This is a genomic window from Vibrio sp. THAF64 (genome assembly GCF_009363455.1).
GTDB classification, from domain to species: Bacteria; Pseudomonadota; Gammaproteobacteria; order Enterobacterales; family Vibrionaceae; genus Vibrio; species Vibrio coralliilyticus.
The window spans coordinates 1-57,671 of record NZ_CP045355.1 but is presented as its reverse complement, the minus strand read 5'-3'; the positions used below and the strand labels follow the sequence as shown (position 1 = coordinate 57,671).

General features: G+C 45.4%; 52 protein-coding genes and 2 pseudogenes (1 of these 54 running past the window's edge). 30 read left to right on the top strand and 24 right to left on the bottom strand.

The window, feature by feature from the left end; translation table 11 throughout:
• On the bottom strand, positions 1-211 hold the beginning of the coding sequence (locus FIU99_RS00255) for a DUF494 family protein (RefSeq protein ID WP_006957516.1). The gene continues 269 nt to the left of window position 1, outside the view; the window shows 211 of its 480 coding nt (coding positions 1-211); it begins with the start codon at positions 209-211; its stop codon lies beyond the left edge, outside the window.
• Positions 212-213: 2 nt separating this feature from the next.
• Positions 214-1,329: a DNA-processing protein DprA gene (dprA, locus tag FIU99_RS00250; RefSeq protein WP_006957515.1), complete on the bottom strand. Its 1,116-nt coding sequence runs from the start codon at positions 1,327-1,329 to the stop codon at positions 214-216.
• Positions 1,330-1,579: 250 nt separating this feature from the next.
• On the opposite strand from dprA, the gene def reads away from it, so the two are divergent.
• Genes def through FIU99_RS00220 form a run of 6 tightly spaced genes read left to right on the top strand, consistent with a single transcriptional unit; the run spans position 1,580 to position 7,900 of the window.
• Positions 1,580-2,101: a peptide deformylase gene (def, locus tag FIU99_RS00245; protein WP_006957514.1), complete on the top strand. Its 522-nt coding sequence runs from the start codon at positions 1,580-1,582 to the stop codon at positions 2,099-2,101.
• A gap of 22 nt (positions 2,102-2,123) precedes the next feature.
• Entirely contained in the window at positions 2,124-3,071 is a 948-nt protein-coding gene (fmt, locus tag FIU99_RS00240) for a methionyl-tRNA formyltransferase (RefSeq protein WP_006957513.1), read from the top strand.
• Between the two features lie 56 nt (positions 3,072-3,127).
• Positions 3,128-4,408, top strand: coding sequence for a 16S rRNA (cytosine(967)-C(5))-methyltransferase RsmB (rsmB, locus tag FIU99_RS00235; protein WP_006957512.1), 1,281 nt, complete (start codon positions 3,128-3,130; stop codon positions 4,406-4,408).
• A 49-nt stretch (positions 4,409-4,457) separates the two neighbouring features.
• Positions 4,458-5,834, top strand: a complete 1,377-nt coding sequence (gene trkA, locus FIU99_RS00230; RefSeq protein ID WP_006957511.1) for a Trk system potassium transporter TrkA — start codon at positions 4,458-4,460, stop codon at positions 5,832-5,834.
• A 10-nt stretch (positions 5,835-5,844) separates the two neighbouring features.
• Entirely contained in the window at positions 5,845-7,290 is a 1,446-nt protein-coding gene (locus FIU99_RS00225) for a TrkH family potassium uptake protein (protein WP_006957510.1), read from the top strand.
• A gap of 10 nt (positions 7,291-7,300) precedes the next feature.
• Entirely contained in the window at positions 7,301-7,900 is a 600-nt protein-coding gene (locus FIU99_RS00220; RefSeq protein ID WP_006957509.1) for a DUF3157 family protein, read from the top strand.
• Here FIU99_RS00220 and FIU99_RS00215 read toward each other — a convergent pair.
• Complete coding sequence (locus FIU99_RS00215) at positions 7,897-8,550, bottom strand: hemolysin III family protein (RefSeq protein WP_152471935.1); 654 nt, start codon at positions 8,548-8,550, stop codon at positions 7,897-7,899. The genes FIU99_RS00220 and FIU99_RS00215 overlap by 4 nt on opposite strands.
• An 84-nt stretch (positions 8,551-8,634) precedes the next feature.
• The gene (locus FIU99_RS00210; RefSeq protein WP_006957507.1) at positions 8,635-9,432 is read right to left on the bottom strand and encodes a sporulation protein; all 798 of its coding nucleotides are present in this window, start codon (positions 9,430-9,432) and stop codon (positions 8,635-8,637) included.
• 312 nt (positions 9,433-9,744) lie between these two features.
• Here FIU99_RS00210 and FIU99_RS27280 point away from each other — a divergent pair, with 312 nt between their 5' ends.
• From FIU99_RS27280 to FIU99_RS00190, 5 genes are all read left to right on the top strand, one after another.
• Positions 9,745-9,912, top strand: a complete 168-nt coding sequence (locus FIU99_RS27280; protein ID WP_164492178.1) for a hypothetical protein — start codon at positions 9,745-9,747, stop codon at positions 9,910-9,912.
• 124 nt (positions 9,913-10,036) lie between these two features.
• The gene (locus FIU99_RS00205; RefSeq protein ID WP_006957505.1) at positions 10,037-10,303 is read left to right on the top strand and encodes a YihD family protein; all 267 of its coding nucleotides are present in this window, start codon (positions 10,037-10,039) and stop codon (positions 10,301-10,303) included.
• A 250-nt stretch (positions 10,304-10,553) separates the two neighbouring features.
• Positions 10,554-11,972, top strand: a complete 1,419-nt coding sequence (gene ccoG / locus FIU99_RS00200; protein WP_006957504.1) for a cytochrome c oxidase accessory protein CcoG — start codon at positions 10,554-10,556, stop codon at positions 11,970-11,972.
• 55 nt (positions 11,973-12,027) lie between these two features.
• The gene (locus FIU99_RS00195; RefSeq protein ID WP_006957503.1) at positions 12,028-13,014 is read left to right on the top strand and encodes a serine/threonine protein kinase; all 987 of its coding nucleotides are present in this window, start codon (positions 12,028-12,030) and stop codon (positions 13,012-13,014) included.
• Between the two features lie 30 nt (positions 13,015-13,044).
• Positions 13,045-13,665 carry a thiol:disulfide interchange protein DsbA/DsbL gene (locus tag FIU99_RS00190; RefSeq protein WP_006957502.1) on the top strand — a complete coding sequence of 207 codons (621 nt, stop codon included), beginning with the start codon at positions 13,045-13,047 and terminating at the stop codon, positions 13,663-13,665.
• Between the two features lie 55 nt (positions 13,666-13,720).
• Here the strand turns inward: FIU99_RS00190 and FIU99_RS00185 are convergent, their stop codons facing one another.
• A complete protein-coding gene (locus FIU99_RS00185) occupies positions 13,721-14,605 on the bottom strand; it encodes an acyltransferase (protein WP_006957501.1) in 885 nt (294 codons plus the stop codon).
• Between the two features lie 183 nt (positions 14,606-14,788).
• Here FIU99_RS00185 and FIU99_RS00180 point away from each other — a divergent pair, with 183 nt between their 5' ends.
• A complete protein-coding gene (locus FIU99_RS00180) occupies positions 14,789-15,775 on the top strand; it encodes a DUF2860 domain-containing protein (RefSeq protein WP_006957500.1) in 987 nt (328 codons plus the stop codon).
• A 32-nt stretch (positions 15,776-15,807) separates the two neighbouring features.
• On the opposite strand, the pseudogene FIU99_RS00175 reads toward FIU99_RS00180, so the two are convergent.
• Positions 15,808-16,488, bottom strand: a pseudogene (locus FIU99_RS00175) (ATP-binding protein); the annotation flags it as partial.
• Between the two features lie 218 nt (positions 16,489-16,706).
• Between FIU99_RS00175 and FIU99_RS00170 the strand changes: the two are divergent.
• From FIU99_RS00170 to FIU99_RS27720, 4 genes are read left to right on the top strand one after another with little or no spacing between them, the layout of a single operon-like run.
• Positions 16,707-17,291 (top strand): TnsA endonuclease N-terminal domain-containing protein, encoded by a 585-nt coding sequence (locus tag FIU99_RS00170; protein WP_172974052.1) that lies wholly within the window; start codon positions 16,707-16,709, stop codon positions 17,289-17,291.
• The gene (locus tag FIU99_RS00165; RefSeq protein ID WP_172974051.1) at positions 17,288-19,174 is read left to right on the top strand and encodes a Mu transposase C-terminal domain-containing protein; all 1,887 of its coding nucleotides are present in this window, start codon (positions 17,288-17,290) and stop codon (positions 19,172-19,174) included. The genes FIU99_RS00170 and FIU99_RS00165 overlap by 4 nt, the downstream gene beginning before the upstream one ends.
• An 8-nt stretch (positions 19,175-19,182) precedes the next feature.
• Positions 19,183-20,088: a TniB family NTP-binding protein gene (locus FIU99_RS00160; RefSeq protein ID WP_152471932.1), complete on the top strand. Its 906-nt coding sequence runs from the start codon at positions 19,183-19,185 to the stop codon at positions 20,086-20,088.
• 9 nt (positions 20,089-20,097) lie between these two features.
• On the top strand, positions 20,098-21,591 hold the full coding sequence (locus FIU99_RS27720; RefSeq protein WP_152471931.1) for a TniQ family protein: 1,494 nt from the start codon (positions 20,098-20,100) through the stop codon (positions 21,589-21,591).
• 990 nt (positions 21,592-22,581) lie between these two features.
• On the opposite strand, the gene FIU99_RS00150 is transcribed toward FIU99_RS27720, so the two are convergent.
• Entirely contained in the window at positions 22,582-24,492 is a 1,911-nt protein-coding gene (locus FIU99_RS00150) for a hypothetical protein (protein WP_152471930.1), read from the bottom strand.
• 157 nt (positions 24,493-24,649) lie between these two features.
• On the opposite strand from FIU99_RS00150, the gene FIU99_RS00145 reads away from it, so the two are divergent.
• Positions 24,650-27,874, top strand: coding sequence for a P-loop NTPase fold protein (locus FIU99_RS00145; RefSeq protein ID WP_152471929.1), 3,225 nt, complete (start codon positions 24,650-24,652; stop codon positions 27,872-27,874).
• Between the two features lie 107 nt (positions 27,875-27,981).
• Here FIU99_RS00145 and FIU99_RS00140 read toward each other — a convergent pair whose 3' ends face one another.
• The gene (locus tag FIU99_RS00140; RefSeq protein WP_152471928.1) at positions 27,982-28,233 is read right to left on the bottom strand and encodes a hypothetical protein; all 252 of its coding nucleotides are present in this window, start codon (positions 28,231-28,233) and stop codon (positions 27,982-27,984) included.
• A gap of 1,000 nt (positions 28,234-29,233) precedes the next feature.
• A complete protein-coding gene (locus tag FIU99_RS27275) occupies positions 29,234-29,377 on the bottom strand; it encodes a hypothetical protein (protein ID WP_153189405.1) in 144 nt (47 codons plus the stop codon).
• Between the two features lie 451 nt (positions 29,378-29,828).
• Between FIU99_RS27275 and FIU99_RS00135 the strand changes: the two genes are divergently transcribed.
• The 3 genes from FIU99_RS00135 to FIU99_RS00130 are packed head-to-tail and all read left to right on the top strand — an operon-like array spanning position 29,829 to position 30,523.
• Positions 29,829-30,185, top strand: a complete 357-nt coding sequence (locus tag FIU99_RS00135; RefSeq protein WP_152471927.1) for a hypothetical protein — start codon at positions 29,829-29,831, stop codon at positions 30,183-30,185.
• A complete protein-coding gene (locus FIU99_RS27270; protein ID WP_154351781.1) occupies positions 30,175-30,351 on the top strand; it encodes a hypothetical protein in 177 nt (58 codons plus the stop codon). The genes FIU99_RS00135 and FIU99_RS27270 overlap by 11 nt, the downstream gene beginning before the upstream one ends.
• Positions 30,344-30,523: a hypothetical protein gene (locus FIU99_RS00130; protein WP_152471926.1), complete on the top strand. Its 180-nt coding sequence runs from the start codon at positions 30,344-30,346 to the stop codon at positions 30,521-30,523. Before FIU99_RS27270 ends, FIU99_RS00130 begins: the two co-directional genes overlap by 8 nt.
• Before the next feature lie 534 nt (positions 30,524-31,057).
• Here the strand turns inward: FIU99_RS00130 and FIU99_RS00125 are convergent.
• The 6 genes and pseudogenes from FIU99_RS00125 to FIU99_RS00100 form a co-directional block, all read right to left on the bottom strand.
• On the bottom strand, positions 31,058-31,498 hold the full coding sequence (locus tag FIU99_RS00125) for a hypothetical protein (RefSeq protein ID WP_152471925.1): 441 nt from the start codon (positions 31,496-31,498) through the stop codon (positions 31,058-31,060).
• A gap of 108 nt (positions 31,499-31,606) precedes the next feature.
• Positions 31,607-31,882 (bottom strand): hypothetical protein, encoded by a 276-nt coding sequence (locus FIU99_RS00120; RefSeq protein WP_152471924.1) that lies wholly within the window; start codon positions 31,880-31,882, stop codon positions 31,607-31,609.
• A gap of 63 nt (positions 31,883-31,945) precedes the next feature.
• Positions 31,946-32,281, bottom strand: a complete 336-nt coding sequence (locus FIU99_RS00115) for a hypothetical protein (protein WP_152471923.1) — start codon at positions 32,279-32,281, stop codon at positions 31,946-31,948.
• A 216-nt stretch (positions 32,282-32,497) separates the two neighbouring features.
• Positions 32,498-33,394 carry a hypothetical protein gene (locus FIU99_RS00110; protein WP_152471922.1) on the bottom strand — a complete coding sequence of 299 codons (897 nt, stop codon included), beginning with the start codon at positions 33,392-33,394 and terminating at the stop codon, positions 32,498-32,500.
• 44 nt (positions 33,395-33,438) lie between these two features.
• On the bottom strand, positions 33,439-33,708 hold the full coding sequence (tssD, locus tag FIU99_RS00105; protein WP_152471921.1) for a type VI secretion system tube protein TssD: 270 nt from the start codon (positions 33,706-33,708) through the stop codon (positions 33,439-33,441).
• A gap of 274 nt (positions 33,709-33,982) precedes the next feature.
• Positions 33,983-34,831 (bottom strand): annotated as a pseudogene (locus FIU99_RS00100) (YifB family Mg chelatase-like AAA ATPase); the annotation flags it as partial.
• A 504-nt stretch (positions 34,832-35,335) separates the two neighbouring features.
• Here FIU99_RS00100 and ilvG point away from each other — a divergent pair.
• From ilvG to FIU99_RS00070, 6 genes are all read left to right on the top strand, one after another.
• Positions 35,336-36,982 carry an acetolactate synthase 2 catalytic subunit gene (ilvG, locus tag FIU99_RS00095; RefSeq protein WP_006957498.1) on the top strand — a complete coding sequence of 549 codons (1,647 nt, stop codon included), beginning with the start codon at positions 35,336-35,338 and terminating at the stop codon, positions 36,980-36,982.
• Between the two features lies 1 nt (position 36,983).
• Positions 36,984-37,268 carry an acetolactate synthase 2 small subunit gene (ilvM, locus tag FIU99_RS00090; protein WP_006957495.1) on the top strand — a complete coding sequence of 95 codons (285 nt, stop codon included), beginning with the start codon at positions 36,984-36,986 and terminating at the stop codon, positions 37,266-37,268.
• Positions 37,269-37,280: 12 nt separating this feature from the next.
• Positions 37,281-38,225: a branched-chain-amino-acid transaminase gene (gene ilvE, locus FIU99_RS00085; RefSeq protein ID WP_006957494.1), complete on the top strand. Its 945-nt coding sequence runs from the start codon at positions 37,281-37,283 to the stop codon at positions 38,223-38,225.
• A 13-nt stretch (positions 38,226-38,238) separates the two neighbouring features.
• Entirely contained in the window at positions 38,239-40,080 is a 1,842-nt protein-coding gene (gene ilvD, locus FIU99_RS00080) for a dihydroxy-acid dehydratase (protein ID WP_006957493.1), read from the top strand.
• Positions 40,081-40,083: 3 nt separating this feature from the next.
• Positions 40,084-41,631 carry a threonine ammonia-lyase, biosynthetic gene (ilvA, locus tag FIU99_RS00075; RefSeq protein WP_152471919.1) on the top strand — a complete coding sequence of 516 codons (1,548 nt, stop codon included), beginning with the start codon at positions 40,084-40,086 and terminating at the stop codon, positions 41,629-41,631.
• Between the two features lie 172 nt (positions 41,632-41,803).
• Positions 41,804-42,784, top strand: coding sequence for an MDR family oxidoreductase (locus FIU99_RS00070; protein ID WP_006957491.1), 981 nt, complete (start codon positions 41,804-41,806; stop codon positions 42,782-42,784).
• Between the two features lie 62 nt (positions 42,785-42,846).
• On the opposite strand, the gene FIU99_RS00065 is transcribed toward FIU99_RS00070, so the two are convergent.
• Both FIU99_RS00065 and FIU99_RS00060 read right to left on the bottom strand, forming a co-directional pair.
• Positions 42,847-43,788 (bottom strand): LysR family transcriptional regulator, encoded by a 942-nt coding sequence (locus tag FIU99_RS00065; RefSeq protein ID WP_006957489.1) that lies wholly within the window; start codon positions 43,786-43,788, stop codon positions 42,847-42,849.
• A gap of 157 nt (positions 43,789-43,945) precedes the next feature.
• Positions 43,946-44,131, bottom strand: a complete 186-nt coding sequence (locus FIU99_RS00060) for a hypothetical protein (RefSeq protein WP_006957487.1) — start codon at positions 44,129-44,131, stop codon at positions 43,946-43,948.
• A gap of 135 nt (positions 44,132-44,266) precedes the next feature.
• Here FIU99_RS00060 and tusA point away from each other — a divergent pair, with 135 nt between their 5' ends.
• A complete protein-coding gene (tusA, locus tag FIU99_RS00055; RefSeq protein ID WP_038514221.1) occupies positions 44,267-44,515 on the top strand; it encodes a sulfurtransferase TusA in 249 nt (82 codons plus the stop codon).
• 54 nt (positions 44,516-44,569) lie between these two features.
• On the opposite strand, the gene FIU99_RS00050 is transcribed toward tusA, so the two are convergent.
• Positions 44,570-44,830: a hypothetical protein gene (locus tag FIU99_RS00050; RefSeq protein WP_006957484.1), complete on the bottom strand. Its 261-nt coding sequence runs from the start codon at positions 44,828-44,830 to the stop codon at positions 44,570-44,572.
• A 208-nt stretch (positions 44,831-45,038) separates the two neighbouring features.
• On the bottom strand, positions 45,039-45,593 hold the full coding sequence (locus FIU99_RS00045) for a TMEM165/GDT1 family protein (protein ID WP_006957482.1): 555 nt from the start codon (positions 45,591-45,593) through the stop codon (positions 45,039-45,041).
• A gap of 478 nt (positions 45,594-46,071) precedes the next feature.
• Here FIU99_RS00045 and glyQ point away from each other — a divergent pair, with 478 nt between their 5' ends.
• The 3 genes from glyQ to FIU99_RS00030 all read left to right on the top strand — a co-directional run bounded on the left by glyQ (position 46,072) and on the right by FIU99_RS00030 (position 50,539).
• The gene (glyQ, locus tag FIU99_RS00040) at positions 46,072-46,995 is read left to right on the top strand and encodes a glycine--tRNA ligase subunit alpha (protein WP_006957480.1); all 924 of its coding nucleotides are present in this window, start codon (positions 46,072-46,074) and stop codon (positions 46,993-46,995) included.
• Positions 46,996-46,997: 2 nt separating this feature from the next.
• Positions 46,998-49,064, top strand: coding sequence for a glycine--tRNA ligase subunit beta (gene glyS, locus FIU99_RS00035; RefSeq protein ID WP_006957478.1), 2,067 nt, complete (start codon positions 46,998-47,000; stop codon positions 49,062-49,064).
• Between the two features lie 224 nt (positions 49,065-49,288).
• Positions 49,289-50,539 carry a valine--pyruvate transaminase gene (locus FIU99_RS00030; RefSeq protein WP_006957475.1) on the top strand — a complete coding sequence of 417 codons (1,251 nt, stop codon included), beginning with the start codon at positions 49,289-49,291 and terminating at the stop codon, positions 50,537-50,539.
• Between the two features lie 108 nt (positions 50,540-50,647).
• Here the strand turns inward: FIU99_RS00030 and FIU99_RS00025 are convergent, their stop codons facing one another.
• The 5 genes from FIU99_RS00025 to dnaA form a co-directional block, all read right to left on the bottom strand.
• On the bottom strand, positions 50,648-51,082 hold the full coding sequence (locus FIU99_RS00025; RefSeq protein WP_006957473.1) for an Hsp20 family protein: 435 nt from the start codon (positions 51,080-51,082) through the stop codon (positions 50,648-50,650).
• Between the two features lie 496 nt (positions 51,083-51,578).
• Complete coding sequence (gene gyrB, locus FIU99_RS00020) at positions 51,579-53,996, bottom strand: DNA topoisomerase (ATP-hydrolyzing) subunit B (protein ID WP_006957472.1); 2,418 nt, start codon at positions 53,994-53,996, stop codon at positions 51,579-51,581.
• A 13-nt stretch (positions 53,997-54,009) separates the two neighbouring features.
• On the bottom strand, positions 54,010-55,092 hold the full coding sequence (recF, locus tag FIU99_RS00015; RefSeq protein ID WP_006957470.1) for a DNA replication/repair protein RecF: 1,083 nt from the start codon (positions 55,090-55,092) through the stop codon (positions 54,010-54,012).
• 1 nt (position 55,093) lies between these two features.
• Positions 55,094-56,194, bottom strand: coding sequence for a DNA polymerase III subunit beta (gene dnaN / locus FIU99_RS00010; protein ID WP_006957468.1), 1,101 nt, complete (start codon positions 56,192-56,194; stop codon positions 55,094-55,096).
• A 70-nt stretch (positions 56,195-56,264) separates the two neighbouring features.
• Positions 56,265-57,671 carry a chromosomal replication initiator protein DnaA gene (gene dnaA / locus FIU99_RS00005; RefSeq protein WP_029235934.1) on the bottom strand — a complete coding sequence of 469 codons (1,407 nt, stop codon included), beginning with the start codon at positions 57,669-57,671 and terminating at the stop codon, positions 56,265-56,267.

Below are 57,671 nucleotides of genomic sequence, written 5' to 3'. Positions count from 1 at the left end.
AGGTAGATGTGCTGCAAATGGAAATCGCGGAATGCGTTTCGCTTTGCTGCAATGCAGCCAACTCTTCCAGCCAGACAAGGGCTTTATAGATGTCTTTTTGATGAAAGCCAGCACGAAGTAATTCTTCTTCTAGCTCATCTTGATTGACCTGTAACTCCGCATCGCTATGGATGTAAGTTTCAAACAGATACATAAGGATATCCATCATCATAGCTAGCCCCTCCCCTTTCGAATATAGCCACCGGAAACCGCAACAACATGCCCTGAGAGCTCAAGCTCCAAGAGCTGCATCATGACTTCATGCACAGGTATATTGGTCCTGCTTGCAAGAATATCAACTGGTGTAGCCTTACTTCCTACGTTAGCTAACAGCTGAGGAAATGGCAATTCTTCTTTGCAATCAATTTGTTCAAATAGATCGCTTTGCACTGGCGGCTTATTAACATCAGACCAGCGAATCAGACTGTCAATTTCATCGGTTATGTCAGAAACCTGCTGAACCAGACACGCACCCTGTTTTATCAACAGGTTACAACCTCTCGCATGGGGATGATGAATCGAGCCGGGAATCGCAAACACTTCGCGGCCTTGCTCCATCGCATAGCGAGCGGTGATCAGAGAGCCACTTTTCTCTGCCGCTTCTATGACTAAAACGCCCAATGACAAACCACTAATGATTCGATTTCGGCGTGGAAAATTATCGGCTTTTGGCTTCACATTAGGATGGAACTCAGACACCAACGCCCCTTGTTGAACGATTCGTTGAGCTAACTTCTTATGCCGTGCCGGATACACAGAATTTAAGCCACAACCGAGCACGGCGATGGTTTGGCCATTACCATTGAGTGCCCCATCATGAGCATAACCATCAACGCCTAGCGCCAAGCCGCTGGTCACGACCATGTCTTGATTCACCAACTGGGTTGCAAAGCTGCGTGCGGTGTTAAGCCCATCAATACTGGCATTGCGACTGCCCACAATCGCCATTTGTGGCCGAGATAGACTCTCTAGCTGACCTTCAACAAACAGTATTGCTGGCGCAGCGTCAGCCTGTTTCAGTAGTGCCGGATAACGCTGATCACTCAAAGGTAGAATGGTTCTGGCACTTGATTCTGCTTGCCACTCGAAACACGCCTCAATATCCTCGGCAGCTCGGTGTTGGAGATAATTCAGTTGCGAGTCGGAAAAGCCTAAACGGCGTAATGTCTCGGGTGAAGAGTCAATGATGTTAACTGGAGAGTCTACCGCTACCAGACGCTGAAACGTTTTGGGCCCAATCCGCGGCGTAAAGTACAAGCTCAGCCAAGCCGTCAGTTCTTCTTTCGTCATAGGAAAATTTAATCCGGCCTAACACCTTGTTACACGACACTGATGAGCTAGAGAGAGTCAGCCTAAACCTCTTATTCCAAACAAAGCTTGGCTACTCAGTGTTCGCCAAATTTGACATGATTCACAGTGCAATTTAACTCGGGGAAAATACGCAAAAGTGTAATGAGGCTGTCATTTGAGTGGCAAAATGTCTAGAATTGAGCCAACAAGGTTTATCCTGATTCGGCTCAGTTCAACATTTCGAGTGTATATGTCTGTATTACAAGTATTAACATTCCCAGATGAGCGCCTTCGCACTGTTGCAAAACCAGTAGAGAAGGTGACCCCTGAGATTCAAAAGTTCGTCGACGACATGATTGAAACCATGTATGACGAAGAAGGTATTGGTCTGGCAGCAACCCAGGTTGATTTCCACCAACGTATCGTCGTTATCGATATTTCAGAAACTCGCGATCAGCCAATGGTTTTGATCAACCCTGAAATTCTTGATAAGCGTGGCGAAGATGGCATTGAGGAAGGCTGTTTGTCTGTTCCTGGTGCACGAGCACTGGTTTCGCGTGCTGCGGAAGTCACGGTGAAAGCGCTTGACCGTGATGGCAAAGAATACACATTTGAAGCAGATGACCTGCTTGCAATCTGTGTTCAGCATGAGCTTGACCATTTAGAAGGCAAACTTTTTGTCGATTATCTTTCGCCTCTAAAACGCAAGCGCATTCAGGACAAACTGGCAAAAATCAAACGCTTTAACGAAAAGCAAGCCAGCCAAGCCTAATGGCTCACTAAAGGAACGTACTTTGAGCAAACCTTTGAAAATTGTTTTTGCCGGTACTCCGGACTTCGCCGCCCGTCACTTGGCGGCGTTGTTGTCTTCGGAGCACGAGGTTATTGCGGTCTACACCCAGCCAGATCGTCCAGCGGGCCGAGGCAAGAAGCTGACTGCCAGCCCAGTCAAGAATATCGCGCTTGAGCATGATATCCCGGTTTACCAACCAGAAAACTTTAAGTCAGATGACGCCAAGCAAGAACTGGCTGATTTGAATGCGGATCTGATGGTCGTGGTCGCTTACGGTTTATTGCTGCCACAAGCCGTACTTGATACACCGAAGCTGGGTTGTATCAATGTCCATGGTTCGATTCTGCCACGTTGGCGCGGTGCCGCCCCTATCCAGCGCTCTATTTGGGCCGGCGATCAGGAAACAGGCGTCACCATTATGCAGATGGATATCGGCTTAGATACTGGCGATATGCTGAAAATTGCAACTTTGCCGATCGAAGCCACAGATACCAGCGCTTCTATGTATGAAAAGCTGGCTGGACTTGGCCCGCAAGCTCTGGTCGAGTGTCTGGCTGACATTGCTGACGGCAAAGCGTCACCTGAAAAGCAAGATGACGAGCTGGCGAATTACGCCAAAAAGCTCAGCAAAGAAGAAGCACGCATTAACTGGAATGATGACGCTGAGCATATTGAACGTTGTGTGCGCGCCTTCAACCCTTGGCCGATGAGCCATTTTGAAGCAGCCGACAACAGCATCAAAGTCTGGCAAAGCCGCGTTGACGTTCAAACGACAACTGAGGCACCCGGCACCATACTTCAAGCAGATAAAACGGGGATCTACATTGCCACTGGCAAGCATGTTCTGGTTCTCGAACAGCTTCAGGTACCCGGTAAAAAAGCCATGCCGGTTCAGGATATCCTCAACTCGCGTGCCAGCTGGTTTGAAGTCGGCACACAGCTGACCTAATTTATACGTACTTTTTGAGGGTGGAGACACCCTCCCTTACTGTTAAGGTATTCAACATGAATGTTCGCGCTGCTGCGGCTAATGTCCTTTTCCAAGTGGTCGATAAAGGCCAGTCTCTGTCTAACGCACTTCCCGCGGCTCAACAACAAGTCAAACCTCGCGATCAAGCGTTGTTACAGGAAATCTGTTACGGATCATTGCGTTATTTACCTCGCCTTGAATCGATCGCGAATGAGCTGATGGATAAGCCTCTTAAAGGCAAACAACGCGTTTTCCACCACCTGATTCTGGTCGGTATTTACCAACTGAGCTTTATGCGTATTCCAGCGCACGCAGCCGTCGGTGAAACCGTCGAAGGCACCAAAACGCTCAAAGGCCCACGCCTACGCGGCTTAATCAATGCAGTGTTACGTAACTATCAACGTAACCAAGAAGAGTTAGATGCTCATGCCATGAGCCACAATGCTGGTAAATACGGTCACCCGAGCTGGTTACTTAAACTGCTTCAGGACGCCTACCCACAGCAATGGCAAGACATTATTGAAGCCAACAACAGCAAAGCACCAATGTGGTTGCGTGTGAATCAACAACATCACAGCCGTGACGAATACCAGCAACTGCTCAAAAATGAAAACATAGATAGCAGCATTCACAGTGAAGCGAGCGACGCCCTAAAATTGGCCGCCCCGTGCGACGTGACAAAATTGCCAGGCTTTGAGAAAGGTTGGGTTTCTGTTCAGGATGCTGCTGCTCAGTTGTCGATTAACTACCTAACGCCAAAAGATGGCGAGTTAATTCTAGATTGTTGTGCTGCACCAGGAGGCAAAACCGCCCATATTCTTGAGCGTACTCAAGATGCCCAGATAGTGGCTATTGACTGTGATGACAGCCGCCTCAAACGCGTACACGACAACCTGCAACGCCTTCAACTGAAAGCGCAAGTTATTTGCGGTGACGCACGTAAGCCAAAAGATTGGTGGCAAGGCGAGCAATTTGATCGCATCCTGCTCGATGCACCTTGTTCGGCCACGGGTGTTATTCGCCGCCACCCAGACATCAAATGGCTGCGTCGTGGTGATGACATTGCAGCCTTAGCAAAACTACAAAGCGAGATTCTGGATGCGATGTGGCAACAGCTGAAGCCGGGCGGTACGCTGGTTTATGCGACCTGCTCTATCACACCACAGGAAAACAGCGAACAGGTGAAAGCGTTTCTGGCGCGCACCGCGAATGCTCAGTTAGAAGGTTCGCCGGTAGACAACCCAGGACGCCAAGTGCTTCCAGGCGAAGAGGACATGGATGGCTTTTATTACGCCATCCTGACAAAAATCGCGTAGTAATTCGGGGATCATCGATCCCCTAAATTTTGGTTAGACGAGAAACGGTATGAAAATCATCATTCTTGGCGCTGGTCAGGTAGGCGGTACACTGGCAGAGAATCTGGTCGGTGAAAACAATGACATCACCATAGTCGACAGAAATAGCGACCGACTGCGTGAGCTGCAAGATAAATATGATTTACGGGTAGTGAACGGCTACGCCAGTCACCCTGATGTGCTGCGTGAAGCCGGCGCACAAGATGCCGACATGTTGGTCGCCGTGACCAATATGGATGAAACCAATATGGCCGCCTGTCAGGTTGCCTTTTCTCTGTTTAATACTCCCAACCGTATCGCTCGTATCCGCTCGCCACAATACTTGGCCGAGAAAGAAGCGCTATTCCAATCCGGTGCCGTTCCGGTTGACCACCTGATCGCACCTGAAGAATTGGTAACCAGCTACATCGAGCGCCTGATCCAATATCCAGGCGCACTGCAAGTGGTGAGCTTCGCCGAACAGAAAGTCAGCTTAGTGGCGGTGAAAGCATATTACGGTGGCCCGCTGGTTGGTAATGCCCTATCGGCCTTGCGTGAGCACATGCCACACATAGATACTCGCGTTGCCGCTATTTTCCGTCAGGGGCGTCCTATCCGTCCTCAGGGCACCACCATTATCGAAGCCGATGATGAAGTGTTCTTCGTCGCTGCCAGTAACCACATCCGTTCGGTCATGAGTGAACTGCAGAGACTGGAAAAGCCGTATCGCCGCATTATGATTGTCGGGGGTGGTAACATCGGCGCCAGCTTAGCTAAGCGCCTTGAGCAGTCTTACAGCGTCAAGTTGATTGAGCGCAGTTACCAGCGCGCTGAAAAGCTGTCTGAAGAGCTGGAAAACACCATTGTCTTCTGTGGTGACGCTGCGGATCAGGAATTACTTACCGAAGAAAATATCGATCAGGTCGACGTGTTCATCGCCCTGACCAATGAAGACGAAACGAATATCATGTCCGCCATGCTGGCGAAACGCATGGGAGCCAAGAAAGTGATGGTGCTTATCCAGCGCGGTGCCTATGTGGATCTGGTTCAGGGTGGCGTCATTGACGTCGCTATCTCACCTCAGCAAGCAACGATTTCCGCCTTGCTAACGCACGTCCGTCGGGCTGATATTGTTAACGTCTCTTCACTACGTCGCGGTGCAGCAGAAGCTATCGAAGCCATCGCTCACGGTGATGAAACCACATCTAAAGTCGTTGGCCGCGCGATTGGCGACATCAAACTACCACCGGGCACAACAATCGGTGCGATTGTTCGTGGTGAAGAAGTCCTAATAGCTCATGACCGAACTGTGATTGAGCAAGACGACCACGTAGTGATGTTCCTGGTGGATAAGAAGTACGTCCCAGACGTCGAAGCGCTATTCCAACCGAGTCCTTTCTTCCTCTAGGATTGACACTATGGTCAACTTCCGTCCTGTACTGTTTGTTATCGGGCTGGTTCTGTCTAAACTGGCCCTATTCATGTACGTCCCCACTCTGGTGGCTTTCTTTACAGGCACTGCAGGGTTTCTTGAGTTTGGCCAATCAGTGGTCATCACCCACCTTGCTGCCTTCGTCTGTCTGACAATCGGTCGTACTAAGCATTTCAAACTCAGCGCGCGCGATATGTTCCTAATCACCAGTCTGGTGTGGATGGTCGCCAGTGCTTTTGCTGCTCTGCCGTTTGTGTTTATCAACCACATCAGCTTTACCGATGCGTACTTTGAAACCATGTCTGGCATTACGACAACCGGCTCAACCGTACTCAGTGGGCTGGATGACATGGCTCCGAGCATCTTGTTGTGGCGTTCTATCTTGCAGTGGCTTGGCGGAATCGGCTTCATTGTCATGGCGGTCGCGGTGTTGCCGATGCTCAACGTCGGTGGTATGAAGCTTTTCCATACCGAATCTTCTGATTGGTCAGATAAAAGCAGCCCCCGCGCCAAGACCGTGGCCAAAAACATCGTGTTGGTCTACCTGATTCTGACTGGCTTGTGCATGGTCGGCTATCTTCTGACTGGCATGAATTTGTTCGAGGCGATTAACCACTCGTTCACCACTCTCTCGACAGGCGGCTATTCCACTTCAGATGGCTCAATGAACCACTTTTCTAAAGGGTCTCATTGGGTAGCGACTCTGTTTATGTTCCTAGGTGGATTGCCCTTCCTGCTGTTTGTGGCAGCGATGCGCAAGCGCCGGGTAGATGAGTTAATCAATGACGCGCAAGTACGCGGTTTCACCTACCTGTTTCTTATCACCAGCCTGATCATTTCAGCTTGGTTAGTGATACGAGATGGCTACAGCGTTATGGATGCGCTACGGGTGTCGATGTTCAATATCGTCTCTGTCGTGACAACCACAGGGTTTGGTCTAGAAGACTTCACCGCATGGGGCGCACTGCCAACCACCTTGTTTGCCTTCTTAATGATGGCGGGGGCCTGTTCAGGATCAACCTCCGGCGGAATCAAAGTCTTCCGCTTTCAGATTGCGATGACGCTACTCAACAAACAGATGATGAAGCTTATTCATCCTTCTGGGGTATTTGTTCAGCGTTACAATCATAGGCCGGTGAACGATGACATCGTGCGCTCTGTAGTCGCTTTCGCACTGATGTTCTTTATCACGATTATTTTTATTGCTGGATGCTTAAGCGCATTGGGATTGGATCCTATTACCAGCATTTCTGGGTCTATCACCGCCGTGGCCAACGTTGGTCCTGGCATGGGTGCAGTGATTGGGCCGACAGGTAACTTTGCCCCATTACCAGATGCCGCTAAGTGGCTGCTCAGCTTTGGAATGCTGATGGGGCGACTGGAGATACTCACTTTATTGGTGCTGTTTTTCCCGGCTTTCTGGCGACGTTAAGGACACAACAATGAAAAAACTAATCGGACTCTTTACCTTGCTAACCAGTTCATTGGTGTTTGCCAGCCAAACTGTCACTCTCGAAGATGGTCGCCAAGTCCAGCTTAATGACGACTTCACTTGGCAATATGTAGTGCCAGTGGAAGCAAACAAAACCGATGAAATGGCAGCAGTTGAAGAGACCACTCAGCCAGCCGCTACTATTCCGGTCAAAAAAGCCAAAGTGGCAGCCATTCCGCTGATCGAAAAAGCGGTAGGAACCATTGTCACTGTCGGTAGCGATCGTGCCACCATGCAGCTGTCTGACTCAGGCGTGGAAGTGTTATTAGGTGCGGTGAGTTATCAAGATGGTCAGTTAATGATTCCAACCTCAGTAACCAACCAAAGTAGCCAGTCAGTGATTTTAGTTGAAATCGAAATTCAGGTCTCGACGACCTCGGGAGACGTGCTGAGCAAAGAATCGGTCAAAGTATGGCAATCTATCAAACGCATGGCCGACACGTATCTACGCCCTCAACAAGCAGAGCAGGGTAAAACGATTGAACTGGCGATCGATCAAGCTGAGCAGTACTTAGTGACCGCCAAAGTCATTAATCTCGAAACACGTTAGATCGGCTCGACATAGAGGTAAATCGCCAGAAAATGACAAGCGCATCCTGCTAAAACGAACCCGTGCCAAATGGCATGATTAAATGGGATGCGCTTAGCGACATAGAAAATCACGCCCAGTGAATAGATCACTCCACCCGCGGCCAGCAAAGTGAGTCCACCGACATCCAGATTCAACGCCAGTTGATAAATGACCACCAGCGATAGCCAACCCATCAATAAATACGTCACAAGCGAAAGCTTTTTAAAACGATAAACAAACGCCAATTTCATGATGATGCCGACCAGCGCGATGGTCCAGATGACGATCATCAAACCAATCGCCAAAGGCGTTCTGAGACTGACGAGCAGAAATGGTGTATAGCTGCCAGCAATCAGCAAATAAATCGCACAGTGATCAAACGTCTTCAGCGCCCACTTGGCTTTCTGATAAGGAATCGCGTGATACAGAGTAGAAGCCAGAAACAGCACGATCATGCTGCCACCGTAGATGCTCATACTGGTAATAGTCAGAGCATCCGCATTGTGATCAACGGCTTTGATCAGCAGCAACACCAAGCCCACTATGCCAAGTACCATACCGATACCGTGGGTCAGTGTATTGGCGATTTCTTCTTTGACGCTGTAAGGTGCAGTGTGATTGGTCGACATAACAAGCCATACTCTGGTGGAATATTTACTCCAAAGTATGGCACATTCAGCTTACACTTGTAAGCCCAAACTGTTAACTTTACGTTAAGAGTGACTGTCGAGATACTCTAAAACTTGCTGACCTGCCTGATCTGCTGGGGTATGAACGGAGAGCGTCAGCTGACGTTTTAACTGCCCACCGCCTAACAAGCTCGCTAGCATTCCCCTTGCACCTTCACGATGACGATCAATTTCAAACCACATCTGTAATTCATCATCACTGCGATACGCCACCATTTCCAATTCACGCCAGCGACCGTGGAAAGGCCCCGTGGTCGGCACAAATTCAAACTCCTGAACAAAAGGCAGCTCAAATCCCTCTACCGCTTCACACTCAACCTGACGGATACGCAGCCCCTGCTCTTCCAAAGCCGTAAAGATGCCATCTAACAAAGGATCAGGACGTACTGTGAGAATATCAGTGTCACTGGGATCTTTAGCTAAGGCAATATTCAGCCCGGTTTCCAACCACACTTTGGAGTCGCCAATGGTGACGGGCGCATTCCATGGCACGTCCAGCTCGACTTCAAAATCACGCGTTTCTCCCGGCTCAATGGTAAATGCATACGGCAACGTCCAGTGAGCCAAGGTATAGCTGGTCGGCATACGACGCATATGGCCGCTGTTATGCTCGTCTCTGTCTTGATTGGCTGGTACTTCTTTGATGTAGCGGCAATAAAGCTTCATCTCAATGTTATCAATTTCCTGCGCCGTCGAGCCGCCGTAGACATGAATCGTCACATTGACCTTTTCACCCGGGTACAGCACTTCTTGCTGTAGAACGGAATCGACTTTTGCAGAACCGATACCAAAACTCGCGAGGGTTTTCTTAAAAAACGACATGCACACCTCCTTGGTAAAGCGCAGCCATCAACATAATCACACGGTATCATACTAATCCGCACACTTGTCTCACTACTACTACGCCTCTCACATAATTGTAGTGAGAGGAAACAAACAAGATCGATTAGATATCGATCAATTGATCAGATGATGCTAATCTGATCCCTGATATGCATATTTCATATCATTATTCCTGATTAGCTACTTGGATTGGCGTGAGCCAGAAGAGCCATTCTTCAGTAATGAAGCGCAACTCATAGCTAATCAGGCCATAAGTTCGGCAATGGATGTGCCTGGCAGTTAGGTTAATCAATGCGCCCAACAGCAGTCAGGTGTACGTCGCACACAAACCGTGCGATGCGTCGTCGTGGTGGCTTTGTCACTACTCCAGCGGCACAAAAACTCGCGCCCGGAATGACTTTAGTAGAAAAGACAGCGTTAATGTCCTCTTCTTCAGCCAAAGTCACTAAGGCGGCATAGGCATAAAGCGCAGTCTCCACTGCGCTTTTTCTTTTCTCATTCTCCCATCCCTGAATCCATGGTATTGGCCTGTCTGATTTGGTACCTTAACCGCATACCAACATAGAAAGTGTGGAGAAAGCCGATGAAGTGTCATCGCATTGAAGAACTACTCGAGCTACTCGAGCCTGAATGGCAAAAAGATCAGCAAATGAACCTGCTGCAGTTTATTGTCCAGCTCGCGCAGGAAGCAGGTTACGAAGGTAAACTGGAAGATCTCACCGACGATGTACTGATCTACCACCTCAAAATGCGCAACAGCAGCAAAGATGAAATGATTCCGGGGCTGAAAAAAGATCAGGAAGACGATTTTAAAACCGCGATTCTGCGGGCGCGTGGCATCATCAAATAATCAGGCTTAGGCCAGAGCGACCTTAGGGTCGCTTTTTTTATATCCAAATCATTTAGACGGGCAAAACTGTTAGGCAATTTATTTATAAAACTGTACTGATCTTTGTTGTTAAAGGTTGATAGCCTTAAAGAAATAAAAAAATGATTGCGTATATAATCGCCGTCCATAAGAAAATACTAAAATATTAAAGAGCAAAGTCGCAGAGCGGGATCGCTAAGAAATCTCGCCTTTAGCCCAAGAAGGAAGCGTAATGAGTCAGGACAAAATTGAGATAAAAGACGTGACTCCCAAGACCTTTAACCCCAAGACGCACAAAAACACTGGGGACAGGTTTAACCCGAGCAACCGCATCTACGTGCGTGAAAGTAAGGGCACATTTCAACAGTTACGTCGCTACGGAGGCTGGTTGCTACTGGTTCTCTTCGCTATGGTGCCATGGATTCCGTACGGGGAACGTCAGGCAGTTCTATTAGACCTTGGTCATCAGCAGTTTAACTTCTTTGGTACCACACTTTACCCGCAAGATCTGACCTTGCTGGCATTGCTGTTCATGATTTCCGCGTTCGGTCTGTTCTTCCTCACCACCTTCTTAGGCCGAGTATGGTGTGGCTATTTGTGTCCTCAAACCGTCTGGACCTTCATGTACATCTGGTTTGAAGAGAAGCTAGAAGGCAGCGCCAACAAACGCCGCAAACAAGACTCAGGCAAGCTGACCGCTAATCTTGCAATGCGTAAAGGACTTAAGCACCTAGCATGGTGGGCCATTGCACTGGCAACAGGTTTCACCTTTACCGGCTACTTTGTTCCGATCAAAGATCTTGTTCTCGGGTTCTTCACCTTTAACGCTGATTTCTGGCCAGTGTTCTGGGTGCTATTCTTTGCAGGCTGTACCTACGCTAATGCAGGTTGGATGCGCTCGATCATGTGTGTCCACATGTGTCCGTATGCGCGCTTCCAGTCAGCCATGTTTGATAAAGATACCTTCATCGTTGGCTACGATACAAAACGAGGCGAATCTCGTGGTGCTCGCTCACGTAAAGCCGATCCAAAAGCTCTGGGTTTAGGCGACTGTATCGACTGTAACCTGTGTGTGCAGGTCTGTCCGACCGGTATCGATATTCGCGATGGCCTGCAATATGAGTGCATCAACTGTGGCGCTTGTATTGATGCCTGTGACAATACGATGGATCGTATGGGCTATGAAAAAGGCCTGATCAGCTACACCACAGAGCATCGTTTGTCAGGAAAAAATACCAAAGTCATGCGCCCTAAATTACTTGGCTATGGCGCGGTACTGTTAGTCATGATCGGTCTCTTCTTTGCCCAAGTGGCAGCCGTTGACCCAGCAGGCCTTAGCGTGCTGCGTGACCGTAATCAGTTATTCCGCGTCAACAGCTCCGGCGAAGTAGAAAACACCTACACACTGAAGATCATCAACAAAACTCAGCAAACTCAAGAGTATAAGTTGGATGTGTTAGGGCTCACTGATGTTTCTTGGTATGGCAAACAAACTGTCCACGTTTCACCGGGTGAAGTGTACAACCTGCCAATGAGCTTAGGCGTCAATCCGGACAATCTCAGCTCTCCTGTTGCGACAATTCAGTTTATACTGTCCGATAGCGAAGACTTTACGATTGAAGTAGAAAGCCGCTTTATAAAAAAACTTTAGCGGCTACCTCTACCTAAAACATGGAAAAGGGCTCAGCAATGAGCCCTTTTTATTTATGACACAACTAGCCTTTAACTTTGATGCTCTGACACCCGACTTTATGTGGTACGCCTTGGAAAGCATCGGCATTCGCGCCGAATCCGGCTTTCTGCCACTCAACAGCTATGAAAACCGTGTTTATCAGTTTACTGATGAAGAGCGTCAACGTTATGTGGTGAAGTTTTATCGCCCCGAGCGCTGGAGTTCAGAACAGATACAAGAAGAGCACGACTTTACTCTGGAGCTGATTGAATCCGATATCCCGGTTGCCCCACCGATAAAAATTCAGGGGCAAACTCTGCATCAATATCAGGGGTATCTGTTTGCACTGTTTGCCAGTGTTGGCGGACGCCAGTTTGAAGTGGATAACCTCGAACAATTGGAAGGCGTAGGTCGTTTCCTTGGTCGAATCCATAAAGTCGGCGCTCGAATGCCCTTTAAGCACAGACCCACCATCAGCCTCGAAGAATACCTGCATCAACCACGTAAGATTCTGGAGCAATCACAGTTTATTCCATTTCATCTGGAGAATGCCTTCTTCAATGACTTAGACTTGTTGATTCAATCGCTGCAACAACAATGGGATGACTCAGCCAACATCATTCGCCTTCACGGTGATTGCCATCCGGGGAACATTCTCTGGCGCGACGGCCCAATGTTTGTCGATCTTGATGACTCTCGTAATGGACCGGCAGTACAAGACTTGTGGATGATGCTTAATGGCGAGCGTGCCGATAAACTGATGCAATTAGATATTCTGCTTGAGGCGTATCAGGAGTTTAACGACTTTAATACCAACGAATTGAAACTAATTGAACCTTTACGCGGTCTACGTATGGTGCACTATATGGCATGGTTGGCAAAAAGATGGCAGGATCCTGCTTTTCCTATCGCCTTCCCGTGGTTTGATGATCCAAAATACTGGGAAAGCCAGGTATTAGCTTTCAAAGAACAAATTTCGGCATTGAGTGAGCCACCACTCTCACTGATGCCTCAGTGGTAAGAAGCCAAAATGACAAACATGGAGTCAATAATGAAAAAGCTGTTTGCACTTGTCGCAACTGTTATGTTGAGCCTTTCTGCTCACGCCGCTCAATTCAAAGAAGGTGAACATTATCAAGTTCTTGATATTCCTTCAGCTTCTCTCAGCAAGGCTTCACAAAAGCCAACCGTGACCGAGTTCTTCTCTTTCTACTGCCCTCACTGTAATACGTTTGAGCCAATCATCGAACAGCTAAAAGCTCAACTTCCAGAAGGGGCTAAATTCCAGAAAAATCACGTTTCCTTCATGGGTGGTAGCATGGGTGAGTCGATGAGCAAAGCCTACGCGACCATGGTAGCGCTGAAAGTGGAAGACAAAATGGTACCAGTCATGTTTAACCGCATTCACAACATGCGTAAGCCACCAAAAAATGATGAAGAATTGCGTCAAATCTTCCTAGACGAAGGCATTGATGCGAAGAAATTTGATGCAGCATTCAAAGGCTTTGCCGTTGACTCTATGGTGCGCCGCTTCGACAAGCAGTTTAAAGACAGCGGCCTATCTGGCGTACCGGCAGTGGTCGTAAACAATAAGTACCTTGTTCAGGCACAGAGCATCAAAACAATTAACGAATACTTCGAGTTGGTTAACTTCCTACTGACTAAAAAGTAATAAGTTGATTACGTAAAAAAGGGAGCCTTGGCTCCCTTTTTAGTATTCGATTGATCTACTTATCCTGATGAATCTCTTTTAGCAGTTCATCTTTATCCTGCCATATATCACCCAACCATTGCTGAAACTGGCGCTTGTAAGGTTTATCGTTGAAGTAATCCCCACGAACGCTGTCATCGACAGGCAACACTTTAATGCGTACGACTATCTTGGTCATTCGTCCCATCAGCATATCGCGAAACGGTTTATCGGTGTTTTCTGGGTACGCTAGCGTGACATCAATAATGTTTTCAAACTGATCGCCCATGGCCGCCAACGTATAAGCAATTCCCCCCGTTTTGGGCTGCAACAAATACTGATAGCCTGCTTTGCTCTTTTTCTGCTTCTGCTCAGTAAAACGTGTGCCTTCCACATAATTCACCACCGTCGTTGGGGTGTGCTTGAACTTGGCACAAGATCGACGAGTTGTTGCCAAATCTTGACCACGCTTTTCCGGGTGGCGAATCAAATACTCTCGGGAATAGCGACGCATAAACGGCATATCTAGCGCCCAGCACGCCATTCCTATAAACGGAACGTAAAATAATTGTTGCTTAAGAAAGAACTTCGGCATAGGAATGCGGTCTTTAAACACACAGCACAATACAACAATGTCGGTCCAGCTTAGGTGGTTACTGATCAGTAAATACCAGCCGTCTTTCCTTAAACTTTGACCGCCTTCGATGTCCCATTCGACACGATTGAACAAGGAAAGAATGCCGGAGTTAATGGTCGCCCACAGCCACATCACCCGATTAGCCATTGCAGTACCTTTTGCCTGCAATTTACCTTTTGGTAACACGGCTTTAATCAAAGCAATGATACAAATGACGATCGAGCAAAAAGCTGAGTTAAGGATGACCAGAGCCACATTCAGAACAAGGAGTAGGTATGCAAACATAACGCTTATTAATGAGATCCCAGATAGAATTTATAACGTTTCATTTATGAATAATAAAACAGCGTGTAATTATACAAGTCCGTAACCACATTGGAATCACTCTGACGATGGTCAGATTAGTTCGACAAAACTTCGACAACCACTTATCTAATGTCAAAAGGTTCATAACAAGGAGAACCCTCAATGAAAGCCAAACTCTCTCTAATAGCCCTGTCGCTGGTTGCCCTTCCAACGATGGCTCAGCTATCAGAACAAGCAGGATTTAGTGGTGAAGTGTCACTCAGCGCTGGATTTGCCTCTACCACTTCAAACTTCAATACCGATGGCGATAAAACCATCAATGATGTCAATCAAACGGCCTCTTCAGACAGCGGTGCGCTAGTACTGCCACTTGGTAGCTTGGCCTATACCTTCGGTACAAATTTAGACAAACAGTTTTACGTAGGTATGGCTCGTGAAGATATCGCTGTCGGTACATTAGCGCTGGAGCTAGGATATAAGCAACAACTTGCGTCAGGTATGGTGATTGATGCCTCTTTCCTACCGACAGTGATGTCGGGCGAAACTTGGTCTGACCCATTCCTGACGGGCCAAGAGCGTCAAACCACAGACGAAACAGGCAATGCATTCCGTCTGAAGTTCAACAATATTATGGGCTCTAACTTCAGCCTAGACACCGCGTATGCAACCCGCGATATTGACGATGAAAAATCTGGTGTCAGTGATACATCATTAACAACCGCAGAGCGAAATGCTCTTCAGCGTGACTCTTCATCGATCTATCTAAAAGGTGACTATCGTCTACCGTTGACTCGCACTTCGTTCTTGCAGCCTTCACTCACCTACATCAAAACTGATGCCGACGGAGATGCCAACTCACTCGATTCAGTTGGCGGTGAGCTAAGTTACTTTAAGATCATGAACCGCCACCAGTTCGCACTGACCGCTGGGTATACTAACCGTTCTTACGACGCCATCAATGCAATTTATGGTAAGGCACGTGACGAAGATGAACTGAGCTTCTTTGCCGCGTATGAATATCAAGAGTTTATGGGTTGGCAAGACTGGTCGCTGGTTTCATTTGCTGGCTACTCCAAAACCGACTCCAACATCGACTTCTACGATGAAGACCAGTATTTGCTCTCGGTCGGTATGAACTACCAATTCTAAGTTGAAGTACAGCCCGCCCAGTGCGGGCTTTTTTACACCGCCTGAGCGGTCAATTGCTTAAGCAATCGGTCCATTGCCCGATATCCCAACGCTTCAGCCAGGTGATTGCGAGCAATCTGCGACTGACCATCTAAATCAGCAATAGTGCGCGCGACCTTAATGATTCGGTGATAAGCCCGAATTGACAACCCAAGTCGGTGCAGCGCACTCTCCAAAAACTGCGCATCTTCTTTTTTCAATGGGCAGTACTCCTCTATTTCGCGACTGCCCAACAGTGCATTAACCTTATTGGAGCGCTCCAGCATACAGACTCTGGCATTGAGAACCCTTTGCTTAACTACTTCTGTAGGTTCACCACGATCGCCCCCTTCGGCCAAAGTACCTTTAGGTAACGCTGGGATCTCAAGTGACATATCAAAACGATCCAGTAGAGGGCCAGATAACCGACTCAGATAACGTAAAATGGTTTGTGGATTAACTCTCGACTGATTACCTTCGTAATACCCCGTCGGACTCGGGTTAAGGGCGCCCACCAGCTGAAAGCGTGCAGGGAAACGAGTTTTGCCCTGAGCACGCGAGATAATAATCTCCCCGGATTCCAGTGGCTCACGCAATGAGTCAAGCACCTTACGTTCAAACTCTGGCATTTCATCAAGAAACAGCAACCCATTGTGCGCCAAAGAAATTTCACCCGGCCTTGGGATTGTGCCTCCTGACATTTACAGTAATTGCCGATAGCATCACTACAATAACTCAAATAGTTATCTACGCTTATTAACATAATATATTGAGAGCAATCATAGTATTTAGTGATAGCTCTTGTTGTATTTACATTAATTAATGATGGTAATTTATGGTTGCGCGCGTTATTCCGATGAACTACCGGAACATAACTGGAACAGTGTCTCTTAAACGCACTACTCAGTCTCGAATGAGCATCGCATTCGAATCATCCCTAGAAAGGGATTTTGTTGCACTACTCGATGCATCTGATGATGTTCGAGAAATAGAAGAACAGCCTGTACAAATAAAATATAAGGTTTCTAATGAAAATTCATTTAGAACCTATACTCCCGACACTCTCTACACTTTGAAGTCAGGTGAAAAGGTTCTTTGTGAAGTAAAATACCGAAAAGACCTGTTCGAGCATTGGGATACCCTAAAGCCCAAATTTAAGGCCGCAATTCGCTATGCTAAAGAGAAAGGCTGGACCTTTAAGATTTTCACAGAAAAGGAAATCCAATGTGTCTGGTTGTCCAACATGAAGTTCCTCTTTAGATTCAACTCAATCAATCCCGAACCGACGCAAATAAGCTCTATACTTTCAGCAATCGAATCTGTACGTCATTGCGAAATTAGAGAACTCCTCCCCATACTTAGTGCCAGCAAGCAAACCCAAGCGGAATACTTCCCTATTATATGGAATCTAATTTTAAAGAAAGATATTCAGTGTGATTTGAATAAGCCACTAACATCAGCAACTGAGATATGGGTCAATATAACGGAGAACGTATGACTAGCTATAAGTTTGTGCCTGGACTCAAAGTCTACAAGGTAGATGACGCTACTCCATACGAAGTCGTCGCTCCAATCAACATGCGCTCTTGTGTTGTAAGAAATCTAAAAACCGATGTGTTAGAAACGGCGTTTATTTCTGACTTTACACCTGAAGAACGCACTTCTAATCAACACGATGATTTAAGCCTCCACTCTGATGAACAATGGTTAGAAGCAAAATCTCGATATGAAATCATTGCTCCAATACTGGAGAAAAGTTCATACGGCTCTCCTGTTACTGATTTGGTGAAAAAAGCTGCAAAACAGCACTCCATTGGATCAGCTTCAATTTGGAGGTGGATACGCACTTGGCATGATAACCCCAAACTTTCATCTCTGATTAGCAAAAAAACAGGTATAGCAAAAGGCACCGAAAAACTTAGTGAACAAGTTAACCTCATCATCAACGATGTCATTCAAAATGAATACCTAACTAGTCAGAAAAAGAGCATTGCGAGCGTTTGCAGAGAAATCGATAAGCGCTGTAAACGACTTGGTATCAAACCACCTCACCCTAATACAATTAGACTACGCATCCGAAAGCTACCTGCATTTAGAGTGATTAAGTCTAGAGAAGGAAGAAGTAAAGCTGAAGCCAAATTCTCTCCGTCAGTTCATAGTTTCCCTGACGCCCACTGTCCGCTTTCGGTATATCAAATTGACCACACCCCTGCCGACGTAATTATCGTTGATGAAATATCTAGACAACCGTTAGGACGACCTTGGATCACTTTAGCGATAGATGTGCACACTCGGATGGTAGCCGGACTTTATCTGACGCTAGAAAAACCATCAGCGATTAGTGTCGGGATGTGTTTAGCCCATGCATTTTTATCCAAAGATAAATGGTTGGCAGAAAGAGGAATTGATGGAGAGTGGCCAATTTGGGGGCTACCTCAAACCATTCATGCCGACAATGCCAAAGAATTCCGAGGAGGTATGCTAAAACGTGCGTGCGAACAATACTCAATGGACCTTACATGGAGGCCTGTTGCTAGACCGCAATTTGGCGCTCATGTAGAAAGGCTTCTTGGTACGCTCAACCAAGAAATAAAACAACTACCTGGTACCACATTTTCTTCAATTGAAGAGAAAGGCGACTACTCATCCACAAAAAAAGCAGCACTCACGCTTCAAGAGTTTGAAACTTGGTTGGTAACATTCATCATCAACGTCTACCACAAAAAATATCACTCAACTCTTATGATGAGCCCTCTTGCTAAGTTAGAAGAAGGCGTTTTTGGTAATGCCAAAATACCTGGAATTGGTTTACCTCGCGCAGTCTCCGACGAGAGTAAACTACTCATTGATTTTATGCCTTTGTATAGTAGAACTGTTCAACGCTACGGTATAAAAGTCGATGATATCAACTACTTTAGTCACTCTATTGTACCTTGGATAAATGAAACTGACCCAGATAACCCAAAAGTTAAACGAAAGTTTATTGTAAGACGAGACCCAAGAGATATCAGTCAAATTTACTTTTTCGATCCGATAGAAAGTAACTATATATCAGTTCCATACCAGAACATTTCACACCCCAAGCTCACTCTTTCGGAGCTAAAGTCTATCAAGAAAAAATTAAAAGAATCAGGCAAAAGAAATATTGATGAAGACTCCATATTTGATGCCTATGACCAAATGAATAGTATTGTTGAACAGGCCACAAAAGAAACCAAGAGCAAACAAAGAGCGGCAGCTAGAAAGAGATATGCCAAGAAGGCTGCATTAGAGACCAAATCTATCATTGATCTCACTCCCCAAAATTCAACGGAAGAACCCTCTGATATCTTTGATGACCAAGTAGCACCATTTACAGAAATCAAATTTCAAAATAGGTAGGGGATAAAATGGTAACTGAATACAAACATCTCAACTCAATAACTCTTGAAAAAATGAGTTTACCCCCTACGGAGAGAATCAATTTTGCTCGTCAAAGTGTTTGGATTGGATACAATACCGCCAATCAAATACTTGATGAACTTGATGAATTAGTACGATGGCCTCGAACTCAGCGAATGCCTAGCAAGCTCATTGTTGGAGATACTAACAATGGTAAATCCATGTTGATCAGCCAATTTCTGCTAAATCATGAGCCTTTTTACGACGACCCTCAGAATGAGCAAGGGCTGCATGTGCCGGTTATAGCCATCCAAGCTCCACCAAAGCCAAATGAAAGGTTGCTTTACAGCACCATACTCCAGCAAGTATGGGCACCACATAGTGCAAGAGAAACATCTTCTAGACTTCTCGAAATGGTTATATCCATTCTGAGACATTGTAAAACTAAAGTACTTGTTATCGATGAAATTCATCATTTACTAGCTGGAACACACTCAAAACAGCATGAGTTTCTTAACATACTTAAATATTTATCCAATGAGTTACAGCTTTCTATCATCGCAGTAGGTACTAAAGACGCAGTTAGAGCTATTAATGTAGACCCCCAACTAGCGAATAGATTTACAGCATTGCAACTCCCCCGATGGAAACTTGATCGAGATTATCTAAGGCTTCTGGCTACATTTGAACAAATTTTACCTTTAAAGAAACCGTCCCATCTTAGCTCTAGAGAGTTAGCTCCTGTAATCTATGACTTAACTGAAGGATATATAGGTGAAACTTCAATGCTTCTAGGCAACGCTGCATGTCTTGCTATCAATGATGGCTCCGAAAAGATTACATCAAATATTTTGGAAAGTTTGAATTGGGTTTCCCCTTCACAAAGAAGAAGAGCTTCATTGGAAGAGAAGTGAGATTACATTATGTGGCCTTACTCAGCATTTGCAGACAAACCCTATCAACTTAAGTTTCGCCCTGTATATGTCAAAGGAGAGCTTCTCAGCAGTTGGATGATTAGGGTTGCTCACTTCTATGGCGCTTCTCCGATAAAGTTTTGGCACTATATTCTCCAAAGTCATACCGTATGGAATCGAGATATAGATACCCACATTTCTGAAAGCCTAAGGCAGAAATTGAGAGAAACCATAGGCTATACCAACCGAGCTCTAGAGATACTTCCATCAGATAAGCACTGGGTACTTCCTGTTGGAATATACCATCGACGGCGTTTTGCATATGGCCTTCAATACTGCCCACTTTGCCTAAGTAAAAAGATGATTTGGCCAAAGCTATGGCGATTGGGGTTCTTCACGGTGTGTCCAGATCATCAATCTTTGCTGTTCGATCGATGCCCACAATGCTCCAAACCAGTCGAGCCACACCTTGACTTTAAAATCAGTCTCGAATTATGGAATTGCCATCAATGTGGATTATCTCTTACCGCTGCAGCTTCAACACCAGATCATCCCACCTATACACAACAGTGCCTTTCAAACTGCTCAGATACGTACAAAATTAACGACCAAGTAATTAGCTACAATGATTTTTCACTTGGGGTAAGGTTAATAAGTCAGATTATCTACAGAAAAAATAAATTCTTAGAGCCAAGCCACCTAAGATCTTTGTGCTCTTCATCACCTGAAACACGTCAATCTATACTACTTACAGTTGATGATTTCCTTAAAGATTGGCCAATCAGTTTCAGTATGTTTCTAAGAGAACACCAAATATACCCCTGCGAACTCACGCAACTAAGGAAATTGGTGCCAACTTGGATTTACGAACCGTTTAAGCTACCTAAAAAGACGTTCAAGGGCGCCCCTCTCCACGTTAAGGCGCCCACACCCAAAAAGTCTATTCATGAACACGACTCTAGGTTAGTAATCGATAGGGTTTTGGGCATGATGTGGTTTCAAGTTTTAGATAAGACTTCCAATAGAAAATCTCAATTCCAGCGATATAGAAACTTTCAGTTTGCATTCTCAACATATGTATTGGGATGGACTATAAAGCGTATCAGTTCGTTGCATATCATCGAAGGTAGCTACAAAAACATTAGAATCGGCTATCAAATCAAGGGCATCACTCATGAACTCAAGGTTGTCAACAACCCTTTATGGTGGGTATCTGTAAGAGAGTACATCAATATATTTAAGCAGGAATTACTCACGGAGAACAAAGGTCAAATATTGTATTTATTCCCACCAGTAAACAACAATACCAACTGTACATGGGTCTACAAAGTACTTCGAAAGACTATCAACATGTGCTCAAGCGACAACCACAACATGTTAGCTAACTTTGGTTTAGCACACTCTCAGAGTCAATTTGACCATATCAAATCACCCCTAGCTTTTGCATTAAACACAAACAAAGAATTTCAATTTTCATCTTCGAGAAGGTGTACCAGCTTATGATTTTAATGAGGTGGTTAAAAGATAGAGAAAGCTATGTCAGGACAATTGTGTGAACGATGCAGGTGCTTTAGTGGCGTCCTTTTTATTGCGTACAAATCAAAAGGGATATCAAAACGAGTTTGCCCCAGGTGTTGTCTGGGTTATTTTAAAACATGCTCGATATGCAAAAAGCATCGTAAAATATACCACGTAACACACAACTCTCCTCCTCAAACACTTTGCAAGGTATGTATAGAAAATCCAATATTTACTTGCCCCAAGTGTCTCCGTCAAAGGCAGCGCCACAGCAAGAAGGAGTGCTCTGACTGCTACAACAATAGGTCAGCAAGGGTATACACTGTAAAGTGCAGTAGAAAAATAGATCAACGCTGGCTCAAAGTACTTCTTTTCAAATTTTATGTGTTCTGTACTCGTCAACGAGGTAGCCTATTTACCAAGTACTACTTAAAAAAGCACTTACCTTTTTTTCAAAAAATCGATAAGCATGTTCCCAGTTACTCTATTCTCGGATATTGGCTGAGAAACGCTCTAACTATCGATGAGCTAAGAAAACATTTACTTATTCGAAAATTCTTTCTGAAACAGGGAATCTATAAACCATGGTCATCTCTAGATCATAAAAAACATCAGGTACAACAATCTATTGAACGGCTGCTGGCAAAAGACTCTCCACACAGATTAATTCTGAATGGCTATTCAAGCTTTCTGTCCACGAAGAAACGTTTGTCTTCCCAAACTCGCTTACTTTATTTAAGAGCGGCAAATCAATACCTTATCACTCTGGCAAATAGCGAGTACCAGATAATGTCCTCAAAAATATGCACTTCGGGTTACAAAAACTCACTATCTATATTTCTGTCATGGCTTAAAATCCAAAATTTATCACCCAAGACCATCTACTATAGTCTTACAGAAGACGAACAGGATAGTCACCGAGCAGAAGCCCACCTTTCAAGGCTCATCAGAAAGCAGTCCACCAATTAGTCCACCTCAGCTTGCTTTAGAGCTAACTCTCCTAACCAATGTATTCGCTCGCTTTGCATATTCAATCAAACGCTCAACCATACGTTTAGATAGCGGCAGCCCTTGCTCTGGTTTATGAGTAAAGTACTCAAAGACAATATCGGTATGATTTTGCTCAAATTCGTCTCTAAACTGAGTCGCCTTACCTGAACATAGAGAAATATCATGAATAATATCTTGATGTTGTTTAGCTGGTATACGGCCATGCTTAGAATAATAGACAAACATACGAAATGATTCTTTGGTTACATTTTCATATTTTCTTGGACTCTGAGCACTTTGAGACATAAGACGCTTTTCAATTTCCAAGAAATAAACGGGATGTCCGATACTAAGTCCTCCTATTGCTCCTGTGCGAGGCCTGTAATAAAGGTTTTCTTTAGTTTCACCACCGCCCAACCAAACTCTTGACCATGCTGTTGACTGTATATCCGTAGGGAATTCAAAATACCCCAAAGGTTGATTATTTTCTAAGTCAACTCTTCCAGACTTAGCACACAAAGGACTAACTTTAAGTCGGCTAATCACTTCCTCAAAAACAACTAAGGGGGATATTTCTACTCTAGTTTGTTCCTTTTCCACAACGGTGTTATTGATGGGTACTATTCCTTGAGCCCGTTTTTCAGAAGATGATGGATCGCTAGACATGATTTCACTAGCCTCTTTCGAATCAATCTTACCTGAAATGTAGTTTGATACCTCTTTTTCCGACTGAACAAACGAATATTTATCTTTGTCCAGAAGTACTATGCCCCCTTTACGTACTACCTTTTCAGTCTTTAAGGATATGTCAGGACGCTGCTTTGCAGAGTCATCTTTGTCCTCGTTATCATCTTTCTTAAGGGGTGTATGTTTTTTGATGCCAAACTCTTTTGCATTTGGGGCAGTTTGTTTTCCAGGGGCAGATTTCTCTATGTACTCAACATCTTGAATACCATTAGGTAAAGGATAATCTGTACCTGTAATTTTTTTGAGTAGGAATACTTTCTGACCTTTTGCATTATTACATGATGCTTCGACCAAAATCCCTTCAAGGGAAACGTCCTTATGTTCAAAAGGAAACCCAATATTTATACGTAGAGGGAAACTAGATTTTTGATCTGAATTTTTCTTCTTTTGAATTGTGAAAGAATCATGCATTCTTTCGACTTGACCAGCCGCATATGTTTTTGTTGTCCCGTCTTTAAAATAAAGATTTGGGAGCAACCTTCTCATATCGCTATAACTCATTTCTATATTGGGGTGCAAATGAAAAACGCCACCTTCGATGTGAGTTTTTTCATAGAAAAAGCGAGTATCTTTAGGTTGCACCTTCTTCTCTATTAATTTGATTGCAAGCTTTGAGGAAGTAGCGTAGTAAACTCTGTATATTTCTGACATAGGTATTAATACTTTAGCGAGCTGTTTTGTTCGTCTCCTCTTTGCTCTCACCTCACATTCGCATACCAAAACCGACTCATATCGCCCACGAGCTCCCAATCGAATATCGTCTCTATCAAATAGTTCAAATATATCGATATTTCCAAACTCCTCCATGTTGACTAAATCATCAAGTACAATCCTGTTTGAGTTAGCAACTCTCGCATCAATAGTCAAACTGTGTGTAGGAACGTTAACTTCATATACAAGCTTTCTGTCGACATACTCATCTCCAATAGAAACAGAGTTATATGTTCCCAATCCCACGTCAACAACTTCACTTCTCCCGCTCTCCAACTCTGTCACTAGGAAACAAGCATTAGGAATACCCGAAGTTTTGTTGTCATCACTTTGGGGTTTTACATTTGCGGTTTTGAGACCACCGAAAAAGTCAATGCGATACCTTTTGCCGTCTTCTTTAAAACTCAAACTATTTACATCGTCATAACTCGTTGACATAACTACGCTCCCACATACGAACTATCACTAATTTCTAGTATGTTTATCATTTATCTGTATTAAATCATGAAAATGCACGCATAAGTTTGAAGTTGAACTCACAACAAGGCATTGATCCAAGTGATATTATGTTCATAGATAAGTGAACAGGTGCATTATGAAATATCAGATAGAAAAGCCAGCAGACGAAGACCTATTCAGCAGCGGTGGACACAGCCATACTGCTAGTGCGATGGAACAAGTCATATTAAATCAACCTGATGTTCATGCAATTGGGCTAGAAGGGGAGTTGGGATCAGGTAAAAGCACTGTACTTCGCTTTTTAGAACAACAATTACCTGACGACATATACAAATTTATCACTTTTGACGTCGAGCAATTTCATTGCGCATCTACTAAAGCCTCATTTGTAAAGCACCTTCGAGATAGGTTAGTTACGTTATTTGGTTCAGATAATTCTCCTAATTCAAAAAAAATCAAAAGACAGATTATCAAGGCTGCTGATAAAGCATTAGGGCATGATCTTACTTATACCAAAAGAGTTAATAGCAACCTTAGTTGGTATACCGTGGCATTTGCTATCTCGTTACTATTGTCCGTTAGATACGCAAAAGACTCTTTAGAGTACATCTTTTTTACACTTTCAATCTTCTTTACAGATACATCCCACTATACATTTGGTTTAGATGAGACAATCACTACAAGCCTAGGAATTTCCCCTATATTAGTTGTACTACTAATGCTAATTAAGCGCTGGCAGGAAAAAGACAAGCCTGACAATGAAAGATTAGTTCCAAATATTGGCGATATATTCAAACGCAATTCAGTAGATAAAATCACCGAGAAGTTTCACGTCACTCGTGAAGTAGGACCAAGTGAACTAAAAGAAGCTTTTCAAACAATGGTTTCTGCAATTCCTGATGAACAAAATGTAGTCCTAGTAATCGACAATCTTGATAGAGTAGACAAAGAAAAGGTTCGAGAAGTATGGAGTGATCTAGAGATATTCACTTCTTGTGAAAACAGTAACTTGAGGGTTATTGTACCGTTCTCTGAAAAGCATGTTGCCACAGCACTATCTGATGACAGAAACAGTGATGGCTCCGAGTTCATCTTAAAGAGACTACCGGTAAAATTTAGAACTCCTCCTGTTGTCTCTGCTGGCTGGCGAGGGCCATTTGAACACTATTGGAATGAAACATTACAAGATAAGGCTGGCATTGAGCTTTGCTCTGAGCTCATCGATATTTGGATTTCTCCAATAAAGCAAATTACTCCACGTTTCTTAAAAACACACATCAATGAAATTGCTGTAGCTTTGGCTTCAAACCCAGAAAACATATCAGCAGTAACCTGCTCAGCCTACCTTCTAGTCCAAAAATCTCTAAATTTTAGCTTTATTGACCTGATTACAATGAATACCGAGTTTAGAGATCAAGAAGAAGAACAGAGTATCGTTCTGACGCGCAAGGTTCTTAGAAAAATACTCACGGATCAATGTTGGTCAGAACAAATCATGAGTCTTCATTACCAAACCCGCGTAGATATCGCTAGAAGTGAGCTATTAGAAGATCCCCTACGCAGAGCTGTAGCAAACTATGACGCGCATGAGGTTGTTGAGTTATCAGAAATATTTGGGTTCGATGTAGCATTCCAGCGTTTGATTAGTATGTATGACCCATATGATCTCGTGAAACTTGCATCAGAAACACATGAAAATGACCCTAAACATGAAGCATGGTTAAGTAAATGGATTCCAAATATCAACTCCTACCTAGAACAATATAAGGATGCCATATCTGCCTATGATTCTCAGCTAATAGAAGCTTATTCAAATCTAACTAGTAGGGAAGTTAAGCTCTCAACTGCCAGATTAAAAACTGAGCATGCAGCATTATCCCAACACTTAAGTAAAAGCGACCTAAAAAAGCCAGAGATGGAAGGAATTCTATCCAAACTCCACAATATAGAAACTGTTACTGGCGACAGATTAACACCTCGCAAGATATCTGAACCTTCTGTAACGTTCTTTCTGGAATATCTTTGGTTTGATAAAGAAAGTTTTCCTCACTGGGATATATCAGGAAGCATTTTAAGCAGCCTAAGTTTCAAGAGCCTTTTTAAATCAATATCAGAACTAGAGTTTTCCAAATCGAATGACTTAATTATGCATGCGGCGAAACACTTCAGTTTAGGTTGGGTTAAATTCAACTCAAGACCATTCTCAGATTTTTCATATTCAGATGCCGACTATCCACAAGTATTGATCACGTCGGACTTCGCAAACACGAACACAACTATTGAACTCACAGAAATGTTACGAACCCGAAAGGGAACAGAGTACATTAACTTTTGGTCTGTCATAACCTTAGTATCAGCGATAGCATCAGACAGCTTAGAGCGAGAGTATGAAAACTCGAATCTTTTAGATTACTTACTGGAAAATTACTATAACGAAGAAGAACAAGGCCATCTTTTAGACGATATCCTTGTGTTTGTCCCACGCTATCAACAGCTTTACCCTGCATTACTGTGTGACAGACTTCCAATAGCCATCAAGAAGCGTATTGCGCTATTGATCGCAAACGGAAGAGTTCACGCACTTAACATCACCGACGTGTTCTCTGAGTACTACCCAGTCATGAAAACTTTTTTTGATAACGATGATACCGAACAGACTTTGGTGAAATTACTTGGTTGGAAGAGACATACATCAGGTGACGACATTTCTGAATGGGATCGCGAGTCTATACTTGATTGCTTAACATACAATGAAACTTGGTGTAACTTCATAATATCGTGGTTTGACTCCGAAGATAACGACGTTAATTTTTGGAAAGGTCAGTTCTTAAACTCCCCCTCCACTTTGAAAGCAATATCCGAGTGGTACTATATAAACAACAAAACTATCAAATACAGCTCCAACCTTACTAGTGCGTTAATTGAAGAATACCGCTCATTTGATGCCAACAGTTCCAGCTCGGAAATGTTTGATGCTCTACTACCTCTGCTCCCAACCAGTTCACTCGGTAGGCTCAAACGTGCCCTGTCATCATTTATAAAAGAAGAGCAAATAGATTCGTCGGAAAAATACTATATTATTGAACGACTAGGAAAACACATTAAGCTTCCCGACTTCGAAAGTGAAGCTTCCATGTCAACAGTTATTAGCTTGATTGAAAATACGACTTCACAGGAGGTGGTAAACTGGTTTTCTGAACAAATAGATGAACTTAATCAAATCTCATGGAGCGAGACCAAACGCACTAATCTGAGCCAAGCGGTCAAGAATCTAGTTGAGCAGTTTGAGATAGGTAACCTAGTACAGCTAATTATTGTAGAAGAAGGTGAAGTTCTGTCACTAGATGAAGAGTCTGATTAGTTCATAGATCAGTAGCAGTGATTGCCTTTATTTAATGTAAGTGCATTAGTTTTCGATACGTAAAATGTAAAAGAGACTGAGTATGTCAGTCTCTTTTACCATTGATCTTAGTAAACTGGATACGGGTGAAATGGAAGCTTTGGCCCGAGCAAAGGTAAAGGGCTAACCAGTGGGCGCCAAGGGCCACAATCTGGCCCAAAGCCATATCCAACCTCTCCACCATACGTCTTTGGCTCAAACGATTGATATCCTAACCCTGAAACAGAAGCGCCATCTAGCCCTTGAACATAAGTGGATGCACCTACGTTTGAAGCGAGCAGTAGTGAGGATAAAACTAGCAATGATGTAAATGTTTTCATATCTATATACCTTCGGCTTAGGGCGAACATAAACACAACATATAGAATAAAAATAAAAAAAACCACTATATGTAGTAACACTAATCATTACAGACTTTAGAGCACAAGTGTTATGGTTTGGTTTCCATATTGTGACAGTTGTATTAAAGCCCAGAAAAACATCACATTTACATATGAGATAAGGGAACTTTTCGCATAACCCAAATGGTAGGTATTATGTTCGTGAGCCACTACAATTATGGGTTAAAAAAAGTTCTTATCCCAAAATGCCATTCATACCGTTTTGAATGAAACACGACCAGATGTAGGAGAGGAATAAAGTTTAATACTAAGCAGGCAAGTAACCCTGTTTGTGCCGTTCTAAATGATACACACGCAGAAATAAAGATTCATACTAATTCCTACTAAAAAGCCTGAATCACGCTACAGATGAGTAATAAAGTCTCATACTCATTGTCTGAGTTTCCACAGATTGAACTACTCCATTCAAACACACTTCTGGACAATTCTGAGTTACGGCGCTTCGGACATTCTGATTTTTCGGATAACTTTTAGTATCGAAAGGCACACCATAAGCCTACATATCGAAGGCCTTACCATTTTATCACCCACGCACTAGGGTTTGTTTTCGAAGACTTTTCTCTTTTTCTCCAAAGTCATTTTTCGTAGGCATTACAACTCCCAATAAGCAATTCAACTAGTTGCATTTTGGAAGTAACATGCACCCAATTTAACTCAGCAGCAGCGTTCTCATGAAATCAGATCAAGCGGCTTCGGACTTGTTCAACAATTGGGGGGGAATGTTGTCTGCGTACCAATTAGCCTTTGTGTGATATAACGATTAACGTTTTGAAGGTAGTTTTCTTGAATGAGCGGCAAACTCACTATCACGGAGGATAAGCCGCTACTAATTTGTTTATATTTTTTATATAGCCAGTTTCACAATCTGTGTTTACTGGAACCCGTTAAGGGCGAATTTAGTTTTTTTGAGTGAAAATGATTATGCGTCCTTGATAATCTTTCTCAGCCAGTAGTAAGCAAATGCTCCCTTACCTACTAACGTAACCAATGCGGTTGCGGTTTGTAGCGTCAATGTTGGGTCAAACGTAATAGCGACACTCAACAGAAATGACATTTCTACCATATTAGCTCCTGATGCTTGTATGGCAGCTGCCAACACAATCACCAGAGGGTGAATTTCAGTAAGTTGGTGAAACCTCCTTGTTGGACTGTATGAAAGTGGCGCGTTCTCAAATGGTTAAGCTCGTTACAACGCGCCTATACTCGAAAGTGAACTTAATTGAATAGCCACTGATTTGCAAAGCAAAAAATCACAAAAAGTGAGTTAACTGTATAACGCTCTTCATATGGCGAATACTACACGTACTTTCGGACTCACAACTTAGGATAACTTTTAGCGTGGCAAAATTGTTTAGACATAAAACATCTGTTAGGTGGCATTAGGAAGAAGATACGGACCCATAATGGCTATAAAAAAGAGTTTACAGTTGTTTTTTTGTCTCGATTGTAATTTTAGGTTGACCTTAGGTTTGTTTTACGTATATTGGTAAGTAACTCTCGATGAGGATAAGAAAGTGGAAGACGAAGAATTTCAAGCCAATATTATTGCAAAACTACAATACATAGCTCGTGAAAGAGCTGTTAGAAGTGGGGGTAGTGATCAAGGTTTTAATGTTTCTATTCATGCTGACAAAATAAAATCCGAAACCGAACGAAGTCGCATTAAACAACCTGTTTTAGATGGGTATCGCAATGCCTTTCAAGCTGCGGGATTTGAAAGTCATGTAGATGCAGATCAAAAAACGGTGGAAGTATTTGTACCTCCAGTTATCGACAGTAGCCGTACGTCGTTTAGTCTAGATGATATAGACAATCAGACAAGCGTAATTAGAGAAATTCGCCTTAGGGAAGAATGGGATAATGAAAAATAAACGCCCACAGAAAAACTCAGTTCAAGTTGAGTTAACACCAGAAGAATGTAACGAAATCAATGATGCCATGGATACGATCCGAGCTTTCGGGGGCAAAGTTACTGTAAACAAATTTATCCGTCATGCGGCGATTCAAAAGGCAAAAAAGGTAAACGAAAATGGGTAAGGCGAACAAAACTGATAGAGCTGTACCGGGACACAAATACCGCGTTGGATTTGGTTGCAATCAGTTCGAAGAGATTTTAGATGCCTCTAATACTGAGGAAAAGCATCCAAACATTTTCGTTCGCGACGCTGGTGTTGAAGCAGCTAAAAACGTTAATAAGAAGAAAAAGTGAAGCATTCTAACCACTCTACATAAAGCCGTAACATATTAGTTGCGGCTTTTTTTTCGGCTGCCTGACGCCAATTAGACGGCTAGCAGTCGCTTATAATCCGAACTCTACACCGTCTTTAACGTGTACTTTTAAATCACAATCAATAACTTAGTAACAACGTGAGAAAATGAGAGTACTAAGAGCTGCATAATTTCTATGTGGGTGGAATTCGGATAACTTACTGTAAGGCAAACTCACATTAACAAGATGTAAATGAGAGCTTACTCTAAGTGGTTTCGGGGCAGGACCTTCTTAGAGCCATAACATCCGTAATCACAAAAGGCAGCGTACCGATTGGAGAACGCCGCCTTTTAGTATGACACTTTAATACTTAGTATGAATCTTTATTACTTGGTATGAAACTTCATTCTACTCACACACCAGAAATAAGGATTAACATTCTAAGCATTCATAGAGCTACAATTGAGTACAGTACTAAAATTCTTTGCAATACTGGTTATTCCTACCTATTTGTTTAAGGCAATGTCATACAAATCAATTAGCAAGGTTCGTATCTACTTTGATCCATGTATCAATGAACTGTGCGTAATGAGGGTATCTACCCATTAACCTCTTGTCAGCCACGATACTTTTCATCGTAGTATCGAAGGTTTCTGTACAAAGAGTGTAATTCATAACTGAAAGCCGTATATCTGTTTCTAAGCTCTCCCTTTCCAATCCATTCTGAATCATTGAGTCCGCCACATCCAGAGCAGTTATGATGTTTCTAAACCCGGCTGAACTAATGTTCTCCAACATTAAAGTTTGCCCACACTTCTTTTCTACATACCCTTTATAAGTCACAGTGTGCTTAGCCTGGTTTGGTGCCATTGTATTAAGCGCCATGATGTAGCCTTCAAATGCCGCATAGCTTGTTCCTGCCATCGCTGTGCATGGCAACGCTATTGCGATCATTCCAAGTAACAACTTCTTCATGCTAAACCTTTCTTAGTTTCATTTAATGTGTAGAGCTTCTTGTAAAAGCCTGTAAAAATGTAGCTACCACTTTCAAAGGGGACTTACTAATTTTAGTTTTGGTCAAGTTCATGGCATTTGTTTTAATAAGCAACTTTTCTGCTCGCTGGTCAATTCAGACTCATGTAGGTATCTCCCCTGGACAGGAGGGGGGGTGACGAGCTTTGGTGTTTGTCCACGTTCGAGTGGTAGCCCACCTGCGTGTACGAGCCCAATAACATCACTTTCTACACTCAATGCCCATACTGCAACTCGATAAACAGTATAAGGTTGTGGTTCTGCGTTGAGGTTTTCATGCACGAAGTACCAACCGTCAGCAGGTGAGATTTGTTTGTAGTTAGTCATTATATCCCCTTCTATGTTCTAACCATGACTGTGTTAACTTATATATTTCGGTCTTATCTTTAGCTAATGTGTTGCCTCGTTGAAAGCTGCAATTCCAGCATCGCACAGCGGTTTTGTTACTGGCTTGTTCGCATTATCAAGTTTTTCCAATCCTGAATGCGTGTATTTAGCACACCACACACTATCTTCTCTGCCTGTTGTCTTGTTGCGATATATAACGTTGAGGTAGCTAAGATCGTTGACCTCGACTTTTATAATATCCGACGTATTGTATTGATTTGGCAGCGACACCAAAACTTGATTCACGTTAGGTGAAGTATTGCCGAACGCAGAAGTTTTGGCATGCGCAATGTTTATCACTGCAGCCATAAAGATGACCGTAAAAATGTTCCTTTTCATATCGACTTTTCCATCGTAGTTGTCAGCACCTCAAACACAGATTCAGCATAGCTGCGTCCGAATTCTTTGACTTGTTAAGCACCTTGTAAAGCTAGCCTCTTATCTCAGTTTTAGGTTAGAGTTAAAGTTCAGGAAATGAAGTTTACATTAGAACAAATACGGCAATCAGAAATGCGTAGTATTCCACCTCCAGCTGACAGCCAAATTCTATTGCTCTTATGTGTTCTTAGCTAAGAATGCTTGCATGTTGGTATTAGGTTGTTCTACCTCGAATTTACCGTAAGTAGTCGTTAACTGTTGCCACAGGTTTGTCAACTTACCTTGCCTTCTGTGAAACGGATGGATCCATGCTGTCGATAAATAAGCATCATTGTCTTTGGGAGCCACCATTGTTACCTGCCCTATTAAACACTCCCTAACTTCCTGACTGTCGATCATTCGAATGTCTTCGACTATTGGGTAGACATCTACATTCTCCCAAGCGTCATTTGACGTATCCCAATTGAATCCGTCCTTACATTCCTTGCCTTGATAACGCCGTAATGCCACGCATGCTTCTTTTTGCCAAGTTGGTGAATTCAAAGTGATTGGGTTGTCATACTTACAGCCAGTAGGTGCTGGTATGGGACGAATGATTAAACTTTGGGCTTCTTCACAAAATAAATCAGCCAGAGAACCCTCAATACGATTTGATATTGAAGAGTGTACGTTTACTAATCCAAAGTGCTCTTCATTGAGGTTGTCCTGAGTATAAGATTTACTATTAACAGTAATGCTTTCTTGATCTTGTTGATTCAACCCTCTGGAAACTTTGGTTTGATTGAAGTCGATAACATGCATAGTGTCAGATGGTAATTTTTTAAACCAGTGAAGACTGTCTGACCAATAAAATAGATTTGGGCTACAACGGCATATACCTACTAACCTTAGCAGAGCTTGCTCTACCGAAGTATTGGGCAACTTTAACATTTCACAATTAAATACTTCTGGTCGTGTTGGTGGATAATGTTCTATACAAATGTCTTTAAGTAGTTTTGCCGCGTGCTTATTTTCATCACTATGACTCACAAAAATGATTGGTTTATCATCGTACTTTGCTTCATTTTCAATCAAGCAGTCGATAGCAAAACCTATACCTTGGATGATTTTCTCAGTTTTTAAATAATGTGGTTCTTACATTTAAGCTCAGAACCATCTGAACACGCTTGCGATATTAACGGACTAGACTTATCAACTTTCTTGACTATCTGCACAGGAGAGTGAACGGAACGATTCTCCCAAGCCATATTGTGAGAGAATCCTAGAACGGTAATCTCGTCTTCATGACCAGGCTGATAGCCATTGCCCATTGAATCGGGAGTGTTACACGCTGTCGAAAGTAGGCCACCTTCAGTACTTTCAATTGTTAGGTAAGCAATTGTGCTCATAGTATTTGTTCCTTGATTTTCTTTGAGCAAATCGTACCAGTTTTCAACCATTAGCACATCGTTGCATAATAACTGCTGTATTGGTGAAATTATCGGCTTAGAGGGTGGGGTATCATAGGTATACTCCAAAGCCCATAGTTTTTTTGTACAAAAAGCGTTCAAAAATACCAATTGCGCAACAGCTTACAACAGAAATTATTCTGCATTGACCTCAATATAGTTCACATTGGTTATCATTATTCAATGTGAACTATCACTAATTAATGTATTTAACACCTCCGCCGACGAGCGCTGCCATTGAACTTGAATGGTGCGGTGCACGAAAGGGGCGCCGCTTCCAGTTAAGCGCATTAATCTCCTGCTGAGTCAGCGACGCAACAGATGCAGTTTCCATTGCTTCGTCGTCACTCATTTCCGGCAGCAAATCGCACAAACGCGAGGCGAGCATGGTTTTCCCCGTCCCAGGCGGGCCTAAAAATAACAAGTTGTGGTTACCTGCCGCGGCAATCTCCAAAGCACGTTTACCTTGCTGCTGACCAATGATGTCTTGCAAGTCGCGGCCATTATCCACCGCTCGGTGCAGATTTTGTGTTTGATGCAGGCTAAGCTTTTGTTGGCCGCAAAGATCGGCGCACACTTCCAGTAAGCTTTGGGCAGATTTATGCTGTTCTTCGCCCACTAACGCGGCTTGATCTCCGTTGTAATGAGGCACAACCAAGCTTCGCTGTGCTTTGTTGGCTGCCAGCGCTGCAGGCAATACCCCTTTCACTCCTCGCAGTTCCCCCGACAAAGCCAGCTCACCAACGAATTCTTTTTCCGCCAAACCGCTGACTGGAATCTGCTCTGAAGCAGCGAGAATGCCAAGTGCAATCGGCAAATCAAAGCGCCCTCCCTCCTTGGGCAGATCGGCAGGTGCAAGATTGACTGTGATTCGCTTGGCTGGGAACTCAAATCGAGAGTTGATGATCGCGCTGCGCACTCGGTCACGTGACTCTTTGACCGTGGTTTCCGGTAATCCCACCAGAGTGAACCCCGGCATTCCATTACTGATATGCACCTCTACCGTCACAGGTGGCGCTTCAACCCCCACCGATGCCCGACTGTAAATAATGGCTAAACCCATAATTTTTCCTACACTCTCTGCTATCTATTTATCTGTTTGATAACTTGCGCACTTTTCTAACAATCTTGTTATATAGCGTGGTGAGATGATGAGAGAATGTGAAAAAAGAATGACTTTTTGCTTGTCACGTAACGGAATTCTATGTTACCACTAGTGACGCAAACAATTTCGTACCATATTACGTAAGCACAACATTAGAAAAGAATATGAATTTCGACGCCCGCATTAACGCACTGATTGTCCTGATTATCGTGGTCATTATTGATTCCGCGCGGGGGCTGGTGGGCGAAAAATAAAACACCAAATTCAAAAAAACCCCCGCACTGATAAAGTCCGGGGGTTTTTTTCAACTTAAACGCTGAAAATCAGCGAAAAATAAACACTGACTTAGTCAGGCAGACAGAAAAATAAAGAGCTCAGCCGCGAGCTGGCAGGAAGAATGGGAGCGCACATGACGTGCACAACAACACAACATTACTACTTAGGTAGTCAAGGAGGCTTACGATGACAGGTGCTGAATTAGTCGTAGCCGCATTAAAACAACAGGGCATCAAAACCGTATTCGGCTATCCAGGCGGTGCCATCATGCCAATTTATGACGCGCTGTATGACGGTGGCGTCGAGCACATCCTCTGCCGTCACGAACAAGGTGCAGCGATGGCCGCTATCGGTATGGCACGCGCGACTCAAGATGTCGCAGTCTGTATGGCAACATCTGGTCCCGGTGCCACTAACCTAGTAACCGGTTTGGCCGATGCGTTTATGGATTCGATCCCAATGGTGGCAATCACGGGTCAGGTCGCCAGTTCCCACATCGGGACAGACGCTTTCCAGGAAATGGATGTGATAGGAATGTCGCTATCCTGTACCAAGCACAGCTACCTCGTGACTGAGATTGAAGAGCTTGCACCAACTTTAGCCGAAGCGTTTGAAGTCGCTAAAGCAGGCCGACCAGGACCAGTGATTGTCGACATCGCTAAAGATGTTCAGCTGGCTCAGGCACCGGTTGACGTTTTACCTCCATTCACACCACCAGCGCTTCCCGTTCCTAAAGCAGAAGCCATTTCTGCCGCTCAGGAGCTTCTTTCACAAAGTACCCGACCAGTATTTTATGTTGGTGGTGGTGTACAACTGGGTAAAGCCACAAAAGCCGTTCGCGAATTCTTACGTTTAAACCCAATGCCTTCGGTCAGCACCCTGAAAGGCTTAGGTACTATCGAACGTCACGACCCACATTACCTTGGCATGCTGGGTATGCACGGCACCAAAGCCGCGAACCTAGTCGTTCAAGAATGTGACCTGTTGATTGCTGTTGGCGCGCGATTCGATGACCGAGTCACAGGTAAATTGGAAACGTTCGCCCCTCACGCTCGCGTTATCCATATCGACATCGATGCCGCTGAGATCAACAAGCTGCGTCACGCCCATGCGCCACTGCGCGGTGATATCAATTCCCTTCTTCCTCAACTCGAGCTGACTCAAGACATCACGCCATGGGTCAAGCACAGTGAAAGTCTGCGTAGTGGCTTTAAGTGGCGTTACGACCACCCGGGTGATCTAATTTTTGCTCCGGGTATGCTCAAACAGTTGTCCGACATGATGCCTGATAGTTCAATGGTCTCAACCGATGTAGGTCAGCACCAGATGTGGGCAGCGCAGCATATTCAGCCACGTGACCCACAAAACTTCATCACATCCGCAGGCTTAGGCACCATGGGCTTTGGCCTTCCTGCCGCTATGGGTGCCGCGGTCGCACGTCCGGATGATCAGTCTATCCTTATTACAGGTGACGGCTCTTTCATGATGAACGTTCAGGAACTGGGTACGCTAAAACGTCGCCAGATTCCAGTCAAAATCGTTCTATTGAACAACCAACGCTTAGGCATGGTACGTCAATGGCAGTCGCTGTTCTTTGATGGTCGCCACAGTGAAACCATTCTGGATGACAACCCAGATTTCATCACCTTAGCGAAAGCGTTTGATATTCCTGGAAAAACGATCACGAGAAAAGAAGAAGTTGAGCCGGCGATTCAGGAAATGCTGGAAAGTAAAACCTCGTACTTGCTACACGTTTTGATCGACGAAGAAGAAAACGTGTGGCCACTGGTGCCACCAGGTGCTTCTAACAATGACATGCTGGAGAACACATAAGATGGAAAGATATCTAATCGACATTAAAGCAGACGACAAACCGGTACTGCTGGAGCGTGTTCTTCGTGTGGTTCGCCATCGTGGTTTCATTGTTAGACAAGTTGCAGGCACACAGAACCATGAGAGCAAGATTGCCAGTGTCGAGATCATCGTCGACAGCGATCGTCCGATCTCCTTTCTGACCAATCAGATTGAAAAGCTCTGGGATGTGCGCACGGTTGAGGTAACACAAATCGCCAGTGACGAGCTACCGAATAACAACCTACAACAAAAAATTTGTGCATAAAGGAAGGCAATAATGGCTACTACAACAGCGGATTACATTTGGTTTAATGGCAAGCTGGTACCGTGGAAAGAAGCGAATGTTCACGTATTGACTCATGCGATGCACTACGGTACTTCAGTATTTGAAGGTGTGCGCTGCTACAACACGCCTAAAGGACCAATTATATTCCGCCATCGTGAGCATGCGAAGCGACTGAAGGATTCAGCCAAAATCTACCGTTTCCCTATCCCTTACTCTGTGGATGAAATCATGGAAGCGACGCGCGAAACACTGCGCGAGAACAAACTCGATAGCGCTTATATTCGTCCGCTAGGTTTTGTTGGCAATGTTGGCCTCGGTGTGTGTCCACCGCAGGGCACCGAAATGGACCTGATCATAGCCGCTTTCCCATGGGGCTCTTACCTAGGTGAAGAAGCCTTGGAGAAAGGGGTCGATGCGATGATTTCCAGCTGGAACCGTGCGGCGCCAAACACCATTCCAACCGCAGCGAAAGCTGGCGGTAACTACCTGTCTTCATTGCTGGTTGGCGGTGAAGCACGTCGTCATGGCTACGATGAGGGTATTGCATTAAGTGTTGATGGTTATTTATCTGAAGGCGCAGGTGAGAACATCTTTGTGATTAAAGATGGTGTGATCACCACGCCACCAGCAACCAGCGCCATCCTACCGGGCATTACTCGTGATTCGATCATGACCATCGCTCGTGACAAAGGTTACCAAGTACGCGAAGCAAACATTGCTCGCGAAGCACTTTATCTAGCAGACGAAGTGTTTATGACAGGTACTGCAGCAGAGGTCGTTCCTGTTGCAACCATAGATAAAATTGACGTAGGCAGCGGTAAACGCGGCCCTATCACCAAAGAGCTGCAAGAAGCTTACTTTGGACTATTCAACGGCACCACTGAAGATAAGTGGGGCTGGTTAGATTACGTTTACCCAGCAGACGCGGCAAAATAAAGGAAGTAGTAAGATGCCTAAATACAGATCAGCAACCACCACTCACGGTCGTAACATGGCGGGTGCTCGTGCACTGTGGCGTGCAACTGGCGTAAAAGATGAAGATTTTGGTAAGCCAATCATCGCAGTCGTGAACTCATTCACTCAGTTTGTACCGGGCCACGTTCACCTTAAAGATATGGGCCAACTGGTCGCCGGTGAAATCGAGAAAGCAGGCGGTATAGCCAAAGAATTCAACACCATCGCAGTCGACGATGGTATCGCAATGGGCCACGGTGGCATGCTTTATTCACTGCCATCGCGTGAGCTTATCGCTGACTCGGTAGAGTACATGGTGAATGCTCACTGTGCCGATGCCATGGTATGTATCTCCAACTGTGACAAAATCACTCCGGGAATGCTAATGGCGTCAATGCGCCTTAACATCCCAGTAATCTTTGTTTCTGGCGGTCCAATGGAAGCGGGTAAAACTAAGCTTTCTGACCAAATCATCAAGCTAGACTTGGTTGATGCGATGATCCAAGGTGCAGACCCGAAAGTTTCAGACGAGCAAAGTGAACAGATCGAACGCAGCGCATGTCCGACATGTGGTTCATGTTCAGGTATGTTCACAGCGAACTCAATGAACTGCCTGACTGAAGCGCTTGGTCTTTCTCAGCCAGGTAACGGTTCAATGCTAGCGACACACGCAGACCGCGAAGAACTATTTATCAACGCTGGTAAACGTATCGTTGAACTGACACGCCGTTACTACGAGCAAGATGATGAATCTGCACTGCCGCGCAATATCGCCACTTTTGATGCATTCGAAAACGCAATGGCGCTTGATATCGCCATGGGCGGCTCAACTAATACCATTCTTCACCTGCTCGCTGCTGCGCAAGAAGGTGAGATTGACTTCGATATGGAAGATATCGATCGCTTATCTCGCAAAGTACCTCACCTATGTAAAGTGGCGCCATCAACTCAGAAATATCACATGGAAGACGTACACCGCGCGGGTGGTGTTATGGCTATCCTCGGTGAGCTAGACCGCGCAGGTTTGCTTCACAATGATGCGCGCACCGTGCTCGGCCTTTCAATGAAAGAGCAGCTAGCACAATACGACATCATCCAAACGGAAGATGAAGATGTATTGAAGTTCTTCCGCGCAGGCCCTGCAGGCATTCGTACTACCAAAGCTTTCTCACAAGATTGTCGTTGGGATCGTCTTGATGATGATCGCGCTGATGGTTGTATCCGTTCAATCGATCACGCGTTCTCTCAAGAAGGAGGCCTAGCCGTTCTGTCAGGCAACATCGCTCTTGATGGTTGTATTGTGAAAACAGCTGGCGTTGATGAGAGCATTCATAAATTCACTGGTCCTGCTGTAGTGTTTGAAAGCCAAGAAGACGCCGTTGAAGGCATCTTAGGCGGTAAAGTCAAAGCAGGCGATGTGGTTGTCATCCGCTATGAAGGCCCTAAAGGGGGCCCAGGTATGCAGGAAATGCTTTATCCAACCACTTACCTGAAATCAATGGGGCTTGGTAAAGAGTGTGCACTGCTGACAGATGGTCGCTTCTCTGGCGGTACGTCTGGCCTGTCCATTGGTCATGCTTCACCTGAAGCGGCGAATGGTGGTGCGATTGGTCTGGTGAAACAAGGCGATATGATCGCAATTGATATTCCAAACCGTTCTATTTCTCTAGAAGTCTCAGAGCAGGAACTTGCTGAGCGCCGTGCAAAACAAGACGAACTGGGCTGGAAACCAGTCGATCGTCAACGTGAAGTTTCTTTTGCACTCAAAGCGTACGCAAGTATGGCAACCAGTGCTGACAAAGGGGCAGTGCGAGATAAATCTAAGCTAGAGGACTAGCTTATGTCTGATTCTCTCTTTTCAGGGAAAGCTCATCAGACTGGCGCAGACTATCTGCGCCATATCTTAAGAGCTCCGGTTTATGAAGCAGCAACGGTAACGCCTTTGCAGGAAATGCCACGCCTGAGTGAACGAATTGGCAACAAAGTGCAAATCAAGCGCGAAGACCGCCAGCCAGTTCATTCGTTCAAACTACGTGGCGCCTACAATATGGTTGCCAGTTTGTCTGAAGCGCAGAAGGCCGCTGGCGTGATTGCCGCCTCAGCGGGTAACCATGCACAAGGTATGGCGCTTTCCGGCACTAAGCTTGGTATCAAAACCACAATTGTGATGCCAAAGACCACACCTGACATTAAAGTCGAAGCGGTACGTGGTTTTGGCGGTCACGTGGTACTGCACGGCAATAACTTTGATGAAGCCAAAGCTGAAGCCGAGCGTTTGTCAGAACAATATGGCTATACATTTGTGCCTCCTTTTGATCACCCATTAGTGATCGCGGGCCAAGGCACCATTGGCATGGAGATGCTGCAACAAAATGGTCATCTCGATCATATCTTTGTGCCAGTTGGTGGCGGTGGTTTAGCAGCTGGTGTGGCGGTGTTGGTCAAACAGCTGATGCCAGAAATCAAAGTCATCGCGGTTGAGCCTGAAGATTCAGCGTGTCTTAAGGCAGCTTTAGATGCGGGTGAGCCCGTCGTTCTCGATCAGGTCAGCATGTTTGCTGATGGCGTCGCGGTAAAACGCATCGGTGAAGAGACGTTCCGCTTATGTCAAAAGTACCTCGATGGACACATTACCGTTTCCAGCGATGAGATTTGCGCCGCAGTCAAAGACATCTTTGAAGATACGCGCGCTATCGCAGAGCCTTCTGGTGCGCTAGCTTTAGCTGGGTTGAAGAAATACGCCGAGCAAAACGAGCTTAAGAACAGCAACCTAGGTACTGTTCTGTCAGGTGCGAACACGAACTTCCACGGTCTGCGCTACGTCTCTGAGCGTTGTGAACTGGGTGAAAAACGTGAAGGCCTGCTGGCAGTCACGATTCCAGAACGCCAAGGCGCATTCTTTGAGTTCTGTAACTTAATTGGCGGCCGAGCGGTCACTGAGTTCAACTACCGCTACAACGATGACGATCTGGCCAACATTTTTGTTGGTGTCCGTCTACAAGGTGGGCAGGAAGAGCTGGAACACATCATTCACGATCTGCGTGAAGGTGGTTACCCTGTGGTCGACTTGTCAGACGACGAAATGGCAAAACTGCACATTCGTTACATGATTGGTGGTAAGCCGTCGAAGCAGCTGAAAGAACGTCTATACAGCTTTGAGTTCCCAGAGTACCCAGGTGCATTGCTGAAATTCCTCAGCACATTAGGCACACATTGGAACATCAGTCTGTTCAACTATCGCAACCATGGTGCCGACTATGGTCGAGTATTGTGTGGCTTTGAACTGGATGAAGCCGATTTATCACGATTTTCCGCCCATTTGCGAGAGCTGGGTTATCAATGCAAAGACGAAACCGACAACCCGTCGTATAAGTTTTTCCTTTCTTAATCATCAAAAAGCCAGTCACATGACTGGCTTTTTCTTTACTGCCCAATACGACTTTCCACAATGCACTGTATGCATGTATATAATGCTAAAGTTTCATTTTAGTCATAGTGACTTTCAGTCTACACTCAATATCAGTTTTTAAATGTTTGCTACCGCGTAGTGGAGACCATCTATGTTTAACGCACTGATTCTAAACCAAGAAGAAAAACGCACCATCGCCTCTGTAGAACAAATCGACGAAGCACAGTTGCCACAAGGCGACGTACTGATCGATGTCGATTACTCATCACTCAACTACAAAGATGGTCTGGCGATCACTGGCAAAGGTAAGATCATCCGCAACTTCCCTATGGTACCGGGCATCGATATGGCAGGCACCGTTGCTCACTCAGATGATGAACGTTACCAAGTCGGCGATAAAGTCGTATTAACTGGCTGGGGTGTGGGTGAGAATCACTGGGGTGGTATGGCTCAACGTGCGCGCCTAAAAGCAGACTGGTTGGTGCCACTGCCAAAAGGGATCGACAGCAAAAAGGCCATGATGGTTGGCACCGCTGGCTTTACTGCCATGCTGTGTGTTCAAGCGCTTATCGACGCTGATGTCAAACCTGAGTCAGGTGAAATTCTGGTCACAGGCGCCAGTGGTGGTGTGGGTTCAGTAGCGGTAACGCTATTGGCAACGCTCGGCTACAAAGTGGCGGCGGTGACTGGCCGTATTGAACAAAATGGTCCTCTCCTAGAAAAGCTGGGCGCAAGTCGCATCATTGATCGTGTCGAGTTTGAAGAACCCGCACGCCCACTGGAAAAACAAGTTTGGGCTGGCGCCGTTGATACCGTGGGCAGCAAAGTCCTAGCGAAAGTACTGGCGCAAATGGATTACAACAGCGCAGTAGCCGCTTGTGGTCTGGCGGGTGGCTTTGACCTACCGACCACAGTGATGCCTTTTATTCTGCGTAATGTTCGCTTGCAAGGCGTAGACTCAGTGATGTGCCCAACAGAGAAGCGTATCGCCGCTTGGGAAAAACTGGTTGAACTACTACCTGACAGCTACTTTGAGCAAGCCTGTACTGAAGTGGCTCTTGCCGATGCACCAAAGTACGCAGAAGACATCACTAACGGTCAAGTAACAGGTCGCGTTGTGATTAAGCTGTAATTCTAAGATTCAAAGTAAAAGAGCCAGCATTGCTGGCTCTTTTTGTATCGATCGAAATCGTGTTAATCCAATCCCATATCTGCGATACGTTTGGCAATCAAACGGCTACACTCTTCTCTCACCACAGATCGCAGCCATTCCTGTGCTGGTGAGTGCTCGCAACGTGCATGCCAGATCATAGAATAATCAAACGGCGTGAACTGGAACGGCAAAGGTTTAACCGCCAAATCGTAACGCTCTGCAACCAGATAAGCTAAATCCGCTGGCACCGTAATGATCAGCGGCATGGTATCCACAATCGCCAATGCCGCTTCCAGATGATAAGCCCGCAGCACCATTTTTCGTTTTGGCTGATCGACCAGAGCCTGCTCAATTAACGCTTTGACGCCATCACTGATAGCAATCATCGCATGTGGATAGGTTAGGTAGTCCTTCAGACTGAGTGACGTGTTGGCCAACGGGTGCTGTTTAGATAAGAGACATAAAACCCCTACACGCCCAAGAATTTCACTGCGCAGTGGCTCTACTGGGCCAATAGGTCGGCATATGGCTAAATCCGCCCCCTCATACGTCAACTGATCAGCTAATCGGTCATGTTGCAGAGGTAGAAAGTTAATCGACACATTGGGCGCTTCCTGATAAATACGCGGCAAAGCAAAGGGCAGAATAGTCTGCATCGCATAGTCAGTGGTGGCGATATTGAAGGTGTTCTCAAAGCTTTGCGGTTCAGTTTGAATCGGAGACAACACCTGACGCAGAGACTCCAGCGGCTCTCCCAGTGCTTTGTCGACTTCAAGCGCTTTTTCGGTTGGAATCAGGTGTTGCCCCTGGCGTGTAAACAAAGGGTCATCCAGCATATCACGCAACCGACCTAACACTCGGCTCATCGCAGACTGGCTAAGATTAAGTCGATGTGCTGCCTTACTGACACTGCACTCTTCGATTAAAACCCGCAACGCCACCAGCAAATTCAGATCACGGCGATAGATGTCTTCTAATTCCACAAATAGCCACTTAAAATGAAGGGTGTATTTATTGAATTGTACTCTTTAGATAAAAAAAATCCCGCCTTTCAGCGGGGAAGCCCAAGAAAAATGGGGATAGTGTCGGAATGTAATTGAGCGTAGTTACAATTGAGAATGGTTGTTGGAAGTTCAACCATCAATTTTCTTGCTCTTCAGATGCGCTCGGCCAGCGATGCATCTCGAGCCAAATCCCTACAACCGTCGCAACCATGCCGAGCAAAGGCATAAACGACGATTCTGCTGGTGTACGTAAAACAAGTGCGCAAAAAGAAATAAAGCACAGCACGGAATAGATTGTTAGACGATCTAAAGCTGTCAACATAAGCGCTCCTTGTTTTAAATGTTACCAACTTGTTAACTAAGTTAAAACAATTTGATCGATTTGCCAAGGGGTTATTGAATATTTTTTCTTCACCAGTATTATCTACCCCCTATTGAGGTAACCAAAGATATGACCATGACAATCAATTCAGAACAGGCGACCCAGACTTTAGAGGCAGAAGGACTGCGCTGCCCAGAGCCCGTGATGATGGTCAGGAAGACAATCCGTAACATGCAAGAGGGCGAGATTCTGCTGGTAAAAGCCGATGACCCATCCACCACACGTGACATTCCGAGCTTCTGCCGCTTTATGGATCACCAGCTGATTGCGGCTCAAACTGAAGAGCTGCCTTATCAGTATCTGATCAAGAAAGGAATGGATTAGCGTTAACGCTAAACTAATTGAAGTGAAAAATGGCTGCCTGGGGCAGCCGTTTGTTTATTCGTCATATTCAATGGTGTGGACTTCAGATTGCAATTTTCTCAGCTGTTTTTGCATTGCCCGCATTTCTTCGTGCATTGGGATAATGTGCGCGACTCGAATCCAGGCTTCAACCGTCAACGCGGTCAACACAAATGAACCTGCAACAATCGGTAGCCACATGTCGGTCAGTACCATTGCCAGTAAACACAGTACCAAGCCGAAAGTGAATAGATAACTCTGACTTTTTGGGGTCATCCCCATATAACGTGTAAGCATAATGTTGCCCTCTCGCTATACTCTAGGTGTTTGAAGAATAAACAGAATCTTTCTCACCTTGAGTAACATCATTCACACCGTTAAGTTAGCATGACAAGTATGACACGAATATGTCAGCGATCACGCCCTTACACGAATTTAGCATAGAGTTTGATCTATCGCATTTCTCCACCAGATATCCGCTTTTTATCGCACGTTAGCGACCGTTTTAGAAAAACGCAGCGCCAACCGCCAGAGCGATAAATAGCAGAGCCGTCACCTTACGGATCAGGTTGAGCGGCATTTTATCGGCTGACAATTTACCAATCAGAACTACAGGGACATTAGCTGCCAGCATGCCCAGCGTGGTACCGATTATCACTAACGTCAACGCATCAGCAAACTGAGCTCCTAAGATAGACGTGGCAATCTGAGTTTTATCACCAATTTCAGCGATAAAGAACGCAATAAAACTGGCGACAAACGGCCCTCGGTTAGAAATTTCATCGTCATCATCCAGCTTATCTGGGATCAGTACCCAACCCGCCATAGCGAGAAAACTTGCCACCACGACCCACTTAAGCACCTCAGGTGATAAATAGTCGGCCACAACCACACCTAACCAAGCCGCAAGGGCGTGATTGGCAATAGTAGCGAAGAAAATAGCGGCGATAATCGGTATCGGTTTTCGATAACGACTGGCCAACAGCAAAGACAATAGCTGGGTTTTGTCACCAATTTCGGCTAAAGCGACAGTGGTAATTGAAATAGCTAAAACGCTCACGACATGCTCATTGAGGCAGGGATAATTATTTTAAACCTAAGACAAACCTCGTGCCCCACCCCGGTTCACGATGTTTATCTAAGGTCTTGCTAAACCCATCAGGCGATGAGTCTCGAGCGCCATGGTGATTGTGCACCAATTATGTTGACGAACGAACCAAACAATCAGGCTGATTGTGTTGGTAAGCTACTCCCCAAAGATGGGCGCAATTCTATCCAGCTCTATGTCATTTCTCAAGTAACAAAGTGGTCAAAAACTTCCTTTTAGGAAAATTTGGACGAATAAGCCATTAAAAATCCATTAAAGGAGAATTCTGACTAGGAATTAATCAAGATTAGCCCTACTCCCCTACGCAATATCTGGGTATACTTGATTGTTATTTTCATTATATTAATGTGCTGAAAGTGATAGAAATCGCCATGACTACGGCGAACATTTGATCAATAACAGCAACAGAAGAATCGCGCGAACCTGACTTATGCAAAAATACGATATCAAAACCTTCCAGGGAATGATCCTCGCGCTGCAGGATTATTGGGCTCAAAATGGTTGTACCATTGTTCAACCGCTAGATATGGAAGTGGGTGCGGGTACCTCTCACCCAATGACTTGTCTACGAGCGCTTGGCCCAGAGCCAATGTCTACAGCTTACGTACAACCTTCACGTCGTCCGACCGATGGCCGTTACGGTGAAAACCCTAACCGTCTTCAGCACTACTACCAATTCCAAGTAGCGCTAAAACCATCGCCAGACAATATTCAGGAGCTGTACCTAGGTTCTCTAGAAGTACTTGGTGTCGATCCTCTGGTTCACGACATTCGTTTCGTCGAAGATAACTGGGAAAACCCAACATTAGGCGCATGGGGCCTAGGCTGGGAAGTGTGGCTAAACGGCATGGAAGTGACTCAGTTTACTTACTTCCAGCAGGTTGGTGGCCTTGAGTGTAAACCAGTAACCGGTGAAATCACTTACGGTATCGAACGTCTCGCTATGTACATTCAAGAAGTAGACTCGGTTTACGATCTCGTATGGAACATCGCACCTGACGGCAGCAAAGTCACTTACGGCGACATTTTCCACCAAAACGAAGTGGAGCAGTCAACGTACAACTTTGAACACGCGGACGTCGATTTCCTATTCACTTTCTTCGACCAATGTGAAAAAGAAACCAAAGAACTGCTTGAGCTTGAGAAGCCACTTCCGCTTCCAGCTTACGAGCGCATTCTTAAAGCGGGTCATGCATTCAACATTCTTGATGCACGCAAAGCTATCTCAGTAACAGAACGCCAGCGTTACATCCTTCGTATCCGCAACCTGACTAAGTCGGTTGCAGAAGCGTACTACGCATCACGTGAAGCTCTTGGCTTCCCAATGTGTAAGAAAGAAGGCGAGGAGAAGTAATCATGGCAAAAGAATTTCTAATTGAACTGGGTACAGAAGAGCTACCACCAACGCAACTTCGCACCCTAGCGGAAGCGTTCGCGGCTAACTTCGAAGCGGAACTTAAAGGTGCAGACCTAGCACACGAAGGCGTGAAATGGTACGCCGCTCCTCGTCGTCTAGCACTTAAAGTTACTGCATTGGCTGAAGGCCAAGCGGACAAAGTGGTTGAGAAACGTGGACCAGCAGTTTCTGTCGCATTCGATGCGGACGGTAACGCGACGAAAGCCGCTCAAGGTTGGGCGCGTGGTAACGGCATCACTGTTGAGCAAGCTGACCGTCTAGTAACAGACAAAGGCGAATGGCTTCTTTTCAAACAAGAAGTGAAAGGCCAAGCAACGTCTGAAATCGTTGTCGACCTAGCAGCTAAAGCACTGGGTAACCTACCTATTGCGAAGCCAATGCGTTGGGGTAACAAGACTACTCAGTTTATCCGCCCAGTTAAAACACTGACTATGCTAATGGGCTCTGACCTGATTGAAGGTGAAATCCTTGGCGTAGCATCAGATCGCACTATCCGTGGTCACCGCTTCATGGGTGAGCAAGAATTCACGATTGAATCTGCAGAGCAATACCCAGCGATCCTAGAAGAGCGCGGTAAAGTGATGGCAGATTACGAAGCACGTAAAGCGATCATCCTTGCAGATTCACAAAAAGCCGCTGCAGCAGTGGGCGGTGTTGCTGATCTAGAAGATGACCTAGTTGAAGAAGTGACTTCTCTGGTTGAATGGCCAGTGGTACTGACTGCGAAGTTCGAAGAAGAGTTCCTAAAGGTTCCTTCTGAAGCGCTGGTTTACACCATGAAAGGTGACCAGAAGTACTTCCCAGTGTATGACGAAAACAAGAAGCTACTACCAAACTTCATCTTTGTTTCTAACATCGAATCGAAAGAGCCTCGTTACGTTATCGAAGGTAACGAGAAGGTAGTACGTCCACGTCTAGCGGATGCTGAGTTCTTCTTTAACACTGACCGTAAGCGTCCTCTTATCGACCGCTTGCCTGAACTAGAGCAAGCGATCTTCCAGAAGCAGCTTGGTACTATCAAAGACAAGACTGACCGCATCACAGAACTTGCTGGCTACATTGCTGAGCAAATCGATGCTGACGTTGAGAAATCTAAGCGCGCAGGCCTACTGGCTAAGTGTGACCTAATGACATCTATGGTATTCGAATTTACCGATACTCAAGGTGTAATGGGCATGCACTATGCGACTCACGATGGTGAAGACGAGCAAGTTGCACTGGCACTTTACGAGCAGTACATGCCTCGTTTCGCCGGTGACGAGCTGCCTAGCACAGGCATTTCTTCTGCGGTAGCAATGGCTGACAAGCTAGATACGATCGTTGGTATCTTCGGTATTGGCCAAGCACCTAAGGGTTCTGACCCATTCGCACTTCGTCGTGCATCACTAGGTGTGCTACGTATTATCGTTGAAAACGGCTACAACCTAGACCTAACAGATTTGATTGCTAAGGCAAAATCTCTGTTTGGTGACCATTTGACCAACGACAACGTAGAAGCTGACGTTATCGACTTTATGCTAGGTCGTTTCCGTGCATGGTACCAAGATGCAGGTTTCAGCGTGGATATCATCCAAGCGGTACTGGCGAATCGTCCAACTAAGCCATCTGACTTTGACCAACGTGTTAAAGCGGTTTCTCACTTCCGTGAACTGGAAGCGGCAGAAGCACTTGCTGCAGCCAACAAACGTGTAGGCAACATCCTAGCCAAGTTCGATGGTGAGCTAGCAGCAGACATCGATCTATCACTTCTACAAGAAGACGCAGAGAAAGCACTGGCAGAAAGCGTTGAAGTAATGACAGAAGCGCTAGAGCCAGCGTTCGCAACAGGTAACTACCAACAAGCGCTAAGCAAGCTAGCTGACCTGCGTGAGCCAGTCGATTCATTCTTCGACAACGTCATGGTAATGGCAGATGACGAAGCATTGAAGAAGAACCGTCTAACGCTACTGAACAACCTGCGTAACTTATTCCTACAGATCGCGGATGTTTCACTTCTACAGAAGTAATATCTCGAACAATATAGGTTCTACGAAGCCCAACTCCTCGGAGTTGGGCTTTGTTTTTATCAGTGACGGAATTTTGTGCTTTGCCTCGTAATCACATTAAGGTATGTTCAGGGATTACCCGATTATCCATAGACCACAACGCTCAAGGTGAGTCTTGGAATTACTAGCTTCGACTAGTAACTATTACACTTAAAGCAATCACAATGAATTAGGTATAACTACAAATGCAATTCTCTAAGTTTGGTGAAAAATTCAATCAGTATTCCGGTATTACGCGTTTAATGGATGACTTAAACGACGGCCTACGCACGCCAGGTGCGATCATGCTCGGAGGTGGTAACCCAGCCGCTATTCCAGCCATGCTCGAATACTTTCGCCAAGCCAGTGAGGAGATGCTCGCCAACGGGGAGCTCGTGGCCGCCATGGCCAACTATGATGGCCCGCAAGGCAAAGACGCGTTTGTCAAAGCTCTGGCTAAGCTATTAAAAGACACTTATGGCTGGAACATATCAGAAAAGAACATCAGCCTGACTAACGGCAGTCAGAGCGGCTTCTTTTATCTGTTTAATCTGCTGGCGGGTAAACAACCAGATGGCTCGCATAAGAAAATTCTGCTGCCTTTAGCGCCTGAATACATTGGCTACGGCGATGCAGGCGTAGATGAAGATATCTTTGTCTCTTACCACCCAGAGATCGAGATGCTCGACAATGGTCTGTTTAAATACCATGTCGACTTCGAACAACTCAAAGTCGATGACTCGGTTGCCGCCATTTGTGCCTCACGTCCAACCAACCCCACTGGCAACGTACTCACTGATGAAGAAATACACAAGCTGGATAAACTGGCGCGCGAAAATAACATTCCGCTCATCATCGACAATGCCTATGGCCTGCCATTCCCGAACATCATCTTTGAAGATGTTCAGCCGTTCTGGAACGAAAACACCATCCTATGTATGAGCCTGTCTAAACTCGGCCTACCGGGAGTACGTTGCGGGATTGTGATTGCCAACGAAGAAGTGACTCAGGCTATGACCAATATGAACGGCATCATCAGCTTGGCTCCGGGAAGCCTTGGTCCTGCGTTAGGTCACCATATGATTAAGAATGATGACCTGTTGAATCTCAGCACCAATGTTATCAAGCCGTTTTATAAGCAAAAATCTCAGCGAGCTGTCGAACTGCTGCAAACCGCCATCACTGACTCACGTTTTCGCATTCACAAACCAGAAGGGGCGATCTTCCTATGGCTTTGGTTTGATGAACTGCCAATCACCACTATGGAGCTGTACCAAAGACTGAAAGCTCGCGGCGTATTGATTGTACCGGGGGAATACTTCTTCATTGGTCAGGAAGATGGCTGGGAACACGCCCACCAATGTCTGCGCATGAACTACGTTCAAGATGATGAAATGATGCAGAAAGGCATCAAGATTATTGCTGAAGAAGTCGAGAAAGCGTATCAAGAAGCCTAAGTAAACACTGCTTCGGTTAGATCAAAAAAGAGCACCTAGATGGTGCTCTTTCACTCTTATTCCCGATCTATTTGGCTAGTTAAAGCCAGTGGTTTCAAATATGACGGGTTAACCTTCGATTAGGTTGTTACCACCAATCGCAATCTTACGTGGTTGCATCGCTTCAGGGATTTCGCGCTCTAGGTCAATGTGCAGTAGACCATTTTCCATGCTTGCACCCACCACTTTTACATAGTCTGCTAGCTGGAATTTACGCTCAAAATCGCGCTCTGCGATGCCTTGATATACGTATTGCTTCTCTTCTTCTGATTTACGCTCCCCCTTAACAATCAGCATGTTTTCTTTTTGAGTAAGGTCTAGCTGCTCTTCAGCAAAGCCTGCAACTGCCATAGTAATACGGTAGTTGTTTTCATCTTTTTGCTCGATATTGTATGGAGGGTAACCGCCAGAAGTGTTCTTCGAAGTGTTCGCTTCCATCATGTTGAATAGACGATCGAAGCCGATTGCGTTGCGGTAAAGTGGAGTGAAATCTACAGTTCTCATAATGCTATCCTCATAGTAAGCAATAGTCTTAGTCGTGAGTTTGCGCGGATCGATTCTGTATTCGAGCCTTGCCGACTAAGGGATTTATTCACTACTCCTCGGGTTCTGTTGACTCTGGGACGTAGCTATAAATCAGTTCAATTGTGTGCCTCTAAAGTCATCCTCTCCTGAGCGATACCCTATTGGCGGTTAGTGAGGTTCTGTTTCTTCTCTCGTGAGCAAGACAGCCTCCCTCTTCACAACTAGATATGTGGATTGAGCAAAATAGTTTCAAGGGATTATTTTCAATTATTTTGCCAAACCAATAATTTTCAATGCCTTACAGGCACAAAAAGCACCGCCAATAGGCAGTGCTTTAAGTGCAATGAAGCTATCAAATTAATTGCTTCGAGGCTAAGTTAGTTCGCATTAGTTCAAGTGAGGCGCACGCAGCATACAAGTGTATGTGAGTACGCCGAACGCAGAAATTATTCGAAATAACGACGCATCGTAGTGATTAAACGTCTAGGTTCGCTACTTTCAGTGCATTCTCTTCGATAAAGTTACGACGAGGTTCTACTTGGTCACCCATCAGTGTCGTAAACAGTTGATCTGCACCAACAGCATCTTCAATCGTTACCTGCATCATACGGCGCGTCTCTGGGTCCATTGTGGTCTCCCATAGCTGCTCTGGGTTCATCTCACCCAGACCTTTGTAGCGCTGTAGGCTTAGGCCACGACGTGACTCTTTGACTAACCAGTTCAGTGCCTCAACGAAGCTTGAAACAGGCTGAGTACGTTCACCACGCTTGATGTAAGCACCTTCTTCAATCAGACCATTAAGCGCTTCCGACAGATCGGCCAGCTTGCCGTATTCTTTTGAGTTAATCAGGTCAATACTCAGCGCATGCTCATGTGTCACACCATGAGTACGTACAACAATCTTAGGCAGGTTTAAACCAAGCTCTGCGTGCTGCTCTACTTCGAAGCTGTACTGGCTTGCGCCCACTTCTTTAGCATTAAGCTGCTCCACCAACTGTTTGGTCCATGCTTCAACAGCTGCTGCATCATGGCACTGCTCTGCCGTTAAACGCGGTGTGTAGATCAGCTCATGCATCAGCGCGTGTGGGTAACGGCGACTCATGCGCTCCACCAGCTTAATACCAGAATTGTACTGCTGAACCAGTTTCTCTAGCGCTTCACCTGCTAATGCTGGTGCTTCTGCGTTGACATGCAAAGACGCATTGTCTAACGCCAATGCCACTTGGTACTGGTTCATCGCATCTTCATCTTTGATGTACTGCTCTTGCTTACCTTTCTTCACTTTGTAAAGTGGTGGCTGAGCGATGTACACATAGCCACGCTCGATAAGCTCTGGCATTTGACGGTAGAAGAAGGTCAACAGCAGCGTACGAATGTGCGAACCATCGACATCCGCATCGGTCATGATAATAATGTTGTGGTAACGCAGTTTATCTGGGTTGTATTCGTCACGACCGATACCACAGCCAAGTGCGGTGATAAGCGTCGCGACTTCTTGCGAAGAGAGCATCTTGTCGAAGCGTGCTTTCTCAACGTTAAGGATTTTACCTTTCAGTGGAAGAATGGCTTGGTTCTTACGGTTACGGCCTTGTTTTGCGGAGCCGCCTGCCGAGTCACCCTCCACTATGTACAGTTCAGAAAGTGCTGGGTCTTTTTCCTGACAGTCTGCCAGCTTACCTGGTAGGCCTGCTAGGTCTAACGCGCCTTTGCGGCGAGTCATTTCACGTGCTTTGCGCGCCGCTTCACGAGCACGCGCTGCATCAATGATCTTGCTACAAACTGCCTTGGCTTCCGTTGGGTGTTCCACTAGGAATTCAGACAGCTTTTCACCCATCACAGATTCAACGGCTGACTTCACTTCCGAAGACACCAACTTATCTTTGGTTTGGCTTGAGAACTTAGGATCCGGAACCTTAACAGAGATGACTGCGGTGAGACCTTCACGTGCATCATCACCTGAAGTGGCAGTTTTCGCTTTCTTCGAGAAGCCTTCTTTATCCATGAACGAGTTCAGTGTACGTGTTAACGCAGCACGGAAGCCCGCAAGGTGCGTACCACCATCACGTTGAGGGATGTTGTTAGTAAAACAGTAGATGTTTTCCTGGAAGCCATCGTTCCACTGCATCGCGACTTCAACGGCAATACCATCTTCACGCTCAGCGTTGAAGTGGAAGACTTTCTCGATGATCGGCGTCTTGTTGGTGTTCAGGTGTTCGACGAATGCCTGAATACCACCCTCATACATGAAGTGGTCGCTCTTATCTTCTTCACGCTCATCAACCAGCTTGATCGAAACACCTGAGTTGAGGAACGAAAGCTCGCGCAGACGTTTAGCCAGAATATCGTAATGGAATTCAGTATTAGAGAAGGTTTCTTCACTAGGCCAGAAACGGATTTCCGTACCTGTTTTGTCCGTTTCACCAATCACAGAAAGTGGCGCTTGCGGCTCACCATGGTGATAGGTTTGAGTATGGATTTGGCCACCACGATGAATGGTCAGAGTCACTTGCTTAGACAGTGCGTTTACTACCGAAACACCTACGCCGTGCAGACCACCCGATACCTTGTACGAGTTGTCATCGAACTTACCACCTGCGTGCAGAACCGTCATGATAACTTCTGCTGCCGAAACATTCTCTTCCGGGTGCATTTCGGTCGGGATACCACGACCGTCATCGCGTACCGATACAGAGCAATCCTCATGAATCGTCACGATGATGTCTTTACAGTGACCCGCTAACGCTTCATCAATTGAGTTATCCACCACCTCGAAAACCATGTGGTGTAGACCGGTACCATCGTCCGTGTCGCCGATGTACATCCCCGGACGCTTACGTACTGCATCCAGGCCCTTTAGTACTTTAATACTCGATGAATCGTAATTTTCAGACATGAGTTATCTTCCACTATATATTTTGTTCTATTGTGCCATGTTCCACATGGAACATCCTGCCATTTTCGTCCAACATGTCGGCGATTTGGCTTTCTGTAATAGAACTGACAAAAACTTGCGCCCCCGTCTCCTTCAAGCAGTCTGCTAGACGCTTACGACGTTGACTATCTAATTCAGAGGCAAAGTCATCAATTAAGTAGACACATTGCTTGCCGGTCATCTCAGTGAGGTGTTGACCTTGCGCCACGCGCAATGCACATACCATGAGTTTGAGCTGACCTCGTGACAGAACATCCTCAACCGGAGTCCCGTTCACTTTAATTTTTAAATCGGCTTTATTCGGACCACTAAAGGTGTAACCCAGTGCCTGATCCCGTTCAAAGTTGTTCTCAAGAATTGCCTGATAAGGTGTGTCCTTATCCCATCCTCGGTAATACTTCAGCTGGATCTCAAATTCGGGGAGAAATGTCTGACAGATTTCCGTGGCTTTCTCGGTCATCTGCTCAACATATGTGGCTCGCCACTGGCTGATGTTTTCAGCCAACCTTGCCATCTCCTGATCCCAATACGACAGCTCACGATAGCTGGTGGCCGTTTTTAACAACGCGTTGCGCTGTTTATTCAGACGTTTAAACCGCCCCCAAGCATCATAAAAAGCCGACTCAGTGTGAAACACACCCCAATCGATAAATGCTCGGCGATGTTTTGGTCCGTCCGTCAGTAAATCAAACCCTTCCGGATGGATCAATTGCAGCGGCAGAACCTGCGCCAATTGAGCCAGTTTTTGTCCGGATTGACCGCCTATTTTAACCTCTGTTGAGCCATCACGCTGCTTATTAATGCCAATTGGTAGCTCAAATTGATCCGAGTTCAAAAAACGACCGTGCACAAACAGCTCATCGCAGTCATTTTGGATGACTCTGCCCGTTAGAGAGCTTTTAAAAGAGCGGCCGTGGCCGAGCAAGTAGACGGCTTCCAGAACACTGGTTTTGCCACTGCCGTTCGGACCTATAAGAAAGTTAAAGCCTGCTGATAGTTCAATATCACAGGCTTTAATGTTGCGAAACTGCTGAATAATAAGACGTGAAAGCGGCATGCTAGAGTCGAATCGGCATTACCACGTACATAGCGCCGTCGTCATCCACGTTTTCAATCATGGCACTGGCGTTAGCGTCCGACATCGACACGCGTACTTTTTCACAACGCAGAGTATTTAATACATCCAAGACGTAGCTGACGTTAAAGCCAATCTCAATCGGATCACCTTCGAAGCTGACATCCAGCATCTCTTCCGCTTCTTCTTGCTCTGGGTTATTGGCGGTAATGCGCATTTCCGTATCCGCTAAGTTGACGCGCACCCCACGGAATTTTTCATTCGACAGTATAGCGGCACGCGAGAACGCCTGACGCAGCTCATCACATTCCGCTTCAAGCGTTTTGGTCGTCGTTTGTGGCATCACGCGGCGGTAATCCGGGAAACGGCCATCCACCAGCTTAGAGGTAAAGACAAAGTTGTTCACTTCGGCACGCACATTGGAGCTACCAATTTGTAGTGTCACAGGCTGTTCAGGCGCATCCAACAACTTAACCAGTTCCAGTACACCTTTACGTGGCACAATGATTTGCTGCTGAGCAAAATCAGCACCTAGCTGAACCTGAGACACCGCCATACGGTGACCATCAGTGGCCACACTGCGGAGTGTCGTGCCATCAATTTCGAACAACATACCGTTGAGGTAGTAACGCACGTCCTGGTTTGCCATCGAGAATTGGGTTTTCTCAATCAATCCGCGTAGCTCACCTTGGGTCAGCGAGACTTCAACTTCACTCTGCCAATCTTCAATATTCGGGAAATCGTTAGCAGGTAAGGTAGATAGAGAGAATCGGCTACGTCCAGAACGCACCTGAACACGATCACCTTCTAAAACAAAGGTGATGACAGAGTCGTCAGGCAAGCCACGACAGATATCTAAAAATTTACGCGAGGGAACCGTCACACTGCCCGCTTCAAAGTCGCCTTCTAGAGCAACGCGGCTGATAAGCTCGACTTCCAGATCCGTTGCCGTCATCGACAACATATTGTCTTCAACTTTCAGTAACAGGTTACCCAGAATAGGAAGAGTTGGACGACCACCTAACGCGCCAGACACTTGCTGCAGCGGTTTAAGTAAGTGGTTACGTTCAATGGAAAATTTCATAGTACGCTCTTATCAGAATTCGTTTAGCTTAATACGGTATTATTCTATTTAGTGCTTAGAATACTGTGATTTAAGAAGAAAGGGTACGAATCAGGTTAGAATAATCTTCCTTGATGTCGTGACTCTCTTCGCGCAGTTGTTCAATTTTACGGCAGGCGTGAAGAACAGTGGTATGGTCTCGGCCACCAAAAGCATCACCAATTTCAGGCAAGCTATGGTTAGTCAGCTCTTTTGCAAGCGCCATCGCTAGCTGGCGCGGACGCGCAACCGAGCGCGAACGACGCTTAGACAGCAGATCAGCGACTTTAATTTTGTAGTATTCCGCCACCGTCTTTTGAATATTATCGATCGTCACCAGCTTTTCTTGTAGAGCCAGTAAGTCACGCAGTGCTTCACGGACAAAATCGATGGTGATTGGGCGACCGGTAAAGTTGGCATTAGCAATCACGCGGTTTAACGCGCCTTCCAGTTCACGTACGTTGGAGCGCAGTCGTTTAGCAATAAAGAACGCTACTTCATCAGCAAGGTGTATTTGGTGATCTTCGGCTTTTTTCATCAAGATCGCGACACGGGTTTCCAATTCAGGCGGCTCGATCGCTACCGTCAATCCCCAACCAAAGCGGGATTTTAAGCGATCTTCTACGCCACTGATCTCTTTTGGATAGCGGTCAGAAGTCAAAATGATCTGTTGATTACCTTCTAAAAGCGCATTGAAGGTATGGAAGAACTCTTCCTGAGAGCGCTCTTTATTGGCAAAGAATTGGATGTCATCGATCAGCAGGGCGTCAACACTGCGGTAGTAGCGTTTAAACTCTTCAATCGCGTTGTTTTGCAGCGCTTTTACCATGTCCTGAACAAATCGCTCAGAGTGCATGTAAACCACTTTGGCGTTCGGCTTGTTATCCACAATCGCATTGCCCACCGCGTGCAACAGGTGAGTCTTACCTAAACCTGTGCCGCCGTAGAGGAATAACGGGTTGTACGCTGCACCTGGATTATCAGCCACCTGACGAGCGGCCGCTAAACCGAGTTGGTTTGATTTACCTTCAACGAAGTTGTTGAACTTGTGCTTGATGTTTACATTTGAGCGGTGGTTGATCTCTGCCACCTGTTGCTCGTCGTCATCCCAGGTTTTGTGTACTGGCTTACGCGCTTGGAGCTGAGCGGGTGCTGAAGATTCTGCCGCCACATCAGCTGGCGTACGTTTCGGCGCTGGCTTAGGTGCAGAAACAGGGCGACTCCCCACTTCAAAGCGTAAACTTGGGATGTCATTGCCACAGTATTCCTGCAACAAACGATTAATGCTGTTGAGGTAACGATCGCGAACCCAATCCATTACAAAACGGTTAGGCGCAAATAAAGTGAGAGTATTGTCATTGAGCTCCGCTTGTAACGGACGTACCCACATACTGAATTCTGTAGCTGGTAGCTCTTCTTGAAGCTGCTGCATACATTGCAACCAAAGCGAAGATGACAC

Bases quoted from the DNA above. Each gene is read 5' to 3' on its own strand.
- dprA (WP_006957515.1), bottom strand. From the start codon at position 1,329: ATGACGAAAGAAGAACTGACGGCTTGGCTGAGCTTGTACTTTACGCCG.
- def (WP_006957514.1), top strand. From the start codon at position 1,580: ATGTCTGTATTACAAGTATTAACATTCCCAGATGAGCGCCTTCGCACT.
- rsmB (WP_006957512.1), top strand. From the start codon at position 3,128: ATGAATGTTCGCGCTGCTGCGGCTAATGTCCTTTTCCAAGTGGTCGAT.
- trkA (WP_006957511.1), top strand. From the start codon at position 4,458: ATGAAAATCATCATTCTTGGCGCTGGTCAGGTAGGCGGTACACTGGCA.
- FIU99_RS00225 (WP_006957510.1), top strand. From the start codon at position 5,845: ATGGTCAACTTCCGTCCTGTACTGTTTGTTATCGGGCTGGTTCTGTCT.
- FIU99_RS00220 (WP_006957509.1), top strand. From the start codon at position 7,301: ATGAAAAAACTAATCGGACTCTTTACCTTGCTAACCAGTTCATTGGTG.
- FIU99_RS00215 (WP_152471935.1), bottom strand. From the start codon at position 8,550: ATGTCGACCAATCACACTGCACCTTACAGCGTCAAAGAAGAAATCGCC.
- FIU99_RS00210 (WP_006957507.1), bottom strand. From the start codon at position 9,432: ATGTCGTTTTTTAAGAAAACCCTCGCGAGTTTTGGTATCGGTTCTGCA.
- FIU99_RS27280 (WP_164492178.1), top strand. From the start codon at position 9,745: ATGCGCCCAACAGCAGTCAGGTGTACGTCGCACACAAACCGTGCGATG.
- FIU99_RS00205 (WP_006957505.1), top strand. From the start codon at position 10,037: ATGAAGTGTCATCGCATTGAAGAACTACTCGAGCTACTCGAGCCTGAA.
- ccoG (WP_006957504.1), top strand. From the start codon at position 10,554: ATGAGTCAGGACAAAATTGAGATAAAAGACGTGACTCCCAAGACCTTT.
- FIU99_RS00195 (WP_006957503.1), top strand. From the start codon at position 12,028: ATGACACAACTAGCCTTTAACTTTGATGCTCTGACACCCGACTTTATG.
- FIU99_RS00190 (WP_006957502.1), top strand. From the start codon at position 13,045: ATGAAAAAGCTGTTTGCACTTGTCGCAACTGTTATGTTGAGCCTTTCT.
- FIU99_RS00185 (WP_006957501.1), bottom strand. From the start codon at position 14,605: ATGTTTGCATACCTACTCCTTGTTCTGAATGTGGCTCTGGTCATCCTT.
- FIU99_RS00180 (WP_006957500.1), top strand. From the start codon at position 14,789: ATGAAAGCCAAACTCTCTCTAATAGCCCTGTCGCTGGTTGCCCTTCCA.
- FIU99_RS00170 (WP_172974052.1), top strand. From the start codon at position 16,707: ATGAGCATCGCATTCGAATCATCCCTAGAAAGGGATTTTGTTGCACTA.
- FIU99_RS00165 (WP_172974051.1), top strand. From the start codon at position 17,288: ATGACTAGCTATAAGTTTGTGCCTGGACTCAAAGTCTACAAGGTAGAT.
- FIU99_RS00160 (WP_152471932.1), top strand. From the start codon at position 19,183: ATGGTAACTGAATACAAACATCTCAACTCAATAACTCTTGAAAAAATG.
- FIU99_RS27720 (WP_152471931.1), top strand. From the start codon at position 20,098: ATGTGGCCTTACTCAGCATTTGCAGACAAACCCTATCAACTTAAGTTT.
- FIU99_RS00150 (WP_152471930.1), bottom strand. From the start codon at position 24,492: ATGTCAACGAGTTATGACGATGTAAATAGTTTGAGTTTTAAAGAAGAC.
- FIU99_RS00145 (WP_152471929.1), top strand. From the start codon at position 24,650: ATGAAATATCAGATAGAAAAGCCAGCAGACGAAGACCTATTCAGCAGC.
- FIU99_RS00140 (WP_152471928.1), bottom strand. From the start codon at position 28,233: ATGAAAACATTTACATCATTGCTAGTTTTATCCTCACTACTGCTCGCT.
- FIU99_RS27275 (WP_153189405.1), bottom strand. From the start codon at position 29,377: ATGGTAGAAATGTCATTTCTGTTGAGTGTCGCTATTACGTTTGACCCA.
- FIU99_RS27270 (WP_154351781.1), top strand. From the start codon at position 30,175: ATGAAAAATAAACGCCCACAGAAAAACTCAGTTCAAGTTGAGTTAACA.
- FIU99_RS00130 (WP_152471926.1), top strand. From the start codon at position 30,344: ATGGGTAAGGCGAACAAAACTGATAGAGCTGTACCGGGACACAAATAC.
- FIU99_RS00125 (WP_152471925.1), bottom strand. From the start codon at position 31,498: ATGAAGAAGTTGTTACTTGGAATGATCGCAATAGCGTTGCCATGCACA.
- FIU99_RS00120 (WP_152471924.1), bottom strand. From the start codon at position 31,882: ATGACTAACTACAAACAAATCTCACCTGCTGACGGTTGGTACTTCGTG.
- FIU99_RS00115 (WP_152471923.1), bottom strand. From the start codon at position 32,281: ATGAAAAGGAACATTTTTACGGTCATCTTTATGGCTGCAGTGATAAAC.
- tssD (WP_152471921.1), bottom strand. From the start codon at position 33,708: ATGAGCACAATTGCTTACCTAACAATTGAAAGTACTGAAGGTGGCCTA.
- ilvG (WP_006957498.1), top strand. From the start codon at position 35,336: ATGACAGGTGCTGAATTAGTCGTAGCCGCATTAAAACAACAGGGCATC.
- ilvM (WP_006957495.1), top strand. From the start codon at position 36,984: ATGGAAAGATATCTAATCGACATTAAAGCAGACGACAAACCGGTACTG.
- ilvE (WP_006957494.1), top strand. From the start codon at position 37,281: ATGGCTACTACAACAGCGGATTACATTTGGTTTAATGGCAAGCTGGTA.
- ilvD (WP_006957493.1), top strand. From the start codon at position 38,239: ATGCCTAAATACAGATCAGCAACCACCACTCACGGTCGTAACATGGCG.
- ilvA (WP_152471919.1), top strand. From the start codon at position 40,084: ATGTCTGATTCTCTCTTTTCAGGGAAAGCTCATCAGACTGGCGCAGAC.
- FIU99_RS00070 (WP_006957491.1), top strand. From the start codon at position 41,804: ATGTTTAACGCACTGATTCTAAACCAAGAAGAAAAACGCACCATCGCC.
- FIU99_RS00060 (WP_006957487.1), bottom strand. From the start codon at position 44,131: ATGTTGACAGCTTTAGATCGTCTAACAATCTATTCCGTGCTGTGCTTT.
- tusA (WP_038514221.1), top strand. From the start codon at position 44,267: ATGACAATCAATTCAGAACAGGCGACCCAGACTTTAGAGGCAGAAGGA.
- FIU99_RS00050 (WP_006957484.1), bottom strand. From the start codon at position 44,830: ATGCTTACACGTTATATGGGGATGACCCCAAAAAGTCAGAGTTATCTA.
- glyQ (WP_006957480.1), top strand. From the start codon at position 46,072: ATGCAAAAATACGATATCAAAACCTTCCAGGGAATGATCCTCGCGCTG.
- glyS (WP_006957478.1), top strand. From the start codon at position 46,998: ATGGCAAAAGAATTTCTAATTGAACTGGGTACAGAAGAGCTACCACCA.
- FIU99_RS00030 (WP_006957475.1), top strand. From the start codon at position 49,289: ATGCAATTCTCTAAGTTTGGTGAAAAATTCAATCAGTATTCCGGTATT.
- FIU99_RS00025 (WP_006957473.1), bottom strand. From the start codon at position 51,082: ATGAGAACTGTAGATTTCACTCCACTTTACCGCAACGCAATCGGCTTC.
- gyrB (WP_006957472.1), bottom strand. From the start codon at position 53,996: ATGTCTGAAAATTACGATTCATCGAGTATTAAAGTACTAAAGGGCCTG.
- recF (WP_006957470.1), bottom strand. From the start codon at position 55,092: ATGCCGCTTTCACGTCTTATTATTCAGCAGTTTCGCAACATTAAAGCC.
- dnaN (WP_006957468.1), bottom strand. From the start codon at position 56,194: ATGAAATTTTCCATTGAACGTAACCACTTACTTAAACCGCTGCAGCAA.